Annotated in this window: 56 protein-coding genes and 1 tRNA gene (2 of these 57 only partly in view); 28 read left to right on the top strand and 29 right to left on the bottom strand. The window is 60.0% G+C overall.

Going from position 1 to position 56836, the window contains the following annotated elements; translation table 11 throughout:
* Positions 1–1231, bottom strand: partial view of a diaminobutyrate--2-oxoglutarate transaminase gene (gene ectB / locus GC127_RS07870; protein WP_008282638.1) — the 5' portion only. The gene continues 62 nt to the left of window position 1, outside the view; 1231 of the gene's 1293 nt are visible here — the first part of the coding sequence; it begins with the start codon at positions 1229–1231; its stop codon lies beyond the left edge, outside the window.
* Positions 1232–1280: 49 nt separating this feature from the next.
* Complete coding sequence (gene ectA / locus GC127_RS07865; RefSeq protein WP_008282637.1) at positions 1281–1799, bottom strand: diaminobutyrate acetyltransferase; 519 nt, start codon at positions 1797–1799, stop codon at positions 1281–1283.
* Between the two features lie 246 nt (positions 1800–2045).
* On the opposite strand from ectA, the gene GC127_RS07860 reads away from it, so the two are divergent.
* Complete coding sequence (locus GC127_RS07860; RefSeq protein ID WP_037298691.1) at positions 2046–2522, top strand: MarR family winged helix-turn-helix transcriptional regulator; 477 nt, start codon at positions 2046–2048, stop codon at positions 2520–2522.
* A gap of 60 nt (positions 2523–2582) precedes the next feature.
* Here the strand turns inward: GC127_RS07860 and GC127_RS07855 are convergent, their stop codons facing one another.
* The 3 genes from GC127_RS07855 to ahcY form a co-directional block, all read right to left on the bottom strand.
* Positions 2583–2924 (bottom strand): DUF2853 family protein, encoded by a 342-nt coding sequence (locus GC127_RS07855; RefSeq protein ID WP_008282635.1) that lies wholly within the window; start codon positions 2922–2924, stop codon positions 2583–2585.
* A 169-nt stretch (positions 2925–3093) separates the two neighbouring features.
* On the bottom strand, positions 3094–3585 hold the full coding sequence (locus tag GC127_RS07850; protein WP_008282634.1) for a DUF922 domain-containing protein: 492 nt from the start codon (positions 3583–3585) through the stop codon (positions 3094–3096).
* A 30-nt stretch (positions 3586–3615) separates the two neighbouring features.
* A complete protein-coding gene (gene ahcY / locus GC127_RS07845; RefSeq protein ID WP_008282632.1) occupies positions 3616–5004 on the bottom strand; it encodes an adenosylhomocysteinase in 1389 nt (462 codons plus the stop codon).
* Positions 5005–5238: 234 nt separating this feature from the next.
* Between ahcY and GC127_RS07840 the strand changes: the two genes are divergently transcribed.
* Both GC127_RS07840 and GC127_RS07835 read left to right on the top strand, forming a co-directional pair.
* Positions 5239–6096 carry an FkbM family methyltransferase gene (locus GC127_RS07840; RefSeq protein WP_254700034.1) on the top strand — a complete coding sequence of 286 codons (858 nt, stop codon included), beginning with the start codon at positions 5239–5241 and terminating at the stop codon, positions 6094–6096.
* Between the two features lie 30 nt (positions 6097–6126).
* Positions 6127–6720, top strand: coding sequence for an HD domain-containing protein (locus GC127_RS07835; protein WP_008282630.1), 594 nt, complete (start codon positions 6127–6129; stop codon positions 6718–6720).
* On the opposite strand, the gene GC127_RS07830 is transcribed toward GC127_RS07835, so the two are convergent.
* From GC127_RS07830 to cysQ, 5 genes are all read right to left on the bottom strand, one after another.
* A complete protein-coding gene (locus tag GC127_RS07830) occupies positions 6717–7748 on the bottom strand; it encodes a glycosyltransferase family 2 protein (RefSeq protein ID WP_151977432.1) in 1032 nt (343 codons plus the stop codon). The genes GC127_RS07835 and GC127_RS07830 overlap by 4 nt on opposite strands.
* A 36-nt stretch (positions 7749–7784) precedes the next feature.
* Positions 7785–8768 carry a UDP-glucose 4-epimerase GalE gene (gene galE / locus GC127_RS07825; protein WP_008282628.1) on the bottom strand — a complete coding sequence of 328 codons (984 nt, stop codon included), beginning with the start codon at positions 8766–8768 and terminating at the stop codon, positions 7785–7787.
* A gap of 21 nt (positions 8769–8789) precedes the next feature.
* Complete coding sequence (locus tag GC127_RS07820) at positions 8790–9683, bottom strand: UTP--glucose-1-phosphate uridylyltransferase (RefSeq protein WP_008282627.1); 894 nt, start codon at positions 9681–9683, stop codon at positions 8790–8792.
* 113 nt (positions 9684–9796) lie between these two features.
* On the bottom strand, positions 9797–10597 hold the full coding sequence (locus tag GC127_RS07815) for a 3-deoxy-manno-octulosonate cytidylyltransferase (RefSeq protein WP_151977430.1): 801 nt from the start codon (positions 10595–10597) through the stop codon (positions 9797–9799).
* A gap of 1 nt (position 10598) precedes the next feature.
* The gene (gene cysQ, locus GC127_RS07810; RefSeq protein ID WP_151977428.1) at positions 10599–11396 is read right to left on the bottom strand and encodes a 3'(2'),5'-bisphosphate nucleotidase CysQ; all 798 of its coding nucleotides are present in this window, start codon (positions 11394–11396) and stop codon (positions 10599–10601) included.
* Positions 11397–11530: 134 nt separating this feature from the next.
* Between cysQ and GC127_RS07805 the strand changes: the two genes are divergently transcribed.
* A complete protein-coding gene (locus GC127_RS07805; protein ID WP_008282624.1) occupies positions 11531–12352 on the top strand; it encodes an ABC transporter permease in 822 nt (273 codons plus the stop codon).
* 8 nt (positions 12353–12360) lie between these two features.
* Here the strand turns inward: GC127_RS07805 and GC127_RS07800 are convergent, their stop codons facing one another.
* From GC127_RS07800 to GC127_RS07745, 12 genes are all read right to left on the bottom strand, one after another.
* Positions 12361–13980 carry a DUF4139 domain-containing protein gene (locus GC127_RS07800; RefSeq protein ID WP_151977426.1) on the bottom strand — a complete coding sequence of 540 codons (1620 nt, stop codon included), beginning with the start codon at positions 13978–13980 and terminating at the stop codon, positions 12361–12363.
* A 98-nt stretch (positions 13981–14078) separates the two neighbouring features.
* Positions 14079–15356 carry an amidohydrolase family protein gene (locus GC127_RS07795; RefSeq protein WP_151977424.1) on the bottom strand — a complete coding sequence of 426 codons (1278 nt, stop codon included), beginning with the start codon at positions 15354–15356 and terminating at the stop codon, positions 14079–14081.
* Positions 15356–16300: an ABC transporter permease gene (locus GC127_RS07790; protein WP_151977422.1), complete on the bottom strand. Its 945-nt coding sequence runs from the start codon at positions 16298–16300 to the stop codon at positions 15356–15358. The genes GC127_RS07795 and GC127_RS07790 overlap by 1 nt, the downstream gene beginning before the upstream one ends.
* 3 nt (positions 16301–16303) lie before the next feature.
* Positions 16304–17353: an ABC transporter permease gene (locus tag GC127_RS07785; protein WP_151977420.1), complete on the bottom strand. Its 1050-nt coding sequence runs from the start codon at positions 17351–17353 to the stop codon at positions 16304–16306.
* Positions 17343–18890 carry an ABC transporter ATP-binding protein gene (locus tag GC127_RS07780; protein WP_151977418.1) on the bottom strand — a complete coding sequence of 516 codons (1548 nt, stop codon included), beginning with the start codon at positions 18888–18890 and terminating at the stop codon, positions 17343–17345. Before GC127_RS07780 ends, GC127_RS07785 begins: the two co-directional genes overlap by 11 nt.
* 1 nt (position 18891) lies before the next feature.
* Positions 18892–19920: a BMP family protein gene (locus GC127_RS07775; protein ID WP_081507325.1), complete on the bottom strand. Its 1029-nt coding sequence runs from the start codon at positions 19918–19920 to the stop codon at positions 18892–18894.
* Between the two features lie 149 nt (positions 19921–20069).
* Entirely contained in the window at positions 20070–20903 is an 834-nt protein-coding gene (locus GC127_RS07770; protein ID WP_151977416.1) for a transglutaminase family protein, read from the bottom strand.
* Entirely contained in the window at positions 20900–21949 is a 1050-nt protein-coding gene (locus GC127_RS07765) for a permease (RefSeq protein ID WP_199861211.1), read from the bottom strand. The genes GC127_RS07770 and GC127_RS07765 overlap by 4 nt, the downstream gene beginning before the upstream one ends.
* 47 nt (positions 21950–21996) lie before the next feature.
* Complete coding sequence (locus tag GC127_RS07760; protein ID WP_008282615.1) at positions 21997–22320, bottom strand: helix-turn-helix transcriptional regulator; 324 nt, start codon at positions 22318–22320, stop codon at positions 21997–21999.
* 40 nt (positions 22321–22360) lie between these two features.
* Complete coding sequence (locus GC127_RS07755) at positions 22361–23179, bottom strand: MaoC family dehydratase N-terminal domain-containing protein (RefSeq protein WP_151977412.1); 819 nt, start codon at positions 23177–23179, stop codon at positions 22361–22363.
* A gap of 9 nt (positions 23180–23188) precedes the next feature.
* A complete protein-coding gene (locus GC127_RS07750; RefSeq protein ID WP_151977410.1) occupies positions 23189–24373 on the bottom strand; it encodes an acyl-CoA dehydrogenase family protein in 1185 nt (394 codons plus the stop codon).
* An 88-nt stretch (positions 24374–24461) separates the two neighbouring features.
* Entirely contained in the window at positions 24462–25397 is a 936-nt protein-coding gene (locus GC127_RS07745) for a LysR family transcriptional regulator (RefSeq protein ID WP_151977408.1), read from the bottom strand.
* 153 nt (positions 25398–25550) lie between these two features.
* Here GC127_RS07745 and GC127_RS07740 point away from each other — a divergent pair, with 153 nt between their 5' ends.
* The 5 genes from GC127_RS07740 to GC127_RS07720 all read left to right on the top strand — a co-directional run bounded on the left by GC127_RS07740 (position 25551) and on the right by GC127_RS07720 (position 29757).
* Entirely contained in the window at positions 25551–26678 is a 1128-nt protein-coding gene (locus tag GC127_RS07740; protein ID WP_151977406.1) for a CaiB/BaiF CoA-transferase family protein, read from the top strand.
* Entirely contained in the window at positions 26671–27360 is a 690-nt protein-coding gene (locus GC127_RS07735; RefSeq protein WP_151977404.1) for a class I SAM-dependent methyltransferase, read from the top strand. Before GC127_RS07740 ends, GC127_RS07735 begins: the two co-directional genes overlap by 8 nt.
* Before the next feature lie 73 nt (positions 27361–27433).
* The gene (locus GC127_RS07730) at positions 27434–28141 is read left to right on the top strand and encodes an ABC transporter permease (RefSeq protein WP_151977402.1); all 708 of its coding nucleotides are present in this window, start codon (positions 27434–27436) and stop codon (positions 28139–28141) included.
* 13 nt (positions 28142–28154) lie between these two features.
* The gene (locus GC127_RS07725) at positions 28155–28904 is read left to right on the top strand and encodes an ATP-binding cassette domain-containing protein (protein ID WP_037298686.1); all 750 of its coding nucleotides are present in this window, start codon (positions 28155–28157) and stop codon (positions 28902–28904) included.
* A 25-nt stretch (positions 28905–28929) separates the two neighbouring features.
* Positions 28930–29757 carry a substrate-binding domain-containing protein gene (locus GC127_RS07720; protein ID WP_151977400.1) on the top strand — a complete coding sequence of 276 codons (828 nt, stop codon included), beginning with the start codon at positions 28930–28932 and terminating at the stop codon, positions 29755–29757.
* Between the two features lie 84 nt (positions 29758–29841).
* On the opposite strand, the gene GC127_RS07715 is transcribed toward GC127_RS07720, so the two are convergent.
* Positions 29842–30711, bottom strand: a complete 870-nt coding sequence (locus GC127_RS07715; protein WP_151977398.1) for a helix-turn-helix transcriptional regulator — start codon at positions 30709–30711, stop codon at positions 29842–29844.
* Between the two features lie 157 nt (positions 30712–30868).
* Here GC127_RS07715 and GC127_RS07710 point away from each other — a divergent pair, with 157 nt between their 5' ends.
* Both GC127_RS07710 and GC127_RS07705 read left to right on the top strand, forming a co-directional pair.
* Complete coding sequence (locus tag GC127_RS07710) at positions 30869–31783, top strand: MBL fold metallo-hydrolase (protein WP_151977396.1); 915 nt, start codon at positions 30869–30871, stop codon at positions 31781–31783.
* A 1-nt stretch (position 31784) separates the two neighbouring features.
* Positions 31785–32735, top strand: a complete 951-nt coding sequence (locus GC127_RS07705; RefSeq protein ID WP_151977394.1) for an MBL fold metallo-hydrolase — start codon at positions 31785–31787, stop codon at positions 32733–32735.
* Positions 32736–32783: 48 nt separating this feature from the next.
* On the opposite strand, the gene doeA is transcribed toward GC127_RS07705, so the two are convergent.
* Positions 32784–33968, bottom strand: a complete 1185-nt coding sequence (gene doeA, locus GC127_RS07700; RefSeq protein ID WP_151977392.1) for an ectoine hydrolase DoeA — start codon at positions 33966–33968, stop codon at positions 32784–32786.
* Positions 33969–34135: 167 nt separating this feature from the next.
* Between doeA and eutB the strand changes: the two genes are divergently transcribed.
* The 10 genes from eutB (at position 34136) to GC127_RS07650 (ending at position 46833) form a co-directional block, all read left to right on the top strand.
* On the top strand, positions 34136–35137 hold the full coding sequence (eutB, locus tag GC127_RS07695; protein ID WP_151977390.1) for a hydroxyectoine utilization dehydratase EutB: 1002 nt from the start codon (positions 34136–34138) through the stop codon (positions 35135–35137).
* The gene (locus tag GC127_RS07690) at positions 35127–36116 is read left to right on the top strand and encodes a cyclodeaminase (protein ID WP_151977388.1); all 990 of its coding nucleotides are present in this window, start codon (positions 35127–35129) and stop codon (positions 36114–36116) included. The genes eutB and GC127_RS07690 overlap by 11 nt, the downstream gene beginning before the upstream one ends.
* A complete protein-coding gene (locus GC127_RS07685; RefSeq protein WP_008282598.1) occupies positions 36113–36586 on the top strand; it encodes an Lrp/AsnC family transcriptional regulator in 474 nt (157 codons plus the stop codon). The genes GC127_RS07690 and GC127_RS07685 overlap by 4 nt, the downstream gene beginning before the upstream one ends.
* Before the next feature lie 109 nt (positions 36587–36695).
* The gene (locus GC127_RS07680; protein WP_151977386.1) at positions 36696–38171 is read left to right on the top strand and encodes an NAD-dependent succinate-semialdehyde dehydrogenase; all 1476 of its coding nucleotides are present in this window, start codon (positions 36696–36698) and stop codon (positions 38169–38171) included.
* A 66-nt stretch (positions 38172–38237) separates the two neighbouring features.
* A complete protein-coding gene (locus GC127_RS07675) occupies positions 38238–39608 on the top strand; it encodes an aspartate aminotransferase family protein (RefSeq protein ID WP_151977384.1) in 1371 nt (456 codons plus the stop codon).
* A gap of 225 nt (positions 39609–39833) precedes the next feature.
* On the top strand, positions 39834–40943 hold the full coding sequence (locus tag GC127_RS07670) for an ABC transporter ATP-binding protein (protein ID WP_081507341.1): 1110 nt from the start codon (positions 39834–39836) through the stop codon (positions 40941–40943).
* A 110-nt stretch (positions 40944–41053) separates the two neighbouring features.
* Positions 41054–42169, top strand: coding sequence for an extracellular solute-binding protein (locus GC127_RS07665; RefSeq protein ID WP_037298680.1), 1116 nt, complete (start codon positions 41054–41056; stop codon positions 42167–42169).
* A gap of 100 nt (positions 42170–42269) precedes the next feature.
* The gene (locus tag GC127_RS07660; protein ID WP_112303059.1) at positions 42270–43934 is read left to right on the top strand and encodes an ABC transporter permease; all 1665 of its coding nucleotides are present in this window, start codon (positions 42270–42272) and stop codon (positions 43932–43934) included.
* Between the two features lie 5 nt (positions 43935–43939).
* Positions 43940–45130 (top strand): ABC transporter permease, encoded by a 1191-nt coding sequence (locus tag GC127_RS07655; RefSeq protein ID WP_151977382.1) that lies wholly within the window; start codon positions 43940–43942, stop codon positions 45128–45130.
* Positions 45131–45210: 80 nt separating this feature from the next.
* Positions 45211–46833: a GMC family oxidoreductase gene (locus GC127_RS07650; protein ID WP_151977380.1), complete on the top strand. Its 1623-nt coding sequence runs from the start codon at positions 45211–45213 to the stop codon at positions 46831–46833.
* Here GC127_RS07650 and GC127_RS07645 read toward each other — a convergent pair.
* Positions 46821–47438: a TetR/AcrR family transcriptional regulator gene (locus GC127_RS07645; RefSeq protein WP_008279784.1), complete on the bottom strand. Its 618-nt coding sequence runs from the start codon at positions 47436–47438 to the stop codon at positions 46821–46823. The genes GC127_RS07650 and GC127_RS07645 overlap by 13 nt on opposite strands.
* Positions 47439–47535: 97 nt before the next feature.
* Complete coding sequence (locus GC127_RS22780; protein ID WP_162655199.1) at positions 47536–47694, bottom strand: hypothetical protein; 159 nt, start codon at positions 47692–47694, stop codon at positions 47536–47538.
* Positions 47695–47862: 168 nt separating this feature from the next.
* On the opposite strand from GC127_RS22780, the gene mbfA reads away from it, so the two are divergent.
* The 4 genes from mbfA (at position 47863) to sthA (ending at position 52155) form a co-directional block, all read left to right on the top strand.
* Positions 47863–48840, top strand: coding sequence for an iron exporter MbfA (gene mbfA / locus GC127_RS07640; protein ID WP_008279782.1), 978 nt, complete (start codon positions 47863–47865; stop codon positions 48838–48840).
* Between the two features lie 78 nt (positions 48841–48918).
* Positions 48919–49851: an AEC family transporter gene (locus GC127_RS07635; RefSeq protein WP_151979667.1), complete on the top strand. Its 933-nt coding sequence runs from the start codon at positions 48919–48921 to the stop codon at positions 49849–49851.
* 30 nt (positions 49852–49881) lie between these two features.
* Positions 49882–50715, top strand: a complete 834-nt coding sequence (fghA, locus tag GC127_RS07630; protein WP_151977378.1) for an S-formylglutathione hydrolase — start codon at positions 49882–49884, stop codon at positions 50713–50715.
* Between the two features lie 3 nt (positions 50716–50718).
* Positions 50719–52155, top strand: a complete 1437-nt coding sequence (sthA, locus tag GC127_RS07625) for a Si-specific NAD(P)(+) transhydrogenase (RefSeq protein ID WP_008279779.1) — start codon at positions 50719–50721, stop codon at positions 52153–52155.
* A 54-nt stretch (positions 52156–52209) separates the two neighbouring features.
* On the opposite strand, the gene clpB is transcribed toward sthA, so the two are convergent.
* Entirely contained in the window at positions 52210–54828 is a 2619-nt protein-coding gene (clpB, locus tag GC127_RS07620; protein ID WP_008279778.1) for an ATP-dependent chaperone ClpB, read from the bottom strand.
* Positions 54829–55063: 235 nt separating this feature from the next.
* Here clpB and GC127_RS07615 point away from each other — a divergent pair, with 235 nt between their 5' ends.
* The 3 genes from GC127_RS07615 to pyrF all read left to right on the top strand — a co-directional run bounded on the left by GC127_RS07615 (position 55064) and on the right by pyrF (position 56457).
* Entirely contained in the window at positions 55064–55318 is a 255-nt protein-coding gene (locus GC127_RS07615) for a hypothetical protein (protein ID WP_008279777.1), read from the top strand.
* 135 nt (positions 55319–55453) lie between these two features.
* Positions 55454–55708 carry a hypothetical protein gene (locus tag GC127_RS07610; protein WP_008279776.1) on the top strand — a complete coding sequence of 85 codons (255 nt, stop codon included), beginning with the start codon at positions 55454–55456 and terminating at the stop codon, positions 55706–55708.
* A 56-nt stretch (positions 55709–55764) separates the two neighbouring features.
* On the top strand, positions 55765–56457 hold the full coding sequence (gene pyrF, locus GC127_RS07605) for an orotidine-5'-phosphate decarboxylase (protein WP_008279775.1): 693 nt from the start codon (positions 55765–55767) through the stop codon (positions 56455–56457).
* A gap of 16 nt (positions 56458–56473) precedes the next feature.
* Here pyrF and GC127_RS07600 read toward each other — a convergent pair.
* Together GC127_RS07600 and GC127_RS07595 are read right to left on the bottom strand one after the other, a co-directional pair.
* A tRNA-Gly gene (locus GC127_RS07600) sits at positions 56474–56547 on the bottom strand.
* Between the two features lie 88 nt (positions 56548–56635).
* On the bottom strand, positions 56636–56836 hold the 3' end of the coding sequence (locus GC127_RS07595) for an orotidine 5-phosphate decarboxylase (protein ID WP_151977376.1). 723 nt of this gene lie beyond the right edge of the window; the window shows 201 of its 924 coding nt (coding positions 724–924); its start codon lies off the right edge, out of view — the gene reads right to left on this strand; its stop codon occupies positions 56636–56638.

The raw sequence follows: 56836 nt of genomic DNA, 5'->3' as shown, positions 1-56836 counted from the left end.
GCCCCGATTTCAGGGTCGCTTCGGGCGTTGTCAGGGCGGCAAGCACCTTGACCACCTCATCATGGGCACCCGATGTCTCGATGATAAGCCCTTTTTCAAAGGCTCGGGCACAGATCGCCGCTGCGAGTGTGCCGTCACCCACATCGACCCCCTGCATCATGCCGCGTCCTTTGAGACGGGCACCGGGGATGCCGTCCGCGATCCGAATCAGCGCGTCACGCAGAATTTCGGATTTTGTAGCGATGGATTTCTGGAACGCATCGTCCTTCCAGAATTTCTCGATCGCGACACGTGCGGTGACAAAGGCATGTGTGTTGCCCCGGAAGGTGCCATTATGCTCGGCTGGGCCCCAGATATCATGCTCGGGCTTGATCAAGAGCGCGGCAAAGGGCAGGCCCATCCCCGAAAAGCTCTTGGCCATTGGGATGAGATCAGGCTCGATCCCCATCTCCTCAAAACTAAAGAAAGTGCCCGTGCGCCCGCAGCCTGCCTGAATGTCATCTACAATCAGTAGGGCACCGTGTTCCTTGGCCAAGCGGGCCACGCCCTGCATAAAGGCGGTGGACGCGGCATTGAGCCCACCCTCGCCCTGTACCGGCTCTAGAATGAAGGCTGCCGGGGCATCGACGCCGCTGGACGGATTGCCCAGCATTTCCTCGATGATCCTGAGGCTGTCCACATCCGGCCCGAACGCCCCTTCATAGGGCATATGCGTGGTGCCACAGAGCGATCCACCGCCCGCGCCCGCGCGTTTGCCCGCGTTACCGGTGCAGCTCAGCGCGCCCATGGTCATGCCATGAAACCCGTTGGTAAACGCGATGATGTTGCGCCGACCCGTCACTTTGCGCGCCAGCTTCATGGCCGCTTCGACCGCGTTCGTGCCGGTCGGGCCGGTCATCATCACCTTATAATCCATGCCGCGCGGCTTTAAGATGATATCCTCGAATGCGCGCAGGAAATCAGCCTTGGCATCCGTGTGCATATCAAGGCCATGGGTGACCCCATCAGCGGTGATATGGTCGATCAACGCCGCCTTCATGTCCGGGTCGTTGTGCCCATAGTTGAGCGACGAGCACCCGGCGAGAAAGTCGATATAGGTGTTGCCCGACGCATCGGTCATCTCAGACCCCTGCGCCTTGACAAAAGCGGTGGGAAAGCTGCGGCAATAGCTGCGCGCTTCGCTTTCGCGACGGGCAAAAATTTCCAGATCGGCTGACTTGTCAGTCGTCATAACGTATTCCTTCATCTGATTGGGGAATGGGCGGGCAGGGGCCTGAGGATCAGGCCGCCTTTTTCATCCGCTCTTTCATGGCAATTGTGACCATGTATTCGGTGTCGTGCAGATCGTTGAAATGCAGCGATTTCGAGAAGTACGGCGTGCTCGACAGGGCGCCGTCGTTCAGATCGCTGAACTTGCGGAACAAGGCCCAGCTGCCAGCATTGTCGCGCGTGATCGTGGTTTGCACGCGGGTCACATCCTTGCAGACGTCACGCGACAGAAGCCCGCGAAGCATCAGCGTGCCCAGACCCGTGCCGCGTGCCTTTTCCGATACGGCCACCTGCCACACAAAGAGCGTTTCAGGATCGTCAGGCAAGAGATAGCCCGAAACCCAGCCGACAACTTCACCACCCATCTCAGCTACGATGCAGGTGTCGCGGAAATGATCGCATTGGATCAGGTTGCAATACATCGAATTTTCATCGAGCGGCTTGCACGCCTGAATCAGCTCCCAGATCGCCGCGCCGTCCTCTGATGAGGGCTTGCGCAGGGTTGGTAGGGCCTTCCGAAACATTTCCATCGCATGTCGCATCGCTGTGTGACCTCTCTATTTGCTTCGTAGAACTAAATATATTAAACAGGCCTATAAATCAACCATGCGCGTGTGAATTTATAAAATTCGCCATTTATTGCCAAAATACCTTATTTTTTCGGATAAAATACCCTATATATTTAATTAGCGAACTAAATTAGTTTCTCAGGAGGAATGAAATTGCAATTGAGCGACAGCTTTGCGACCATTACAGCCATCACCAAAGGGGCTCGTATGGACCGCACAGACCAAAGCTTGATCGCCCTGCGTCGCATCCTGCGCGCAACCGAGATTTATGGGCGCAAGCTCGCTTCCGCTGCCGGGCTGACAGCGGTTCAATTCCGCGTTCTTCAAATTGTGGCGGAGCGGGGCAATTGCACCGCAACCCATATCGCCCAACAGATGCGGGTGTCTCAGGCGACCATCACCGCTTTGGTGGACAAATTGGTGAAACATGGCGTGGTGACGCGGGAAAAATCCCAGACCGATCGTCGGCAGACGAACATCGTCATCACCGATGCGGGCCACGAGACCATTCGTCGTGCCCCTGACGCGCTGCAACAGCGCTATGTGCGCAAGTTCGAGGCGCTCGCGGATTGGGAACAGGCACAGCTTGTGGCATCGCTCGAGCGGGTTGCCACCCTGCTCGATGCCGAGGATATAGATGCGGCTCCAGTGCTCGATACAAGCGACTTTCGCACACATTCCTGAGCCATAAAAAAGAACACCCACCGAGGGGCGGGCGCTCTGACATTCGGTGGGATCATCGCCTCAGCGATAGACGGCTTCCTTGCCGAAATGCTTGGTCAGCATGTAATAGACCACAGCGCGATACTTGTTACGCTCGGATTTGCCATAGGTCTCGATCACCTGATTGATCGCGTCCATCAGCGCCGGGCTATCGGCGAGGCCCAGTTTCTTGACGAGAAAATTCGTCTTGACGGTTTCAAGCTCTGCCGGTTGGCTGCCCGCAATTGTCGAGGCATCTGCGTTGTAAATTGCAGGACCACATCCAATGGTTACCTTCGTCAGCAGGTCCATATCCGGTTCCATCCCGCATTTATTACGCAGATCATCCGCGTATCTCACGATCAGGTCGTCACGCTTTCCCATCAATTCTCTCCCATTTTTCCGGCAAACGGCCGGCCCATCGTTTCACCAAGCCCCACAAATGACGCTCCGGGCACGATAGCCGGGGATTTTTTCCGGACAAAGGGAAATTTTCCAGAACGCTCCCCTTGGGCGAGTCTTGGGACCAATACCGCTTCTGGCGGTGCCGAACCTATCTCAGCACCACACCTTTCTTACGGCCGTGGTCTGTGGTCTTGTCAAATTTGACGTCGATGGCGTTATACTTCTTGAGGATCGCATCGCCGCCTGCGCACCCGGCAGCCTCAATTTCTTGGGCGGCTGCAATGCCGTGACGCCCGTGCTGGCGTTCATGCTCTGTAAGCGCGGCCAGCATGGCATCGAATTTCGTCCGCACTTCGGCGGGCATTTTAGCGGGGTTTTTGTGCTTTGGCAGCGTGATATCGACTGTAACGCTCAGCTTGCAATCGCCGGTCCAGCGGACGTACCAATCTGTAAAGGCCCAGAATCCTTTCGGACCTTTTTCGTTCATCTCCTGCACCAACCCTGCAACTGACGTGGCAGAAACCGCGTAGGTCTTGATGGTTTCGGTGACTTTGGGTTTGGCGTGCGCTGTCGATAGGCCGCCAAACCCGAGTGCAAGGCCAAGGGCCAAGACACCGATATCAAAAAAATTCTTCTTCAATATCGGTCTCCTGTCCAATGGCTGATTAGATCAATACCGGTAGTGCTCTGGCTTGAACGGGCCATCGGTGCCAACACCGATGTAATCCGCCTGATCCTGCCGAAGCTGCGTTAGCTTCACGCCAATGCGATCAAGATGCAAACGCGCGACTTTCTCGTCAAGATGTTTCGGCAGGACATAAACCTCGTTGCCGTATGCGTCGCCCTTGGTCCAAAGCTCGATCTGCGCCAACACCTGATTGGTGAACGAGGCAGACATCACAAAAGACGGGTGGCCCGTGGCATTGCCAAGGTTCAAGAGCCGCCCTTCGGAGAGCAGGATGATCCGATGGCCCGAGGGCATCTCGATCATATCGACCTGATCCTTGATGTTGGTCCACTTGTGGTTCTTGAGCGCAGCAACTTGGATCTCATTGTCGAAATGGCCAATATTGCCGACGATCGCCATGTCCTTCATCGCGCGCATATGCTCGATGCGGATCACGTCCTTGTTGCCGGTGGTAGTGATGAAAATGTCGGCGGTGTCGATCACGTCTTCCAGCACGACCACTTCGAACCCGTCCATCGCCGCCTGAAGCGCGCAAATCGGGTCCACTTCGGTGACTTTCACCCGCGCTCCGGCCCCACTCAACGACGCGGCAGAGCCTTTGCCCACATCGCCATACCCACAGACGACAGCCACTTTGCCTGCCATCATCGTGTCGGTGGCGCGGCGGATACCGTCCACAAGGCTTTCTTTGCAGCCATATTTGTTGTCGAATTTCGACTTGGTGACAGAGTCGTTCACATTGATCGCGGGGAAGGGCAGTTGCCCTTTCTTGTGCAGATCATACAGACGATGAACGCCGGTGGTGGTTTCCTCGGACACGCCTTTGATCTGGTCGCGCACCTTTGTGAACCAACCGGGGCTCGCCTTCATCCGCTTGGCGATTTGCGCCTTGATCACTTCTTCTTCTTCCGAAGCAGGAACCGGGATGATGTCTTCGCCAGCCTCTGCGCGTGCGCCCAACAGAACGTAAAGCGTTGCATCGCCGCCGTCGTCGAGGATCATGTTCGGGCCATCTGCGAACATAAAGGATTTGTCGAGGTAATCCCAATGCTCTTCAAGGGATTGACCCTTGATAGCAAAGACCGGCGTGCCGCCTGCGGCAATCGCCGCTGCTGCGTGATCCTGCGTCGAGAAGATGTTGCAGGAGGCCCAACGCACATCTGCGCCCAAGTCCACCAGCGTTTCGATCAGCACAGCGGTCTGGATTGTCATATGCAAAGAGCCTACGATCCGCGCGCCTTTGAGAGGTTTAGCCTCGCCATATTCCTTGCGCAGGGCCATCAGCCCCGGCATCTCGGTTTCCGCAATGTCCAATTCCTTGCGCCCGTATGCCGCGAGGTTGATGTCCTTTACGATGTAATCTTTTGTCATGTTGGGGTGGTTCCTTGCATGAGAATTTTGCTAGGCAGATAGCACTCACTCCCCCTTTGGGCAATGCGCGATTCGCCCGCCAGCCCTGCTGGATAGGCCCTGGCACAGATCTGCCTGCGCTGATTGTTTTAGGGTTTGCGCCGCGCGTACGCTTTGCCTACCTCTGTCCCCATGACTGCACAGAGACATCTCACCTTCTCCAGCCCGGCCGCGCGGGTTCAATATGCTCTGTTGATGGGCCTGTTCCGTTGCGCCGTGACGCGCGGGCTCTATGGGCGCTTTGCACGTGGTCTTGGAAAGGTTTTTGATCCTGAGAACGCGGTGATCCTGCATGAGGCCGGTGCTGCCCCTTATCGTATCCTGCTCAATGATGGCTATTGGACCCGCTTCGCGCTTTATCTTGCGCCCTACGAGCCCGAGGTCGATTCGGTGTTGCGCGCCGCCTCTGGGGCCACGCCGCTGTTTTGCGACCTTGGCGCAAACATGGGCTATTGGACCACCCGCGCGGCACCGCTTTTTGAGCGTGTGATCGCGGTCGAGGCGTCGGCGCGCACATTCGAGCGGTTGCGTGGTAATGCAGGCACGCTTTCCAATGTCACGCTCCATCGCGCGGCGATCCATGCAAGCTCGGGTCAGGTGCTGACCTTTGTCAACACGCATCTCAGCCATGCCTCTGCCCGGCTGATGGGCGACCTGCCAGCAAACGCGCAGGATCAAACCGAAACAGTCACAACGCTTGCCATCGACGATCTGGTTCCGCCGGGCACTGCCGCACTGATCAAGCTGGACGTAGAAGGAGCAGAAATTGCGGCCATTTCGGGTGCCGCCCGCGCCATCGCCGAAGGATCGGTTCTGATCTACGAGGATCATGGCAACGATCCCGCCTGCACAGTCAGCGCGCATCTGCTGGCGCAGCCGGGTCTTAGTGTCTACTCCAGCGAAAATGGCCTGATTGCGATGCCCGATGTTGCCACGATACGGGCGCTTAAGAGGGACCCGTTCAAAGGGTATAACTTTGTTGCGGCGCACGCGAAATCGCCCTTGCTGGCGCAGATCATTCAGAGCTTTGCAAAATCAGCCAAGCCGCGCTAGGCAGGATCGTCCAACATTTCCGGAGGCCCAATGCCCAAACCCCGCGCCTGGCAAAAGATGCTCTCGGGTCGGCGGCTTGATCTGCTTGATCCCACGCCCGTTGATATCGAGATTGAGGATATTGCCCATGGTCTCAGCTTTGTCGCCCGTTGGAATGGACAGACATTGGGTGATTTTGCTTATTCCGTGGCAGAGCATTCCTTGCTCGTGGAAAGGCTCTATTCCCGCCTGACGCCCGCCTCACCTGCCAAATGGCGGCTGGCGGCGCTGTTGCACGACGCGCCGGAATACGTCATCGGTGATATGATCTCGCCGGTCAAGAATGCGGTCGGGCCGGGCTATGATGAGCTCGACAAACGGCTTGCGGGGGCCATTCACATTCGCTTTGGCCTTCCTGCGGCCATCCCACCCGCGATCAAGAAACAGATCAAGCAGGCAGATAAGATCAGCGCATGGATGGAGGCCACGGAAATCGCAGGGTTTTCAGTGGCAGAAGCAGACCGTTTCTTTGGCAAGCCTGATCCGGCGCTTATGCAGGGTCTTAGCATCACACTCCGCCCCCCTGTCGAGACGCGGCAGGACTATACTGCGCGCTATCAGGTGCTCATGGCCGAGATGGCCTAAATCCAGCCGCCGCGTGACATGAGGCCCATGGCCTCTAGCTGTCGCCATCCGGTCAGGCGTGTGGATGCCTCACTCCACAGATCCGGATCGCCCTGCAACGCTTCGTAATAGCCGTCATAGAGATTGCTATTGCCAAAATGCTCTTGCCGCGCCTGTTCTTCGGCAGAGCGTTCGATCACGGTGTTGAGAAACTTGCTGTGCAGCAGGATACCCGAGGTCAGCTCGCCCCCGCCTGTGTCATAGACATGGTTGAGGCGTCGCGGCAAAAGCGAATGCGCGGAACTCACATAGGCATATCGCCGATTCCATTTCACCAAAGGCACCTTGCCCATGGTCGGCGCGCGGCGTGGATCGCTGGCAAAAAACATCCGGGCACGCGGGCCCCCCTGAATCCAGAGGCTGTGCAAATCTACCTTGCGCCGCATCCCATAATTGCCGCCATCGAACCAGCACAGCGCCTGAAACGGGTCTATTCCAGCCTGATAAGGGTATTCTGACAGGCGACCCTTGGGATACATATCCAACATCATCGCACCGAATGAGCGGCGCTTTTGCCCATCCAGCCATTCACAGAGCGCGGGAAGCGGGCGCGTGTCGTGATAGGGATAGATCAGGCATTCATCGGCATCGAGGGTCAGGCACCAATGGCCATGGCCATATTTCATTTGTAGCCACGTCAGCCAATCTACCCCAAAGCGTGACAGCTTGTAGCTGTGCGGCGTGCTCCAGAGCGAGACATCGGGTTGTGCGGCCAGATAGTCGCGCGTGCCATCGTCACTGGCATTTTCGACAATAAGGAAATGCCGCACCCCCAACCGTCGGTGATGGTCCAGGAAATAGGGCAGGCGCAGCGCCTCGTTGCGCACCGTGCTGAAACACAGGATATCGCCGGGCCTGATCTGGGCGGTTTCGTCACGAACACAGCGCAATTGCCGCCTTTTGCGAAAGCTGCGCCAGAGCAGGCGCCTTCGCTTCCACCGCAGGCGATAGGCCATCGCCAGATCGCTGATACTGTCGCCTCTGCCCATGCGGTCCCCGTGATCCCCCAATCGGCAAGGTCAGTGCTATTTGTCGTAATGTCCAGTCTGATGCCAGCGCCACGCGTCCCCGATCATCTGCGCGAGGGTCGAGCGTTTTGGCGTCCAGCCCAGTTCTGCCGCGGCACGAGTCGAGCCTGAAACAAGCCGCGTGCAATCACCGGGCCGCCGTTGCCCTTCCACGACCGGCACGGCACGATTGGTGACGGCGGCGGATTGGTCAATCACTTCGCGCACCGAAAACCCCGAGCCGGTCCCAAGGTTGAAAATGCGGCTTTCCTTGCCAGCCTCCAGCCATTTGAGGCCCAGAACATGCGCGTCAACCAGATCACTGACATGCACGTAATCCCGGATACAGGTGCCGTCAGGCGTGTCATAGTCAGTGCCAAAGATCGTCAGCGCATCGCGTTTGCCCGCAATCGCATCCAACATCAGCGGGATGAGATGGGTTTCGGGTTGGTGAAATTCGCCAATTTCACCTTCGGGGTCGGCACCGGCGACGTTGAAATACCGGAAAATCACATGGCGCAGGCCAAATGCGGCCCCGAAATCGCACAACATATCCTCTATAGCGCGCTTCGAGGCGCCATAGGCATTGATCGGCGCTTGCACACATCCTTCGTCAAGCAAGACGTTGTCCTGATCGCCATAGGTGGCGCAGGTCGAGGAGAACACGAAATCGAGACAGCCTGCCGCCACGGCGGCCTGAATCAAACAAAGCGATCCGGCAACGTTGTTGTGCCAATAAAGGCCCGGATCGCGCATGCTCTCGCCCACTTGGCTGAGGGCCGCAAAATGCATCACGGCGGCGGGCCGATAGGTGGCAAACACCTGATCGAGCCGCGCGCGGTCGGTCAGGTCGCCTTGCTCGAAGGGGCCGAATTTCACGGCGTCCTGCCAGCCGGTACACAGATTGTCGTAGGTGACCGGCGTATAGCCTGCCGCTGCCAATGTCTTGCAGGCGTGGCTGCCGATATATCCCGCCCCGCCCGTTACCAGAATATGCGTCACCGCAGGCCCTTTCGTGGTGTCTTACTGAGCTGCTTTTTCAGAGTGAACCACGTCCGAGATGTAATTCCAAAGCTCATCCCGCAGATCATCGCGCGCCAGAGCAAAGGCAACGGTGGCCTGCAAAAACCCTGCTTTAGAGCCACAATCAAACCGCTGCCCCTGAAAGCGGAAGCCATAGACTTCTTCACCGTCTTCACGCGCGGCGTCAATCGCATCGGTCAGTTGGATTTCTCCTCCGGCCCCGGCCTGTTTGCGATTCAGCTTCTGCAACACGGTGGGGGTCAGGATGTAGCGCCCGATTACCGCAAGATTTGACGGGGCCGTGCCCGCCGCAGGTTTTTCCACCATGCCCTTGGTCGATACGATGCTTCCCATATCCTCTTTGATATCAAGGATACCGTAGGATTTTGTCATGGCATCCGGAACCTCCATGGCCGCCACGATATTGCCCTGCGTTTCTTCAAAGGCCTCGACCATCTGCGCAAGACACGGCTTTTCAGCCGCGATCACGTCATCGGGCAGGATCACGGCAAAAGGCTCGTTCGAGATCAGCCGCCGCGCGCACCAGACAGCATGGCCCAGACCAAGCGGCTTGTGCTGGCGCATATAGGCCACTTCGCCACTGTCCATATTGGTGGATTTGAGGATTTCGAGCAGGTCGTCCTTACCCTTGCGGCGCAATTCGGCCTCAAGCTGCGGCGCGTAGTCGAAATAATCCTCAAGCGCACCTTTGCCGCGCGAGGTGATGAAGATGAATTCCTTGATCCCGGCGGCGCGCGCCTCGTCTATGGCGTATTGCACCAAAGGGCGATCGACCAGCGTCATGATTTCCTTGGGCACCGATTTCGTGGCTGGCAGGAATCGTGTTCCCAGACCGGCGACCGGAAAGATTGCCTTGGTAACTTTGCTACGCATGGACTGCTCCTAAGATACTTTTTTTCACCTTACACAACAGCGCTGCCATTTGCATCGTGTTAAGGGGAAATTTCGCGAAATGTTGCGAATTGGCAGGGTTTTGCCTGTAGTTTTCAGGCCATGCCCATTTCCCGCATCATCGCCTCTATTCGGGGGACATCCTCGGGGTTGTTCAATTCCCAGAATTGCCGCCCCTGCGCTGCAACCTCGACGCAGAGCACGGCGCGTCCACGTTCAAGAAACCGCAACTGCTCGAGCCCCTCTAGCTGCTCAAGCGGCCCCATCGGCCACGTGGCGTAATCACGCAAGGCTTGCGGGCGATAGGCGTAAACACCGACATGGTGGAAAACCGGTGTCGCCTCTTCCGCCTCATAGCGACGAGGGGTGTAGGGGATCACTTCCTTGGAGAAATAGAGGGCGCGCGCCCCCCCTCCAAATACCGCCGTTGTGCCACCGACACGGCCATTGGCGCGGTCGTCGAGAAACCCGTTGAGCGCGCGCCCATCACAGCGCAGCACCGGTGTTGCCACCTCTGCCCCGGTATCGGCGCGCAGGCCGGCGATCAAATCCTCAACGAACCAATGCGGTGTGAGGGGCGCGTCGCCTTGCAGGTTGACGATGATGTCATAGCCTCCGCCCAAGACATCTAACGCCTCGGCGCAGCGCTCGGTGCCATTGCCGCAGCTCTCCGAGGTCATCACCACCTCGGCACCGAACGCCTCGGAGGCGGCACGGATACGGTCGTCATCGGTGGCCACAACCACCCGGTCGACCCCCTGTACTTGACTGGCGGCTTCCCAAGAACGTTGGATCAGGCTTTTGGCTTCACCCGTGGCACCGGTCAGGGCCACCAGCGGTTTGCCGGGATAACGGGTCGAGGCATAGCGTGCGGGTATGACGATAACGACGCTCATCTCAGGCTCCTTTCAGAACCACGCCGGGGGCAAGGGCGATAAAGAACGGATTGGCAAAGCCCGCTTTGCCATAGCTGAGTGGCTTATGATCTTCGAATTGTACCACCTGGCCACCGGCCCCGGCCAGCACGGCATGTCCAGCGGCGGTATCCCATTCCATGGTACGCCCCAGACGCGGATAAAGATCGGCCTCGCCGGTCGCAACAAGGCAGAACTTGAGCGAGGAGCCCGCGCTTGTCATGTCTTTGACCGCGTATTTGCCGATATAGTCATCGGTGGCCTGATCCCGGTGCGATTTGCTCGCCACAACCATCAGCGCGGTGTTGTCTGGCTGCGCCACCCGGACGGGGTGCAAAGTGCCGGGCGCATCCATGGAAAACGGGCCTTCTTCCTCGACGGATGTTCCATCAGCCAATGTGTAGAACATGCGCCCTTTGGCCGGGGCATAAACCACACCACGGGTTGGCACTCCGGCTTCGACATAGGCGATATTGACCGTGAAATCACCGCGCCGGTTGATGAATTCCTTGGTTCCGTCCAGCGGATCGACGATCAAAAAGGTTTGGGCGGTCTCGCCATGCGACGTCGCCTGTTCTTCGGTAACAAGCGCGATTTCGGGGAATGCGGCGCGCAGCCCGGCAGAGATGATCGCATCCGCTGCCTCGTCCGCCTCGGTTACGGGGCTTGCGTCGGACTTTACCTTGACCGCGAAATCATCGGCCTCGTAGATCTCCATGATCTTTGCCCCGGCATCGAGCGCCAATGCGCGCATCACCGAAATCAGCTTGTCATACTCCAAATCGCCGCTCCTTTGCCGCCAAGACGCCACTTTGCGCCGTTAACCGATGGATTATATCTGCGCCCTTATGATACGCTCTCGCAAGGACAGCAAGAAACCCGAACCATAAAATAAGAGGCCATCGGCACCGCGCCATGTTCAAGACCACGCGCCCAAGATCGAGCCTGCACTCGGCAATCAATATTGCCGAACTGATCTACCATGCCGCCGTGCGGGATGTGCGCAAGAGCGATGGCAATGCAATCATGGCGCTGCTCAAGAATATCATGACCGTGATCATCATGGTGATGGCATTCTACCTGATGTTCAGTGTTCTGGGCCTCAAGGGCAATGCGCTGCGGGGCGATTTCCTGCTGTTCATGATGTCCGGCATTTTCGTCTACATCACCCATATCAAGGCGATGAGCGCTGTTATCGGGGCCGAAGGACCGGCATCGCCGATGATGCAGCATGCGCCGATGAACACGGTCATCGCGATCTGTTCTGCCGCGCTCAGCTCGCTCTATATTCAGGTTCTGTCGCTCTTTGTGGTTCTTTTTGTCTATCACGTGGGCTTTGTTCCGATCAGCATCCACCAGCCCATTCAGGCCTTTGGGATGATCCTTGCGGCGTGGTTCACAGGGATTGCCGTGGGACTCGTTCTTTTGGCGATCAAGCCGTGGGCACCCGGTTTCGTGTCGATCTTTGCCATGATTTATCAGCGGGCCAATATGATTGCCTCGGGCAAGATGTTCGTGGTCAACACCTTGCCCACTTTCATGATGAACATGTTTGACTGGAACCCGCTGTTTCACATCATCGACCAGACGCGCGGTTTTGTGTTCATCAACTATTTTCCGCACCGAACCTCGCTCGAATATCCGCTTTATGTCGGGCTTGCGCTCTTGATGATCGGGCTCATGGCCGAATTCTACACCCGCCAATATGCGTCAAGCAGTTGGGAGGCGCGGCGGTAAACCGCCCGTCAGTGCAGCACCTTACCCTCGGGCCATGTCAGCCGTGTCTTCACTGTGATGGCCTGTGTCTCTTTTGCAGGCAGATCAAAGGTCCATGCCAGAATGCCCCGTTCGCCGTCGATGTCACGCTCGGTGGGCATCGGATCTGCAGTCCATGTAATCTCCAGATCCTCTTGCTCGGATACCGGCACGCGGTCGATCAGGCGCAGCGGCCATGCCTCGCCGGTCAGGTTTTCGACGGTGATCTCGACCGTCTCAGTCTGTTCGTTGGATTTCGTCAGAATCCCCCGGTCGCCCTCGTTTCGGTCGCGCACCAGACGGGTCAGGCGCAGACCCTCGATCGGGCCAAAGGACATGTCGGCCTTGTCCCCATCCGCGATCAGGTTCAGCCAGCGTTGCCCAACATAGCGCCCATCAAGATAAAACCGCGCCTCAGAGGTGGGCAAGAGCATCTCGCCGGTGTCATTGGTCAGTCGCGCCATCAGATAGGCGGTCTGATCCAGCATCGGCACGGCTTGGGCCACGACCTCTGCCTTGGTTTCCAACGGGGTCAGCATCAGGCGGACATTATCGGCGCCGGTGGTAACGCTGACAGGGGCGGGATAGCTATAGGTGACAGATAGCCCGTCAAAGCTGGCCACGGCCATGTCAGACGCGGCGGCCTCTGCCATTGGCGCGGCCATAAGCACGGTTTCGGCCTTGCCACGCGCCATGGGTTGGATCGCTTGTGGATCTTCAATCCGCGCAATCCAAGGCCAGATCTGGCCCGGCTCGGTCTGTTCCGATGGGCGCAGGGTCGACAGGGTAAGCGCGATATCCTGCCAATTCTCGCCAGTGGATTGCTGCACGAATGCGCCCCGCTCGATCCTGACCGCGCCGCTGTCGCGCGCCAGATGCAGATCATAGAGCGGCTGCCAACCGGCATCAGGGATAGTGTAGGTCACGGTCAGCGTGCCTTGGGTCTCGGCGTCAGCGGTGATTCCCACGGCAAGCATGGCGCGGGCTTCCTCCTCGGGCACCAGCGCCTCGAGCGCTTGACGCGCCGCATCGCGCGCCTTGATCTGGTCCTTCAGGGCACGTTTTGCTGTGTCCGCGCGCCGGGTGGCGGCGGTTTCCGCCTGACGGGCCTCTAGGGTCTCGCTGCCGATCACAGCGCTCAGAGCGCGAAGCTGGTCTGGCGTAAGGGTTGCGGCACCATCGACCTGACCAATCTGCGCGAGAAAGGCGATGCGCGCACGGGCGGCCTCGGCCTCAAGCTCGATATCGGCAATGTCGTTGCGGGCAAGGCGCAGCGCGTCTTCTCTCTGTGTCAGCGTGGCGCGGGCGTCGATCAGCGCGGCGCTTTCGGGGGCGTCGCGTGGCGGCACGTAATCGTTGCGGGTGGTAACACCCCCCATGCGCACGCCCTCGACCACAACCCGAACCGAGGCCAGCGGCGTCCCTTGTGGCAGGTCGGCAAGGATAAGGTCATGCTGTCCGGCTGGGGCCGAAAACGCCACTTCACGGGTCACGGTCGCACCTTGCGGATAGAGAATCACGGCGCTGACGCGGCTGGAGAGCGCGATATCCTCGGCCACGGCGGGCAGGGCAAGCGAGGCGAGAGGCAGAGCAAGGAAAAGGGCACGCATGGGCAACACTCCTGAACGGTTCGGCACGATGTTCCCGCCTTGTTGCCCAAGGTGCAAGCCTGCCGCGTGGTCATGCCCTGTGATAGGCCGGGATGCGCCTATGCCACCGGGTGCCGCCGTCGCACGGACCCTGGCCGCTCTGGCAGGTCAAGCATGGCATCGCCACGTGGCGTGCGCGCAATGAGCCGCCCCTTGGACACGACCGCAAGACGCGCCGCACGCAGGCGCACCGCCTCGATCGGATCGCCTGCATCCAGCACCATGAGCGAGGCATTGGCCCCCACATGCAGGCCGTAATCCTCCAGCCCCAGAATCCGGGCGTTCTCGACCGTTACCATGTCGAAGCAGCGGCGCATTTCTTCGGGGCTACTCATCTGCGCCACATGCAGCCCCATAAAGGCGACATCGAGCATGTCGGCGGTGCCAAGGCTATACCACGGATCGCGCACGCAATCCTGTCCCCAACCCACGGTGATGCCCTGTGCCTGCATTTCCTTGACCCGTGTCAGGCCGCGGCGTTTCGGGAATGTGTCATGCCGCCCCTGCAACATGATGTTGATCAGCGGATTGGGGATTGCGGCCACGCCTGCTTCGGCCATCAGCGGCAGAAGTTTCGAGACATAGTAATTGTCCATCGAGTGCATCGAGGTGAGGTGGCTGCCGGCCACCCGCCCCTGAAGCCCGAGGCGTTGCGCCTCATAGGCCAGCGTTTCGATATGGCGGCTGAGGGGATCATCGCTTTCGTCGCAATGCATGTCCACGCGCAGACCGCGTTCCGCCGCAATCTCGCAGAGTTCGCGGACAGATGCCGCGCCATCTGCCATCGTGCGCTCAAAATGCGGGATGCCGCCCACCACATCGACGCCCATGTCGAGCGCGCGGACCGTATTGGCGCGCGCCGTCGGATCGCGGTAAAAACCGTCCTGTGGAAAGGCCACGAGTTGCAGGTCGATATAGCCTTTGACCTTGTCGCGCACCTCTAGCATCGCCGCTACGCCCTTGAGGCTGTCGTCACAGGTATCCACATGGCTGCGGATCGCCAAAAGACCCATCGAGGCGGCCCAATCGCAATAATCGAGCGCGCGGGCGACCATTTCCTCTTGCGTGACGATCTGCTTGAGTTCGCCCCAGAGACCGATCCCCTCCAGCAGCGTGCCAGAGGCGTTGATGCGTGGCAGACCATAGCTCAGCGTTGCATCAAGGTGAAAATGCGGATCGACAAAGGGCGGGCTTACAAGATCGCCGGTGGCGTCGATCACTTGGCCTGCCTCGGCCCCTTCAAGCCGCCCAATCGCCGTGATCCGGTCGCCGGTGATGCCGATATCGGCCACGGTACCATCAGGCAGGGTGCCCCCCTTGACGATCAGATCGAACATCAGCGTTCTCCCTTGTTGAAGGCCACCATCAGGGCGGCGGGCACCTCGGCGCGGCGCGACATGACGATCAGAGCGAGGATCGAGAGGACATAGGGCGTCATCAGGAAGATCTGATAGGGAATATCTGCCCCCATCGGTGTTTGTTGCACCCGGATTTGCAGCGCGTCAAACGCAGCAAAGAGCACGGCGCCCAACAGCGCCTTGCCCGGTTTCCAAGCGCCAAAAACCACGAGCGCGATGCAGATCCAGCCGCGCCCGTTGACCATTTCGAAGAAAAAGGAATCAAACGCCGACATGGTCAGAAACGCGCCCCCCACCGCCATCAGCCCCGATCCAACGATCACCGCCCCCATGCGAAGACCCGTGACAGACAGGCCCTGTGCCGCCACGGCCGCCGGGTTTTCACCCGCCGCGCGCAGGGCAAGGCCCAGTGGCGTGCGATAGAGCACAAGGCTTACAACGCCCACAAGGATGAAGGCCAGATAAGTCAGTGGCGTCTGCGAGAAAAGCGCTGGGCCAATCAGGGGAATATCGGACAGCAGCGGGATTTCCCAAGGTTGAAACGCCGTGATCTTGGGCGGGCTTGTCACCTCTGGCAGGGCCAGACGATAGGCATAGTAGGTAGACGAGGTGGCGAGAAGCGTCACGCCCAGCCCCACGACGTGCTGAGAAAGGCCAAAGGGCACTGTCAGCAGGCTATGCACCGCGCCAAATCCCATGCCGACGACCATGGCCACCGCGACACCGGGCCAGAGACCCAGACCGGAATAAACCGCCATCCAGCCCGCAAAGGCACCTGCCACCATGATCCCCTCAATCCCGAGGTTGAGAACACCTGCGCGCTCGCAGATCAATTCGCCCAGAGTGGCAAAGATCAGCGGGCTGGCAATGCGGATCGCAGCGGCCCAAAAGCTGGCAGAGAGCAGGATGTCGAGAATGTCCATGCGCTACTCCCTCACCACCCGGAACCGCGTGAGCAGGATCGCCAGCACCATCAGCAAGAGCGCCGTGGCCAGCATGATATCGGCCAGATAGGTCGGCACGCCCACCGCGCGGCTCATGCTGTCGGCACCAACAAAGATGCCCGCCACGAATAGCGCGGCGGCGATGACACCCAACGGATTGAGCAGCGCGAGCATCGCCACAATGATCCCAGTATAGCCAAAGCCGGGGCTGAGATCGAGCGTCAGGCTGCCTTTTACCCCTGCCACCTCTGAGAAACCCGCAAGCGCAGCAAGGCCGCCAGACAGAAGTGCGGTCTTGATCAGCACCGCATTGACCGGAATACCCGCAAAGCGCGCCGCCTCGCGGTTCAGGCCGACGGCGCGCATCTCATAGCCCAAGGTGGTGCGGCGTTGAATAACCCAGACAAGCGCGGCGGCAATCAGCGCGAGCGCAAAGCCCCAATGCAGGCGCAGCCCCTCGACGATGCGCGGCAGGCGCGCCTCGGCGATCAGGCGTTCGGATTTGGGCCATCCCATACCCATCGGATCTTTGAGCGGCCCCTCAAGCAGAAGCGATATGAACAGCAGAAAGATGAAGTTGAAGAGCAGCGTTGTGACCACCTCATCAACGCCAAACCTCACTTTGAGCAGCGCCGGAACAAGCAGAACGACCGCCCCCGCCAGCATCGCCACAAGAACCAGCATGGGCAAGAGCGCTGCGGCGGGCCATTGCAACGCGCCAGTGCCCAGAACCACGGTCATCAACGCGCCTGCGTAAAGTTGTGCTTCGGCACCGATATTCCAAAGCCGGGCACGAAAGGCGACCGCGACAGCAAGCCCGGTGAAAATCAGCGGCGTGGCGCGGTTAAGTGTCTCTAACATGGCGAATTGCGATCCCGCCGCCCCCTTGAGGATCAGCCCCAGCACGGCAAAGGGATTGGCCCCCGCGAGCATCGCCAACAGAGACGCGACAACAACCGTCGCAGCAATCGCTAGCGCAGGCGGCAGGGTGCTGCGGGCGAGGCTCGGATTGGCGATGGGTTCAAGACGCATGCGCCAACCCCTCGTCAAAGCCGTGGCCCGCCATCCACACGCCAAGTTCGGCAGGCGTCATGGTGCCGCGCGCAAATTCCGGTGAAAGCCGCCCCTCGGACATCACATGGATCACATCCGACAGCGCCATGATCTCATCCAGATCCTCGGAAATGAGCAAGACCGCCGCTCCCCGGTCGCGCGCCTTGAGCAATTGTTCATGCACATAGTTCACTGCGCCGATGTCCAAGCCGCGCACGGGTTGATTGGCAAGGATGATGCGCGGATTGGCCTCGAGCACGCGGCCAAGGATCAGTTTCTGCATATTGCCACCCGAAAGCAGGCGGATGCGGGTATCCGGCCCGGGACAGCGCACGTCATAGCCTTTGATGATCGCCTGTGTTTCAGCCTCGGCTTGCGACCAGTTCATCCAGCCCGCGCGGCTCATGGGCGGCTTGTGATAGCTTTCCAGAATGGCATTCTCGGTTAGGGAAAAATCAGCAATCGTGCCGGTTTTGTGCCGATCTTCCGGGATGCGGGCGATGCCATGCTCGACGGCGGCACGTGGCGACCATGCGGCCAGTGTGTGCCCATCCAGGTTGATCTGCCCCATCGCAGGTGTGCTTAGGCCGGCAATCAAATCGGCCAGCGCTGCCTGCCCGTTTCCAGAGACCCCGGCAAGCCCGGTGATTTGGCCTGCGCGCAAGCTGACGGTCACCGATTTCAACCCCGGTGCGCTGCCCCGGTCCGGTGTTGCGACTGCTTCGAGATGCAACAGCGCCTTGCCGGGTACGCCGGGGGCAACCCGTGGCGCGCTAACCGTGCTGCCAACCATAGCGGCGGCAAGCGCGTGGCGGTCGGTATCTGTCGTGGCCATTTCTGCCACCACCTTGCCGTGGCGCAGGATCACGACCCGATGGGCGATATCCATCACCTCATGCAGTTTGTGGCTGATGAACACAATCGACAGGCCCTTGGTCACAGCCTCGCGCAGGGTCGTAAAAAGATCGTCGGTTTCCTGCGGGGTCAAGACGGCGGTTGGTTCATCCAGAATAAGAATGCGCGCCTCGCGGTAGAGCGCCTTGAGGATTTCAACGCGCTGCCGTTCGCCAACCGTCAGGCTACCGACACGGGCGTCAGGATCGACCGCCAGATGAAAATCGGCAGAGAGCTTGGCAATCTTGTCGCGCGCGGCGGCACGATCAGACCGCCAACGCCAGAGCGGCTCGGTGCCGAGTGTCACGTTCTCCAGCACAGTCAGATTGTCGGCCAGCGTGAAATGCTGATGCACCATGCCCACGCCCGCCTCGAGTGCGGCGCGCGGATTGCCGGGGGGCAGCGCCCGCCCCATCACCATCACCTGTCCCTCATCGGCGGTGTATTGGCCAAAGAGGATGTTCATCAGCGTGGTTTTACCCGCACCGTTTTCGCCCAAAAGGGCAACAACCTCGCCCCGTCGCAGATCAAGGCTCACCGCGTCATTCGCGGTGAGCGCGCCGAAACGCTTGGTGATGCGATCGAGGCGCAGAACGACCTGCGCCGTGTCTGCGCCTGTCATATCAAGAGGATTTCGGCTCTTCGTCGTTGATCTCGACAGAGAAAGTGCCCGCCTTGATCGCCGCTTCACGTTCCGCCACCAGCGCCATGGCGGCCTCGGGCACTTTGCCCTCGAACGTCCCAAGCGGCGCCAAGGACGATCCGCCCTCTTTCATAAACGAATAGACGCCGTAATCGGCTGCGGTGAAGGTGCCCGCATTGACCGCAGCAATCGCGGCATCCAGTGTCGGCTCGAAATGCCAGATGGCCGAGGCCACGACCGTTTCGGGATAGTCGGCTTGGGTGTCGATGACGTTGCCGATGGCCAGCACGCCCTTTTCCTTTGCCGCATCCGAGACGCCAAAGCGCTCAGCATAGAGCATGTCAGCACCGCCTTCGATCATGGCAAAGGCAGTTTCCTTGGCCTTGGGCGGATCGAACCAAGACCCGATAAAGCTTACTTGAAACTTGATCTCGGGGTTCATCTCACGGGCACCGGCCATGAAGGCATGCATCAGGCGGTTGACCTCGGGGATCGGGAAGCCGCCGACCATGCCGATATTGGCGGATTTGGTCATCGCGCCCGCAATGATCCCCGAAAGGTAAGAGGCGTCCTGAATGTAGTTGTCGAACACCGCGAAATTCGCGAGCGCCTCATCCTGTTTGAAACTCGACCCCATCAAAAAGGCGATATCGGGATAATCAGCGGCCACTTCACGGGCTTCCTGTTCGACTGCGAACACCTCGCCAATAATGAGCTTGTAGCCCTGTTCGGCATATTCACGCATCACGCGGGCGTAATCTGTGTTCGAGACATTCTCGGAATAGACGTATTCGACATCGCCACGCTCTTGCGCGGTCAGGGCGGCCTTGTGAATACGGCTGACCCATTGTTGTTCAACGGGCACGGTATAGATACCGGCGGTCTTGATCGGTTCGGCGGCGCGCAGCGGCGATGCAAGGCCAGAGGCCCCGGCGATAAGCGCTGCCCCGGCCGAGGTGGCCATAAAGCGGCGGCGGGAAAGTGGCAGGCGTGTCATGTGGTTCTCCATGTTGGCAGGTGGGCAGTCTTTTTGGTTTTACCAATTGGTAAAATTTATCCGGCCGGTTTTCTACAGAAATTTACCGATGGACGAAACTAAACCGCCGGTGGGTCGAGTCCCAGCGGTTTATGCTCAAATTGCGGGCAGGTCCGCAAGGGTCAGGCTACGGGCAGGCGCGCGATGATGGGTAGTTTCTGCCATTCGCCCCCCGGCCCCGCCTGCATTGGCTCGGCCAAGAGCTTCAGTTGGGCCATTGTTTCACCCATATCATAGCCGTGGCCCATGGAGTGCCCAAGTGCGACCCGCCAACCGGGACGCGGATTAAGGCCGGGGCGCGTTGGGCCAAGCCCTGCCTTCATGTGATGCGCGATGTCCCAGTCCAGCACTTCGCCCGCATGGCGGGTAACGACCCAGCAATGCATGTCATGGGTAACGCCCCCCTTTTCCGCTGGAAAGAAGTAGCCATAAACGTAACCCGCCTCATAGCCCGCCGCGCGCAGGCTGGCCACGAGATAGGTGTTGATATCCACACAAGAGCCGGGCGTCGTACCACAAGAAAGATAGGGCACCGCATCGGTGCCATCATTGAACCGCGCGTCGGGATGGGCGTAGATGAATCGTGCCTCCGCTTCGGCCACCAACGCGTCGATGCCCGCGCGCCCCCCGCCCGCCTTGGCGGCAAGGGCGCGGCTGGCCTCGGCCAGATCATCGGCGGCGCGGGTATAGCGGGTGATGCGCGGCACATAGACCGCCTCGGGATAGTCTATGCCCTTGGGCGCGGGGGCGATGCGATGCGTAAGCGTGAGGCTCTCGCCCGTCGATTCGATCCAGAGCGCAGCAAGGCCTAACTCGGCCTCTAACACCACGTCGATGATCTGCCCGCCGGTCACGCTTGCCCGCGTGACCGTCTCTTGCGGGCTGCACATCCCCGCCGGGGCCAGCAGGCGCGTGCCGGGTTTCAGGCCGCTCACCTCAATATGCAAGTGTCTCATGCCATGTTCCAAAGCTGAAAAAGCAGGCCAGCGGCAAAGGCCCCCGAGAGCGAAAGGGCGATATACAGCGCAAAGACCCGTGGCTTGACCAAGGCCCAGACTGCGATTGCGGCCGGCAAGGAGGTGACGCCCCCAGCCACGAGAAAGGCCAGACCAGCGCCGGGGGCCATGCCCTGACCGATCAAGCCGCCGACCAATGGCAGGGCGGCGTAACCATTCAGATAGGCAGGCACGCCCACCAGAGTGCCCAGTAGGATCGGCCCGATGCCAGTGCCCCCTAGCGCCTGCGTGATGGTCTCTGCCGGGATAAAGGCGAGCATCAGGCTTTCTAGAATAAACGCCAGAGTAAGCCATTTCAGCAGAAACAGGGTCACATTCCGTGCCTCACGGCCAAACTTGGCCCGGCGCTCTGGCTCGGACCAAAAGCGCCAGACCACCGGCTTGGGCGCGCGCAGTTTGCTGCCACCACAGCCTCCGTTGCCGATACCGTCGCGCAACGGATCGCTCAGCCCCCCGGCACGGCCCATCAGATGCACAACCCAGCCCCCCATCAGACCCAAACCCACGGCAGCAAGTGTCTTGGCAATCGCGAATTCCAAACCCAAGACCCCGGTCGTGAGGATAAACATCGAGGGGTCCATCACCGGCGAGGCCAGCCAAAAGGCCATCACCGCCGACAGCGGCACCCCCATCGCCAAAAGGGCGGCGATAAGCGGTATCACCCCGCAAGAGCAAAAGGGCGAGAGGCCGCCCGCGAGGGCCGCAAGCAGGATCATCAAGGCCGGAGCGCCGGTAAAGGCGCGCGCGATCATATTGTCTGCGCCTGTCGCCGTGGCCCACGCCGCGATGCCGATGGAGAGCAATAGAAACGGTGCAGTGCTGAGGAGGGCGTCGCTGGTAAACAAAAGCGTGGCACGCGCCTGCGTCGCGTCGAAAACTGCAAGCACGATCAGAATCATGGCCGACACCATCCAGATGCGGTGATCCTTCCATAGGCGCCGCAGCAGGGCGGTGGCGCGCGGTTGAGGCAGGCTTGAGTCTGTCATGTCCATATCCCTAGAAATATCGTTTTCTTAAGCCCAAAAAAGGGCGTTCAGGCAGCTGTTTCTGTCTCTGTTTTGGCCAGTTTCACCCCTGTGCAGCATTCCGAGGTCAGGAAATCCAAGGTCCGGCGCATAGCGGCGTAATCCACGCGGTTGATCACCGTGCGCCCCTGTCTCTCTTGCACCACCAACCCGGCATCGACCAATGCCGAAAGATGATGTGCAAGTGTCGAGGGCGCCTGATCCAGGTGCTGACCGATGTCGCCCACGTTCAACCCGTCGTCGCCCGCCCGCACCAACAGACGAAAGATCGCAAGGCGCGTGTCATGGCCAAGGGCAGCAAGGGCGCGGGCGGTGGGGCTTGTGATACTCATGGGATAAATATAACGATAAATCTAGTTATGTCAATCTATCTCATTCAGCCCGTGCTGCCATGGTCGCCACCCCATCGCCCATACGCCGCACCCGCAGATCAATGCCGCCTTCATGCTGACGGGCCTCAATCGCCACGGGCAGCTTGCAGATAAGCGGCGTCAGCCCGCGATAAGAGAACCGCGCAGGCAGATGGCCTAGAATATGCGTGGCCAGATTCATCATCCAGACCGCCTGCATCGGACCATGCACCACCAGCCCCTCATATCCCTCAACCCCGGTCGCGTAGGGGTGATCATAATGGATGCGGTGACCGTTGAAGGTAAGCGACGAGAACCGGAAAAGCAGGGTCGAATTCGGCGTGATCTGCCATGCGGTTGCATTGGGCCATTCCTCAGCAGCCTCTGGCGTCTTGGTTTGTCCCGGCTTGGGGTCTTCGCGATACACGATGTCCTGCCGCTCGGTCAGACGCGCCACTCCGCCCACGCTATAAACATGCCGTTGCGTGACAAAGCCCAGCTTGCCGCTGCGCCCCTCTTTGAAGGTTACATCGTCAATCGTCGTTTCCCGCGTGACCAGATCACCGGGCGCAAAGGGCGCGTGAAATTCGATCTCTCCCCCCGCCCACATGCGGCGCGGCAAGGGTAAGGTAGGCAGGAACAGCCCTGTCTTGGGGTGGCAATCACGCCCCAGTTGGTCGGGCGTTACCGTATCGGGAACCAGACACCAATGCAGCCCAACGGGCATTTCCGCCTCGGCCAATGTGCCGGCCAGCGTAGCGCGGTATTCGCGCACCAAGCGTTCTGAAATCGGCTCTGACCGGCTATAGCTGCGCCCGATCCAATCCGCGTAGTCGTTCATTCGCTTCCCCTATTGCCCGCGTCCCGGCCCATAAGACTTTGGCAGGCCCAGCACCTGTTCGGCAATATGGCACAGGATCAGATTGGTCGAAATCGGCGCAATCTGATAAAGCCGCGCTTCGCGGAACTTGCGCTCGACATCATATTCCTCGGCAAAGGCAAAACCGCCATGCGTCTGCATGCAGGCCTCTGCCGCCTCCCAACTCGCCTCAGAGGCCAAGAGCTTGGCGGTGTTCGCCTCGACGCCGGGATTGTGGCCTGCGTCATACATGGCCGCCGCGCGATACACGATCGCCTCTGCGGCCATCATATGCGCCTGCGCGCGCGCCAGCGGAAATTGCACCCCTTGGTTGACCCCGATGGGCGCGCCAAAGACAACGCGCTCGCGGGCATAATCCGACCCGGTCCTGAGGAACCATTTGGCGTCGCCGATACATTCGGCGGCAATCAGAATGCGCTCGGAATTCATCCCTGACAGGATATAGCGAAATCCTTTGCCCTCGTCGCCAATCAGGCAGTCCGCCGGAATACGCAGGTTGTCAAAAAAGACCTCGGTTGTGGCATGGTTGATCATGGTTCGGATGGGGCGGATGTCGATGCCGTGCCCCACTTTGCCGCGCAGATCGATCAGGAACACCGACAGACCGTCAGTTTTCGATTTTGCCTCTTCGCGCGGGGTGGTGCGGGCCAAGAGAACCATCAAATCAGAGTGTTCGACCCGCGAAGTCCAGATTTTCTGGCCGTTGATTACATAGGCATCGCCATCCCGACGCGCGGTGGTTTTCAGCGCCAATGTATCGGTGCCACTGGTCGGTTCCGTCACCCCAAAGGCCTGAAGCCGCAAAGATCCATCGGCGATGCCGGGCAGGTAGGCCGCCTTTTGCGCCTCGGACCCGTGACGCAGAACGGTGCCCATTGTATACATCTGCGCGTGACAGGCGGCAGCGTTGCAGCCAGAGCGGTGGATTTCCTCAAGAATGACGGCGGCAGCGGTCAGGTTGAGCCCCGATCCGCCGTATTGCTCGGGGATCATCGCGGCCAGATACCCCTCGCGGATCAGCGCATCGACGAAATCCTTGGGATAGGCGCGGCGCGCGTCCAGATCGCGCCAATAGGCACCGGGAAATTCGGCGCAGACGCGGGCCACACCTGCGCGGATGTCGGCGTAATCTGCGGTTGGATCAAAGGATGTCATGTCAGCCCCTCACACTACTTGGCCCCTAGGTGACAGGTTTTCGATCCCTGCGGAAATATCAATGCCCGCTTGCTGCCATTGGGCGCGCCTATAGCCGCAGCTCACCTTGCCAGATGCCCCGCCGCACCAGATCGCGCAGCACGTCCAGTGTGATCGCCTCAACCGCACGGCTGGCGCGGCTGGTGGGAAAGGCGGGGTTTGAGACAAGATAGACGGGCCGCACCATATCGGGATCTGTGATGGGCGCGCCCTCAAGCTCGCCGCGCGCCACTGCGTCATGGACCGCTGAGGGCGAAAAGATCGCATGACCCGATCCGCGCGCCACCAGTTCCTTGATCTGCGTCATCGCGTCCATCTCGATGGACACGTTGAGGCGCAGGCCAAGCGGGGCGGCATAGCTCTCGATTGTTTTGCGCAGGCCATGTGCTGCCTCCGGCAGGATCATGTCGAGCGGTTCCAGGGCGCGCAGGGGCACGGCCGTGCCGGGGGGTGTTTCAAACGGCCAGTTGTCCGGGGCGGAATAGACATGCAGGCGCTCATCCAGAACATGGGTGATGCGGAAATGATCCGCGTCCTGAAGATCATAGATCAGCCCCATATCGACCGTTCCATCGGCCACCCATGTCTTGATATACCCGCTCATCGCCTCGACCACGCGCAGACGGATATCGGGCAGTTCCACCCGCACGGTCTCGGCCAGAGGCACGGACAAGACCATAGACACTGACGGTGGCAGTCCAAACCCCACCTTGCCACGTGGCGCGCCCGAGGCATCGCGCATCTCATCCTCGCAGCGTGCCATCGCGGCGCTGATCTCGCGGGCATGGCGCAAAAGCACCTGACCTTCGGCAGTCAGAATCGAGCCGCGCGGCGACCGGTCGATCAAACGCACGCCCAGTTCGGTTTCCATCCGCGCCACATGCTGCGAGAGTGAGGGCTGTGCCACACCCAGCCGATGCGCCGCCGCCGACAGCGAGGGTGCCTCGGCGATGGCGATGAAATAACGAAGTTGGCGAATATCCATAAGAGAAAGCTCTACCAAGCCGCCCTACCAGAGGGCAAGGCTATGGCACCCCATAGTCGGGCGCTATACCCGTTCAATCACACGGGTATTTCCCAGACCCGGTGCAATAGGGCATGTTCCAGCCAAACCGCACCTAAAAGAAAAGAGGCCCCGATGCGCACAGACCTAGCCGGACTATTGGTTGTTTCCGTCGAACAGGCCGTCGCCGCCCCCTATGCCTCTGGTCGTTTGGCAGAGGCTGGGGCGCGCGTGATCAAGGTCGAGCGGCCCGAAGGTGATTTCGCGCGCGGCTATGATGCGCTGGTTCATGGCGAGAGCGCCTATTTCGTCTGGCTCAACCGGGGCAAGGAATCACTCTGTCTCGACCTGAGACAAGAGGCAGACCGCGCGCTGATGGAGCGCATGCTGGCGCGGGCGGATATCTTCATTCAGAACCTCGCACCGGGGGCGATTGACCGTCTGGGATTTGCCCCCGACCGATTGCGTGCCGATTACCCGCGTCTTATCACCGTCTCGATTTCAGGCTATGGCGAAGACGGCCCGCTCGCAGACCTAAAGGCGTATGACCTTTTGGTGCAGGCCGAAACCGGCCTCTCGTCGATCACCGGCAATGAGCATGGCCCGGCACGCACCGGCGTTTCGGTTTGTGACATTGCGGCGGGAATGACCGCCTATCAGGCCATCCTAGAGGCACTGATCGGGCGCGCGACAACCGGCGTGGGGCGGCATATCGCGGTGTCGCTCTTTCATGCGTTGGGCGACTGGATGAATGTGCCCTATCTGCAATATGCCTATGGCGGCAAGGTGCCGCCGCGTGCGGGCCTCAACCATCCCACCATCGCACCCTATGGCGTGTATCAGGGCGGCGATGGCAAGGCGGTGCTGATTTCAATCCAGAACGAGCGCGAATGGGCGGTGTTCTGCGAGGCGATATTGGGCGATGCCGCGCTGGCTCGTGATCCGCGGTTTGACAGCAATTCAGCCCGTGTTGCCAATCGGGCAGCGTTGGATGCGATCCTGCGGCCTGTCTTTGCGGCGCTCCCTCGCGATGCCATGGCAGACCGCCTGCGTGCCGCGCGTATCGCCTATGGCCGCGTCAGTGAGATGGAGGATCTCGTCACCCATCCGCAAAATCGTCACGTCACCGTCGAGACCCCCTCTGGCCCGGTGCAGATGCTGGCCCCCGGCGCGCAGATGAATGGGTGTGATGCCACTCTGGGTGCCGTGCCCGCCCTTGGTGCGCATACCGATACCTTGCGCCAAGAGTTTGGCGATGACTGAGGCGCTGGATACATCCGCGCGCCTTTTGACGATCCTTGCCGACATCGGCGCGCGTGATGTGCTCGACATCGGCTGTGGCCACGGGGCATTGGCGCGCACCCTGTGGCGCGCAGGCTATACTGTGACCGGAATAGACCCCGCGCCCGAGGCAGTGGCCGCCGCGCGCATGGCTGTGCCCGAGGGGCGCTTTGAGCAAGGCGGGGCCGAGGCATTGCCCTTTGCGACGGCATCCTTTGACGCCTGTATCTTCCTTAATTCGCTGCATCACGTGCCCGAACCGCTGATGCAGGCCGCGTTGCGCGAGGCCTTGCGTGTGCTGCGCCCCGGTGGCGAATTGATGATTGTCGAGCCCGTGGCAGAGGGTGCGTTTTTCGAGGTGATGCGCCCGGTCGAGGACGAGACAGAGATACGGCACGCGGCGATTCGGGCAATAGACGCGCTGTTGGCGGCTCGCGTGGCCATCGGCCCTGCGCCCGTCACCTATGAACGGCCGACACCGATAGCCGATCTAGAGGCTTTTATCGCCTCCCTTGCCCGTGTCGATCCTGCCCGCCGCGCGCTGGCCGAGGCGCAGCGTGAAACACTCGGACGGCTTTTTGCGGCGCATGTCAGCGTCGGGCCAAAAGGCCCAGAGTTGATCCAACCGCTACGCCTCTGGCGGTTGCGCGCCGCAAAACCCTAAGGGCCTGTCGCGTTAGGGGCTGGCATCTTATGTTTTTTTGTGCTTTTTTTCCCGCAGAGGGGAGAAATCGCACGTGTTCAGCTTTGGCGACATCATGGCAGAGGCGCTGGCGCTGATCCTCAATTGGGATCGAAACCTAAGCGAGATTGTCGTTCTATCGTTGCGCGTGACGCTGACTGCGGTTCTCTTGTCCTGTCTTATCGGGCTCCCGCTTGGGGCATTGGTGGGTGCGTTCCGCTTTCCGGGGCGCGCGGTTGTCACGGTGGTGCTCAATGCGTTGATGGGCCTGCCGCCGGTGGTGGTAGGGCTGTTCGTCTATCTCATGCTGTCGGCCTCTGGCCCCTTTGGTCCGCTTCAATTGCTCTACACGCCTGGGGCGATGATTATCGCGCAGACCATTTTGGTAACGCCCATCGTTGCCGCGCTCACCAAACAGGTGGTCGAAGATCTGCATGGCGAATATGCAGAGCAATTCGCCTCGATGGGCCTGCGCGCCTATCAGCGGGTCACAGCGCTTTTGTGGGATGCGCGCTATAGCTTGATGACCGTGGCATTGGCGGGGTTTGGCCGCGCCGTGGCCGAGGTTGGCGCGGTGTTGATCGTGGGCGGCAATATCAATCACGTCACCCGTGTGATGACCACCACCATCGCGCTTGAGACATCCAAGGGCAATCTGGAACTGGCGCTGGCGCTGGGCGTGTTGCTGCTGGTGATAGCCTTGCTGGTGAATGCGGTGGTCATGGCGCTTCGGGCCTCTGCGGTGCGTGCGGCCTATGCGTGACACGGTGATGGATATGACCCCGGCCAAAGTTGCCACGCAAGATAGTCTGCTCGCGGCGCGCGATCTGTGCTTTCACGCGGGTGGCAAGCGTTTGATTGACAAGGTGTCGGTGGCAATTCCCGAAGGTCGGCGCACGCTTGTCATGGGGGCCAATGGCGCAGGCAAGAGCCTGCTATTGCGCCTTTTGCATGGGCTTTTGCCCGCCACGTCCGGGCAGATTCTATGGCAGGGTGCGGCCCCCGATGATCGGGCGCGGCGCACGCAGGCGATGGTCTTTCAGCGCCCAGTAATGCTGCGCCGCTCCGTGCTGGCCAACCTAAATTTCGCTCTTTCGGTGCATGGTGTCCGTGGGGCAGAGCGCGCAGAGCAAGCGGCGCGTGCCCTTGATATGGCAGGGCTGAGCGATCTGGCGCGGCATCCAGCGCGGGTGCTGTCGGGTGGCGAGCAACAGCGGCTTGCCTTGGCACGGGCGTTGATCTGTAAACCGCGTCTTCTGTTTCTAGATGAGCCCACCAGCAGCCTCGATCCCGCATCAACCCAGAGAATCGAGGATCTGATCAACGCCGCCCATGGGCGCGGTGTGACCATCGTCATGATCACACATGACATGGGCCAAGCGCGGCGCATGGGCGACGAGGTGATTTTCCTGCATGCCGGTCAAGTGGCTGAAAGCGGCCCGATTGACCAAGTTCTTGGCCACCCCAAGTCCGAGGCAGCGCGCGCTTGGACCCAAGGTCGGCTCTACACAAGTTCAACCTTTTGAAATCCAAACGAAACGGGAGTTTTTCATGCTCAGACGTCACCTCTTTTCGCTTGCCGCCGGTGCGGCGCTTGCTTTGGGCCTTTCTGGCACTGTACAGGCGCAGGATCAGTTCATCGTGGTGCAATCCACCACCTCCACCCAGAATTCTGGGCTATTCGATCACCTTCTGCCGATTTTTCAGGACAAAACCGGCATCGAGGTGCGCGTCGTGGCCGTAGGCACCGGGCAGGCCATCAATAATGCGATGAATGGCGACGGCGACGTGCTCTTTGTCCATGCCAAGGCTTCTGAAGAGAAATTCGTGGCCGAAGGCCATGGGCTACAACGCTCTGACGTGATGTATAACGATTTCATCCTTGTTGGCCCCTCTGCCGATCCGGCGGGTATCGCCGGGACCAAGGATATTGCGGCGGCTTTGACCAAGATCGCAGAGGTCGGTGCCCCCTTTGCCTCGCGTGGGGATGATAGCGGCACCCACAAGGCGGAATTGAAGCTCTGGAAAGAGGCGGGCGTTGATACTGCTGCCGCGTCCGGCGGGTGGTATCGTGAAACCGGGTCCGGCATGGGCGCCACGCTGAATACTGGCACGGCCATGGGCGCGTATGTGCTGACCGACCGTGCCACGTGGATTTCCTTTGGCAACAAGGGTGAGTATCAAATTGCAGTCGAGGGCGATAATCGCCTCTTCAACCAATATGGCATCATCCTTGTGAACCCGGAAAAGCATGCGAATGTTAAGGCCGAAGCCGGGCAGATGTTCATTGATTGGATTCTGTCGACCGAGGGGCAGCAGGCCATAGCTGATTACAAGATCGACGGTCAGCAATTGTTCTTCCCGAACGCAGAAGGCTAAGCCAAGGCTGAACAGAGCTTTGAAATGGGCGGGGTTTTCACTAACCCCGCCTAAAAATTTATGCCGTAATCGAACAGCACGGCTTCAGGCGGAAATCCAGCGCACCGTCCCAAGCCCGTCCAGATCATAGCCGCCAAGCGCTTCGGCCTTGGCGATCATCGTCTCAGACCGCATGAAGGCAACAAGGCGTTGCACCGGTTCAGTAAAATAGGCGCGGCGGTCGATGAGCAGGTCAAAGCGCTCTTGCACCAAGGGGCGGAACACCAGCCGAAATTGCCGCGCCATGGATTCGATCCCAAGGGTGGCCTCGGCCTCGCCTGCGGCCACAGCGGCGGCGGCATCGCTTTCGGTATGGGCCGGGCTTGTCGGTGTCAGGATATCCCCCTGTGACAGCCCCGCCTCGGCCATCATCCTGTCAAAGAGCGCGGTCGTGCCGGCACCCTCTTGCCGCAGGATCACGCGCCGCCCGCGCAGATCGCCAAACCCCTGCACCATATCTGCAACAGCAGGGGTCAGGATCAGGCCGCGCGCGCGCTCTGCCCAGCCGATCAGCACCGTGTCGCGCAGCCCGCGTGCCTCGAGCGCTGGAATATTCCAATCGGCATCGCCCGGAATATGCAGCCCCGCCAAAACGGCACGCCCTTCGGCAAAGACCTCCAGTCCGTCACAGCTGCCATTCCACAGCGTTGCCAAACCCGCGCCGCTTTCGCGAAGGGCCCAATCCAGCAGCGGATCGTGAGAGCCGGTCACAAGCGCGGGGCGCTCAGAGGGCAGGGTGACGCCCGTTCCCTCTATCCAGCACATCAACTCGTTATGGGGAAACAAGAGCTTGCCGGTGATCTTGCGATGCGGGATCTCGCCGGTGGCGACCATGTCGTAAACCTTACGCTCCTTCACCCGAAGCAGGTCTGCGACCTCTTTCGTTGTCAGGTAGGCAGGAAGTTCACTGTCCATGGGCTTTGACGATCACGCAAAAGGAGGATTGATGCTGCGTTCCTACCGCATCTCTGCGCGGAAATCAGCATGAAACGCAGCCTTGTTTTGACTTGTATTTTGAGGTGTGCCAGATCATCATATTCACAAATGCGAATAAATTAGGGAGAGGGAAGCCATGCGATTCAACCGACGTCAAGTTCTGGCGGCTATGGGGGCCAGCACGCTTGTCGGCCTGCCGCGCCCCAGCTTTGCCGCGATAGAGTTGACCTTGGGCGATGCCAAGATCACCACACTCAGCGATGGCAATCTTGTGCTGCCCATGGAGTTTTTGTTGGGCAACCTGCCCGCTGCCGATGCCGCCCCTGTTCTGGCGCAGTACGGCATCACCGGCGATACGGTCGAGCCGCCCTGCAACCTGACACTGTTACAGGATGGCACGAACACGGTGCTGTTTGATGCTGGGTCCGGGTCTGGTTTCATGCCCACAGCGGGCAAAATGCTAGATGCGCTTGGCGCCATTGGCCTTGGTGCCGATGATATCACCCATGTTCTGTTTACCCATGCGCACCCCGATCACCTCTGGGGCGTGTTGGATGATTTCGACGATCCGGTGTTTGCCAATGCCAGCTATATGATCGGGCAGGCGGAATGGGACTACTGGACCGATCCCGCCACGGTTGACAGCATCGGCGCAGAGCGTGCCAGTTTTGCCGTGGGCGCGGCACGGCGGCTTGCGGCCATCGAGGATCAGATCGAATTCATCAGCGGCGGGCAAGAGGTGCTGCCGGGTATCCTCGCGCATGACACACCCGGCCACACGCCCGGCCATATCGCGTTTGAGGTTCGTCACGGCACCGAGGCGGCGCTGGTGGTGGGCGATGCCATCGGCAACGGGCATCTAGCCTTTGCGCGCCCCGATTGGGCCAGCGGATCGGATCAGGATGCTGAGACCGGGATTGCCACGCGCCTGCGGCTCTTGGATCAATTGGCGACCGATCAGATGGCGATGGTCGGCTTTCACCTGCCCGAGGGCGGGCTGGGCCGAGTAGAGCGCGATGGCGATGCCTATCGTTTCGTCACGGAGGTGTAAGATGTTGCGCGCGACGCTATCCGCCCTTCTGCTCTGGTCTGGCAGTGCTGCACTGGCGAGTGAGGATATTGCTGACCAATATCCTGCGTCGCTGCTCTATTCCAAGCCTGTCGAAGTGATCCCGCATGTCTGGTCTGCCATCGGTGCCACCGCGCCGCCCACCTATGACAATGCCGGACATAACAACAACCTCAGCTTTATCGTGACTGGCGATGGGGTGGTGGTGATCAACGGTGGCGCGTCTTATGGATTGGCCAAGGCGCTGCACGCAGAGATCAAGGCGATCACCGATCAGCCGGTCAAGCTGGTCTTTAACGAGAATGGCCAAGGCCACGCCATGCTGGGCAATTCCTATTGGGCCGAACAGGGCGTGCCGATTGTGGCGCATGTGGATGCGGCGGCCGAGTTCGAGAACCACGGCGGCGGTGATCTGGACGCGGCGCAGCGCGTGACCAAAGAGCGCGCCGAAAGCACCAGCGTGGTGCTGCCGACCGAAACCTTCACTGATGAGTATACTGTCGAGATGGGCGATTTCCGGATCGAGGCGCGCTATCTTGGCCCCGCTCACAGCCCCGGAGACATTGTCATCTGGCTGCCCGACCAAGGCCTTGTGATTTCCGGCGACATGGCGTTTCACGAACGGATGCTGCCAATCTTTGCCGATACGATCACGGCGGATTGGCTGGAAACTTGGGATGCTGAATTCGAGCCGCTGGGTGCCACCTATGTGATCCCCGGTCATGGCCACCCGACCAACATGGATCAGGTACGCCGCTACACCAAAGGCTATTTGGAACATCTGCGCGCCCAAATCCGCGCGCATATCGACGCCGGCGGTGATTTGGCCGGGGCCTATTACGTCGACCAATCCGCCTATACCCACCTTGATACGTTCGAAGAACTGGCCACAAAGAATGCGGGCCGGGTCTATGAACAGATGGAATGGGAATAGAGCGGGATTGCAAAAGGCCCCCACGGTCGATGTGGGGGCCTTATTGGGTCAGTCCTTGACGAACATCTTGCGCGGGCGGTTGCAGAAGGTTTCCGCCGGGCCGCTTTCCTTGATCAGGATCGACTCGGTGATTTCCAAACCCCAGTCCGACATCCAGAGACCGGGCATGAAATGGAATGTCATTCCCGGTTCCAGCACGGTTTCATCCTCGGAGCGCAGCGAAATCGTGCGTTCGCCCCAGTCGGGCGGATAGCTCAGACCGATGGGATAGCCACAGCGCGCGCCGCGTTCGATGCCCGCCCGCTCCAACGGGGCGGCCAACGCATTGGCGATGTCACAGGCGCGGTTGCCTGCCTTTGCGGCCTCTAGCCCCGCTTCCAGCCCCTCGACCAGCGCTTTCTCCGCATCAAGCAGGAATTGCGGCGGCTTGCCCAGAAACAGCGTGCGGCAGAACGGCGTGTGATAGCGGCGGTAACAGCCGGAAATTTCAAAGAAGGTCGCTTCCCCCGTCGCAAACTCGCGCCCGTTCCACGTCAGGTGCGGCGCTGCGGCATCCGAACCTGACGGCAAAAGCGGCACGATTGCGGGATAGTCGCCCCACGCCCCCTCGACACCCCGGATGGCATCACGGAAAATCTCGGCCACGATTTCGTTCTTGGGAATGCCCGGCTCGACCCGTTCCATCAACCCGTCGGTGATCTTCTCCGAAATCAGCGCGGCCTTGCGCATGAAGCCAAGCTCTTCTTCGGATTTCACCGTGCGTTGCCAGTTGACCAGCGCGGTGGCGTCAAGGAATGTTGCCTCGGGCAGTTCCTCGCGCAGGGTCTGCATCGCCTTGGCCGAGAAATAGTAGTTGTCCATTTCCACGCCGATGCGTTTATCTGCAAGGCCCATACCCTTAAGCCGCTCTGCCAGATCCTGCATCGGGTGGCGTTCGGTCGACTGCACGTAATTGTCGGCATAGCCGATCACGCGATCGTCCGTCATCCAGACCGTGCGCACACCGCCATTGGCATCCTGATTGCGGCCCCACCAGATTGGATCAGCCTCGGGAAAGACCAAAACGCCCTGATGCACATAGAACGACCAGCCATCATAGCCGGTCAGCCAATGCTGATTTGAAGGGTCGGTCACAAAGAGCGCGTCAAGGTCAAGGCGGGCCATGGCAATGCGGGTCTTGTCCAACCGGCGCTGGTATTCCTGAGCCGAGAAGGGCAGGTCTTTTTCAATCATGTCGGGGGTCCGTCGTTGAAATATCCCCGCCATACTTGTGGCTTTGGAACAGGCCTGCCCCAAGAAAAACGCCCCGTTTTGTCGTTTTCAGACCATCCTGCGCCGCAGAGTTGACGCTAGGCTCGCCGCAGCGCACTCTGCCCGCACCCTAAACAAGGAAGACCCTCATGCGCCCTGTTCTGGCCGATGTCTATGCTGCGGCACAGGTGATTTCTGGGGTCGCTGACCGCACGCCTCTCGTTCCCTCGCCCTACATGAGCGCGGTAAAAGGCGATGACTTCCTACTCAAGCTCGAGAATATGCAACCCATCGGTGCCTTCAAGCTGCGCGGCGCGCTCAACGCGGTGGCCGGGGCGCAGGATGCGGCGGGCGTCGCCTGTTGCTCGACCGGGAATCATGGGCGCGGCGTGGCTTATGCCGCGCGGGCACGCGGTTTGCGGGCGGTGATCTGTATGTCGGACCTGGTGCCGCAGGCCAAGGTGGAGGGCATCCGCGCGCTGGGCGCAGAGGTCAGGATCATCGGGCGCTCTCAGGACGCGGCACAGGCCGAGGTGGAACGCCTGGTTGCCGAGGACGGGTTAACCGAGATTTCGCCCTTTGATGATCCGCTGGTCATTGCCGGGCAGGGGACCATCGGATTGGAAATCATGGCGGCGCGCCCGGATACCCAGACGCTGCTCGTGCCGTTGTCGGGCGGGGGGCTGGCGGCGGGGGTGGCGTTGGCCGCCAAGACGATCAAGCCGTCCCTGCGCGTGATCGGGATCAGCATGGACCGAGGTGCCGCGATGTATGAAAGCATCCGCGCCGGGCATCCTGTCGAGGTCGAAGAAGTGCCAAGCCTTGCCGATAGTCTGGGCGGTGGAGTTGGGATGCAGAACCGTCTCAGCTATGCCATGTGCCGCGATCTTTTGGACGATGTGATCCTTGTGACCGAAGAAGAGATTTATCATGCCATGCAGGTGCTCTATTACGAGGATCGGATCGTGGCAGAGGGGGCCTGCGTCGTGGGTCTTGCGGCGGTGCTGAGTGGCAAACTTGCGCCCCAAGGGCCAACCGCCACCATCATCACGGGCCGTAACCTTGATATGGCGCTCTTTACCAAGGTGATGACCGGGCAAACCGTGATTTTAGGCGACAAGGTGATTGAAGGTCGGAAATATGGCACATGATATAAGGATCGTGACAGAGACAGAATTGCGCCGCGCGATCACGCTCGACCTTGAGACGGTCAAGGTGATCGAGCAGGCCTTTGCCGCGCTGTCGGATGGCGGGGTGGTCATGCCGCCGGTGATGTCGATGGATCTGGCTGCCGTGCATGGCGAGGTGGATGTGAAAACCGCCTATATCCCCGGCTTTGACGGTTTCGCGATCAAGGTCAGCCCCGGTTTTTTTGACAATCCCAAATTGGGCCTGCCCAGCCTGAACGGTCTGATGATCCTCTTTTCCGCCAAGACCGGTCTGGTCGAGGCGGTGTTTCTCGACAATGGCTATCTGACTGATCTGCGCACGGCGGCGGCTGGCGCGGTGGCGGCGCAGCATCTGGCCCCCAAGGTGGTGCAGACGGCGGGCATTATCGGCACCGGCGTTCAGGCGCGGCTTCAGGCGCGGGCGGCGCGGCTGGTGCGCCCCTATGACCGTCTGCTGATCTGGGGGCGCGATGCCGACCGCGCGCGCACCTGCGCGGCCGATCTGGCCGATCTCGAATGTGATATTCATGTGGTGGACACCCCCGCAGATCTGGTGATGGCCAGCCAGTTGGTGATCACTACAACCCCGGCAAAGACGCCCGTAATCGAGGCGAAATGGCTGCATCCCGAACTGCACATCACGGCCATGGGATCCGATCAGGCCGGCAAGAACGAGATTGATCCGCAGGCGCTGGTCCGGGCCGATCTCTATGTTGCCGACCGCGCCGCGCAGGTGGAACAGTTGGGTGAATTGCGTAGCGCGATCGAGGCCGGGATATGGACCAAGGGCGCGCCAGCCGAATTGGGCGACGTAATCCAGGGCCGCGCGCGTGGGCGCAAGAACGATGCCGAAATCACCATTTGCGATCTGACCGGCACCGGCGTTCAGGATACGGCGATTGCCACCCATGTGATGGCGCGGCTTGCGGGGCGTGACGTGGGTACGGTCATCACCGCATGAAACTTGACGCACGCGATCTCGATATCCTGAGGGTGCTGGCCGAGGAAGGCCGCATCACCAAGGCCGATTTGGCCGCGCGTGTGGGCCTGTCTGCCAGCCCCTGCTGGGAGCGGCTCAAGCGGCTGGAGGAGGCGGGGCTGATCGAGGGCTATCATGCGCGCATCAACCTTAAGAAGCTGGGCTCGCATGTGACCGTCTTTGTCGCGGTGGAGCTTGCGGATCACACCCCCGCCAGTTTCCGCGCCTTTGAGGACAGTATGCACCGTTATGAAGAGGTGACGGCCTGTTGGGCGTTGGGCGGCGGATTTGACTATCTGATGCAGATCGTCACCCGGGACATCGACAGCTATCAACGACTGATTGATCAGATGCTAGAGGCGCGGATCGGATTGGCGCGCTATTTCACGTATATCGTGACCAAGCCCGTAAAATCCCCGCGCCTGCCACCGTTTGAGATGTTCTTTGAATGAAACATCCGTATTTCTGCCGCCTTGCAGAAGAATAATCTGCAAACTCCAAAAACTTTAGCGTCACCCTCTGCGTGAACCAGACATTCTCTGGCGCAAAGGGAGTGCCACAATGTCCGACTCAGCCATCTGGACCCGCAACGGGATCACCGACACGCGCCTGGTGCGCAGCTTTGCCTATGTGGGCGGCAAATGGGTGGGCGGAGACGAGGCCGCGACCTTTGCCGTCACCAACCCTGCCGATGGCAGTGCCTTGGGTGCTGTGGCCAGCCTCAGTGCCGATCAGGCACGCAAGGCGGTGGATGCGGCGCAGGGCGCATTCGATGGCTGGGCAATGACCCTGCCGCAAGATCGCGCCGCGCTCTTGCGCCGCTGGTTCGATCTCATCCTTGCACATCGCGAAGACCTCGCGCGGATCATGGTGCTGGAGCAGGGCAAACCCCTTAGTGAAGCGCGCGGCGAGATCGACTATGCCGCAAGTTTCGTGGAGTATTACGCCGAAGAGGCCAAGCGCCCCAACATCGAAGGGGTCACAAGCCACCTGCCCGATGCCGAGGTGGAATTGTGGCTAGAGCCGGTGGGCGTGGCCGCCCTTATCACGCCGTGGAATTTCCCCGCAGCGATGCTCACGCGCAAGGCGGCGGCGGCCTTGGCGGCGGGCTGCAGCGTGGTTTCCCATCCTTCAGCCGAGACACCCTATTCGGCACTGGCCCTTGCAGAACTGGCCGAGCGCGCAGGCATCCCGGCGGGTGTGTTCAACGTGGTGACAGGCCACGCGGCAACAGTGGTTGAGCCTTGGACCCAAGACGCCCGCGTCCGCGTTCTCAGCTTTACCGGCTCTACCGACATTGGGCAGTTGCTCTATCGCCAATGCGCGGGCACGGTCAAGAAACTGGTGCTGGAACTGGGCGGCCATGCCCCGGTGATCGTGTTCAAGAATGCCGATCTGGAAACTGCAGTAACCGAGTCGATCAAGGCCAAGTTTGCGACGTCGGGGCAAGACTGTTTGGGGGCTAACCGGATTTACGTAGAGCGGCCGATCTATGACGCCTTTTGCCTACGTTTTACCGACGCGATACAGACGCTCAAAATCGGGCGCGGCATGGACGATCCTGACATCGGCCCGCTGATGAATGAGCGTGCGGTCCGCAAGCAAGAAGAGCATGTGGCGGATGCGCTGGCGCATGGTGCAACGCTTGCCTGTGGCGGCAAGCGCGACCCGCTCGGCCCACTCTTCTTTCAGCCGACGGTGCTCATGGATGTGCCCGACGCCGCCGCGATCATGCAAGATGAGACCTTTGGCCCGGTGGCGGCGATCACGCCCTTTGACACCGAGGAAGAGGTGGTCGCCCGCGCCAATGCCACGGAATATGGCCTCATTGCCTATCTGCACTGCCATGATCCCCGCCGCATCTACCGGATGACGCGAGCGCTACAATTCGGCATGGTGGCGGTGAACCGCACCAAGGTCACGGGCGCGCCGATCCCCTTTGGTGGGGTCAAGCAATCGGGGCTGGGCCGCGAAGGGGCGCGGCGCGGCATGGAGGAATTCATGGAAATCAAATACGTCTGCCGCGATTGGGCGTGACGATCGGGATTCGAGTATTTTTGGAACGATGAAGCTGGGGGTGCGCCCCCGAGGAAAGGAAACACGATGCTGCGCAACGACCAACTTGATCAATGGGATCGCGAGAATTTCTTTCACCCCTCGACACATCTTGGGCAATTCGCCCGTGGCGAGGCGCCGAACCGGGTGATCAAAGGCGGGCAGGGCTGTCATATCGAGGATCGTGACGGCAATCGCTTTCTCGATGCCTTTGCCGGGCTCTATTGTGTCAACGTCGGCTATGGTCGCCAAGAGATTGCCGAGGCGATTGCCGCGCAGGCGCGCGAACTGGCTTATTATCATGCCTATGTCGGGCATGGCACCGAGGCGTCGATCACCCTGTCCAAAATGATTATGGACCGCGCCCCCAAGGGTATGAGCAAGGTCTATTTTGGCATGTCGGGCTCTGACGCCAATGAAACCAATGTCAAATTGATTTGGTATTACAACAACATCCTCGGGCGGCCCGAGAAGAAAAAGATCATCTCGCGCTGGCGCGGCTATCATGGCTCTGGGCTGATGACCGGCTCGCTTACGGGGCTTGAACTGTTCCACAAGAAGTTCGATCTGCCGCTGGCGCAGGTCGTTCATACCGAAGCGCCCTATTATTTCCGTCGCGCCAATCTGGATCAGACCGAGGCGCAGTTTGTCGCGCATTGTGTGGCCGAGCTTGAGGCACTCATCGCGCGCGAGGGGGCCGATACCATCGCCGCCTTTATCGGCGAGCCGGTGTTGGGCACCGGAGGCATTGTGCCGCCGCCTGCAGGCTATTGGGCCGCCATTCAGGAGGTGCTGCGCAAGCATGACATCCTGCTTGTGGCCGATGAGGTGGTGACGGGCTTTGGTCGTCTGGGCACGATGTTCGGCTCGGACCACTATGGAATGACGCCAGACCTCATCACCATCGCCAAAGGCCTGACAAGCGCCTATGCGCCGCTCTCGGGTAGCATCGTCAGCGACCGCATGTGGAAGGTGCTGGAGCAAGGCACGGATGAGAATGGCCCCATCGGCCACGGCTGGACCTATTCGGCGCATCCCATCGGGGCGGCGGCGGGTGTGGCAAATCTCAAGTTGCTCGATGATCTGAACCTGATTGCCAATAACCGCGATGTAGGCGGCTATCTCAATCGGGGCATGGCCGAGGCACTGGGCGCGCATGCCAACGTAGGCGAGGTGCGGGGCGAGGGGATGCTCTGTGCCGTCGAATTCGTCAAGGATCGGGAAAATCGGATATTCTTTGATGCCGCCGACAAGGTGGGCCCACAGATTTCCGCCGCGCTGGCAGCTACGGGTGTTATCGCGCGGGCCATGCCGCAGGGGGACATTCTGGGCTTTGCGCCGCCTTTCTGCCTGACAAAATCAGAGGCGGATGAGGTGATTCACAAAACCACAAAAGCCGTGCAATCCGTGCTGGGATAGGTCGGTTTCCGGTGAAAACACTGCCGAGGCTCGCGTTAAAGCGGAGCGTGCCTCGGCCATTTGCAGGAAATTTGACTTATCTTGCTTCACTTGCAGGCGATTTGACCTGCGCAGGTCGGTTTCGGGAAAAAAGCGCCGCAATCCGCTTGCATGTGAGGGTCCATCTTGTTTTAGTTTCTTCCGAACGCGAGGCAAACGCTTGCGATGAATAATAGGGAGCCGAACTTGGCAGATACCGGGAACAACGATGCGTTCGTTGCGTTTGAACGTGTCCAAAAGAGCTATGACGGCGAAACACTGGTCGTCAAGGATCTGAACCTGACCTTGCCCAAGGGCGAATTTCTGACGATGCTAGGACCGTCGGGGTCGGGCAAAACGACCTGTCTGATGATGCTTGCAGGGTTTGAAACCGCCACCCATGGCGAGATCAAATTGGACGGTGTGAGCATCAACAACATCCCGCCGCACAAACGCGGCATTGGCATGGTGTTCCAGAATTACGCGCTCTTTCCACATATGACGATTGCCGAAAACCTCAGCTTTCCGCTTGAGGTGCGCAAAATCGGCAAGTCCGACCGCGAAGCCAAGGTGAAGCGGGCGCTGGAAATGGTGGAAATGGGTGCCTTTGGCGGGCGTCGTCCGTCGCAGCTGTCTGGGGGCCAACAACAGCGTGTGGCTCTCGCCCGGGCGCTGGTGTTCGAGCCTGAGCTGGTGTTGATGGATGAACCGCTCGGCGCGCTGGACAAGCAATTGCGCGAAAAAATGCAATTCGAAATCACCCATCTTGCGCACAATCTCGGGATCACCACAGTTTATGTGACCCACGATCAGACCGAGGCGCTGACAATGTCTGACCGTGTGGCGGTGTTCAACGATGGCCGCATCCAGCAGATCGCGCCGCCAGATGAATTGTATGAAAGCCCCAAGAACAGCTTTGTCGCGCAGTTCATTGGTGAGAACAACACCCTTGAGGGGCGGGTCAAAGAGATCAAGAACGGTATTGCCGTCGTGCAGCTAGACAACGGCGACCTGATTGATGCCAAGCCCGTCAATGTCGAAAAGCCGGGCGACCGCACGCTGATTTCCATTCGTCCTGAGCGGGTCGAATTCAATCGTGACCGGCTGAAGCCGGATGCGCATACGCTCAAGGCCGAAGTGCTGGAGTTCATCTATATGGGTGACATTTTCCGCACACGGCTCCGGGTGGCTGGGTCCGATGATTTTATCATCAAGACCCGCAACGCCCCCGATCAGCGCCGCCTGCAACCGGGCGAGCAGATCGAGATCGGCTGGTTGCCAGAGGATTGCCGCGCGCTGGATGCGCCCCAAGTATAAGAATACGCGCGCCGGTCACGGAACCGGTGCGGGTTGAGCAAGGCCCTCGACGTTCTGCCCGTAGCGCAGGGCCCAACCATCGAAAAACGGGATAAACTGGGAGTATGTTTATGAAACTGACGAAAACCCTGCTCGCGACCACGGCTCTGACCGTTGCTGCGGGCACCGCCGTCACCGCACAGGAAATGGCCAACAGCATGACGATCGTCAGCTGGGGCGGCGCCTATCAGGCGAGCCAAGACAAGGCTTATGTGCAGCCCTACCTTGCTGCTAACCCCGGCGTGACCGCGACTTGGGACGAAAGCTCGGCCGAGGCCGTGGCCAAGCTGCGCGCCATGAACGAGGCAGGCAACATCACTTGGGATCTGGTCGATGTGGTGGCGTCCGACTCGATGCGCCTCTGCGACGAAGGTCTGGCGATGGAAATCGACCACGACACCATGTTGGCCGCGGCCCCCGATGGCACCTCTGCCAGCGATGACTTTGGTGATCTGATTGTCAGCGACTGCTTCATTCCGCAGATCGTTTACTCGACCACCTTCGGCTATCGCACTGATCTTGTGCCTGCCGGCACCGAGCCGCCGACCAGCGTTTGCGACGTGTTCGACCTTGCCAAGTATCCGGGCAAGCGGTCGCTGCAAAAGCGCCCGATCGACAACATGGAATGGGCGCTTTATTGCGACGGCGTTGCCAAGGACGAGATTTACGACGTTCTGGGCACCGACGAGGGTGTAGAGCGCGCGCTGGCCAAACTGGGCACCATCAAGGACCAAGTCGTCTGGTGGTCTGCCGGTGCGGAAACCCCGCAGCTTCTGGCGGATGGCGAAGTGTTCATGGGTTCGACATTCAACGGTCGCCTGTTCTCGGCCATTGCTGAACAGAACCAGCCCATCGCAATGCTGTGGGACATGCAGTCGTTTGACCTTGATGGCTGGATTGTTCCAGCCGGTCTGCCCGCAGACCGTCTGGCGCGCGTGATGGACTTCCTCAAGTTCGGCACCGACACCCAGCGTCTTGCTGATCAGGCGGCGTATATCTCCTACGGTCCGGCGCGTGCGTCTTCGGCACCGTTGGTGGGCAAGCACGCCGAGCTTGGCATCGACATGGCGCCGCATATGCCGACCGATCCGGCAAATGCCTCCAACGTCCACATCTATGACTACGAATGGTGGGCTGACAACCGTGACGATCTGGACGCCAAGTTCCAGTCGTGGCTGGCCCAGTAATCTGGCGACCAATAGAGGTGGGGCCGTACGCGGCCCCACCGCTTCTTTGACCGGGCACAAGACCCGGCCTGAATAATCGGACCATTTCGACGGGGAAGACATGAGCGATAGCACCAACACCGGCCCGATGCTTGCCGCCGATGGCACGCCTCTGAAACGCAGCCTGCGCCGCGCTTTGCGCGCTCAGAAGATGCGAGCGCTGGCGCTGATCGCCCCCCTGTTGCTCTTTGTTCTGCTCACCTTCATCGCGCCGATCATTGATATGCTGTTCCGTTCTGTCGAGAACCAGATCGTGGGCAATACACTGCCAATGACTGTCGAGGAGTTGCGGGATTGGGATTCCGGCGATGCCCCCGACGAGCAGGTGTTCCGCGCCTTGTTCTTTGACCTTTTCCTTGCTGCCGAGGCCAAGGAACACACCAAGCTGGGCAGCCGTCTGAACTACGAGAAAAGCGGCATTTCCTCGCTCTTCCGCACGTCTGGGCGTGACATGAGCGACGTTGGAGAGGTGTTCCAAGACGCATTGCTCGAGGTTGATCCCGCCTTTGACGAGGCCGCGACATGGGTCGAGATGATGTCGGGTGGGGCTGGGGCAGAGCCCAATGAACGGCTGATGTCCAATCAGATTGCCCGCCTAGAAGCGCTGGAAGCCACAGAATTTAGTGGAGATGCCGAATTTCAGCCCGGTGCTGCGATTTCCGACATTCTACCCAATACGGCACGTGCCTATTCGGCCTTTGCGGCCTTTACCCAGTTTGTCGACGGCAAGAGCGTAACCAAGGAAGAGCCATGGGAGGCAGTTCATGCCGCCTTGGCGCTGGACCTTGAAGACCCGGCTACGAAAACGGCCATAGAGACCTATGCCGGACCCGGTGGCGATCTCTTGCGTGCTGCGGCAGCGGCGCAGTTGCCGCCTGTTGCGATGCGCGAAGCCTTTTTCGAGTCGAACAAGGACTGGGCAAATGTGACATTCTGGGAAACCATCAAGACCTATTCGCCGCCCTATACCACCGGCTATTTCCTCAACGCTGTTGATATGGAAAAGACGCCCCAAGGTATCGCCTTGCGCAGCGAAGATGAGCGTATTTATGGCATCCTCTTCCAGCGCACGATGTTCATGTCGCTGATGATTACCTTTTCCTGTGTTGCTTTGGGCTATCCTGTGGCGTGGATTCTGGCAAATCTGCCGTCACGCACCGCGAACCTTCTGATGATCCTTGTCCTGCTGCCGTTCTGGACGTCGCTTTTGGTGCGCACCAGCGCGTGGAAGGTGATGTTGCAGCAACAGGGGGTAATAAACGACGTTCTGGTCTGGCTGGGGCTGGTCGCAGATGAGAGCCGATTGGTTATGATCAATAATCAATTCGGCACCATCGTAGCGATGACCCATATTCTTCTGCCCTTCATGATCCTGCCGATGTATTCGGTGATGCAGACCATTCCGCCGACCTATCTGCGCGCCGCCAAATCGTTGGGGGCGAACAATTGGACGGCGTTCTGGCGGGTCTACTTTCCGCAATCGGTGCCGGGTATCGGGGCGGGTTCGATCCTCGTCTTCATCCTTGCCATCGGGTATTACATCACGCCTGAGATTGTGGGCGGCACTACCGGCACGTTCATTTCGAACCGGATCGCCTATCACATCTCGTCCTCGCTCAATTGGGGCTTGGCGGCGGCGCTTGGCACGATCCTGCTTGCCGTGGTTCTCATTCTCTACTGGGCCTATGACAAGATCGTCGGCATCGACAACGTGAAGCTGGGGTAAGAGACATGAACGGATTCACACTGACACCTGTCGAAACCAAGCCACTTTCTTTCTCACTGCCGGTGATCGGCGCTGCAGGGGCCTTTGTTGGGCTGTTTGTCGGCACGGCGCATGGCTCTGGCTTGATGGGAATCGCGATTGGGGCCGTTGCGCTTATGGTTCTTGCCTATCTTGCGCTGGCAGTCTTTGGACTGGGGCAGGAGAAGACCACGCGCTGGGGCCTGATCGCGCTCTTTATCATTGCGGGCGTGCTTCTGGCTGGCTTGCCGGGGTTTGTGCTGGGGCTGCTCTTTGGTCTCTTCTTTTCTTGGTTCATCTTCTGGATTGGCGAAGGACGCTATCGCGCCAATCTGGCACCCTATCTGACCAGTGGTCAGGTGCTTTGGCACTATACGTTCCGAGTGATATGTGGGGCGATTTTCGTCTTTCTAATTACCCCCATCCTTGTCGTGATGCCGCTCAGCTTCAACGCGCAAAACTTCTTTACCTTCACACCGGAAATGCTGCGGTTTGATCCCGCCGGCTATAGCCTCAAGCATTATCAGGATTTCTTTACCTCGAACGAATGGCAACAGGCGTTGCGCAACTCGCTGATGATCGCGCCAGCGGCCACGATTCTTTCGGTAAGTTTCGGAACGCTGGCCGCGATTGGCCTGAGCTCCGAACACGTGCCGTTCCGCCGCGCGATCATGGCGATCCTCATTTCGCCGATGATCGTGCCGCTCATCATCTCTGCGGCAGGGATGTATTTTTTCTATAGCCGCATTGGCCTGCAAGGCACCTATTTCGGCGTGGTTCTGGCGCACGCGGCGCTGGGCATTCCTTTTGTCATCATCACAGTGACGGCCACGCTTGTGGGCTTTGACCGCTCACTCACGCGCGCGGCGGCGAATATGGGCGCAGACCCCGTGACCACCTTCTTTCGGGTGCAGATGCCGCTCATCCTGCCGGGGGTGATTTCGGGCGGGCTCTTCGCGTTCATCACCTCGTTCGATGAGGTGGTTGTGGTGCTCTTTGTCGGCTCCGCCAATCAGCAAACCCTGCCATGGGAAATGTTCACCGGCCTGCGCGAACAGATCAGCCCGACCATTCTGGCGGTGGCGACGATCCTTGTCGTGATCTCAATCGCGCTTTTGACAACCATGGAATATTTGCGACGCCGGTCTGAGCGGTTGCGCGGCATGAGCCCAAGCTAGTCGCGCATCCCTGACGCCACGTCGCGCTTTGGTCGGGAGAGGTCTCCGGCATAGCGTAACGGGGCAGAGGGAGGCGGGCCATGATCTATGACTACATCATCGTGGGTGGTGGATCGGCGGGTTGCGTGCTTGCCGCGCGGCTAAGTGAGGACCCCGGCCTATCCGTCTGCCTGATTGAGGCGGGCGGGTCTGGACGCGATATCTTCATTCGTGCGCCGGGTTTGGTGGCAGCGATGGTGTCTGGGCGACCCAAGATCAACAACTGGGCGCTCAAAACTGTGCCACAGCCGGAATTGAACGGTCGGCAAGGGTTTCAGCCGCGCGGGCGTGCGCTTGGCGGCTCTAGCGCGATCAACGCAATGCTCTATGCACGCGGTCATCCCGGCGATTATGACGAATGGGCCGATCTGGGCTGTGATGGCTGGGACTGGCAGAGCGTGCTTCCATGGTTTCGCACGGCAGAGCGGAACGCGCAGCACGGTGACGCCCTGCATGGCCAATCCGGACCATTGCAAGTCACCAACCAAAATGCGCCCCGTGCCATTTCTGAGGCTTTCGTAACCGCCTGTGAGAGCCTGCAAATCCCCCGCAATCCCGATTTCAACGGCGCGACCCAAGAGGGCGCGGGGCATTATCAGGTGACGCAGTTCTTTGACGGCCCACAGCGCGGTGAACGGTGCTCTGCTGCTGCTGCCTATCTTTTCCCGGTCCTGACACGGCCTAATCTGACGGTGATCACGCAGGCCATGGCTGAGCGGGTGATCTTTGACGGCAAGCGCGCCACCGGCCTACGCTATCGCCACAAAGGGCGGGTGCGCGAGGCGCGCGCGCGGCGGGACGTGATCTTGAGCAGCGGCGCTTTTGGCTCTCCGCATCTCTTGATGCTTTCGGGCATCGGCCCGGCCGAGGCGTTGCAGGCGCATGGTATAAGCCCGGTGCATGACCTGCCCGGAGTGGGTGAGAACCTGCAAGATCATCTGGACTATATCCTTGCCGAAACCTCTAAGCGCGACGAAGTCATCAGCCTTGATCCCAAGGGCCTCTGGCGTCTGGGAAAGGCGGCGCTTGAATGGCGCAAGACGGGGAAGGGCCCGTTCACCACACCCTATGCTGAGGCCGGAGCCTTTCTGCGCTCTGAGCGCACAGTGTCTCGGCCCGATCTGCAACTGCATTTTGTGATCGGCATTGTCGAAGATCACATGCGCACCCTGCATTTTCGCCCCGGCTATTCGTGTCATGTCTGCGTGCTGCGGCCCCATAGCAGGGGTCGGGTGACGCTACGCTCTGCCCGCCCTCAGGATGCGCCTTTGATTGACCCCGCGTTCCTTAGCGACAGCCGTGATCTGACCCTGATGATGCAAGGTGCGCGGCAGATGGATGCGGTGCTGCGCGCGCCTGCTTTGGCACCTTGGCGCAAAGAGCGGTTGCACCCCCACGACTGGACCGATGCGGCACTTGAGGCCGATATTCGCGCCCGCGCCGACACGATCTATCACCCGGTCGGCACCTGCGCGATGGGGCAGGGCGCTATGGCGGTTGTTGATCCGCAGGCGCGTGTTCATGGGCTTGAGGGGCTGCGCGTGGTCGATGCCTCGATTATGCCCCGCCTCGTGGGGGGCAATACCAACGCGCCCACGATCATGATGGCAGAAAAGATTGCGGCGGCGATGATGGGGCGTTCTGCCCCGGATCAGGCGCGATAACGCGCGAGAAACATCTCAACCGCGCCATTGACCACACGCTCTATATCCGCTGGCTCTACTTCTTTGCACATGCCGCACAAGCTGCGCATAAAGAGATCGCTTTTGCATAACTCGCCAAACTGGTTGGCGGCGAGATCCATGTCGTCGATTTTGAGAATCCCGGCGTCGACATAGGGGCGCAAGACTTTGCTTAGCCGTTCGCGCACAAGGTCTGGTCCAGAGGCATAAAATCGACGTCCCAATTCGGGAAACCGATGCGCCTCCGATACGCAGATGCGAAACATTTGTTGTCCGAAGTCTGACAAAAAGAACCGAACGATCCGGGTGGCTGCCTCGTGCAAGACATGATCAATGGTCGCGCCCTTAGCGATCACTTCCATCGCCTCTTCGGCCTGCCGGTTGCATTCAAGCCGCGCGACTTCGGAAAAAAGCAGCCGTTTATCCGGGAAATAGCTATAGAGGGTCGCCTTGGACACCTGCGCCTCACGCGCAATTTCGTCGACGCTGGCGCCTTCGAATCCATCCCGCATAAAGACGCGACGCGCCCCTTCGAGCACCTGGTCGAACTTGCGGCCCTTCTTGATTTCAACGGCGGGTGCCGACATCCAATCCCTCCCCACAGGTCGGAACAGTGTAGTCGGCGCATGCCCGTAACCGCAAGCCCGTCTGCGCGCGGTCACGGGAGGCTGTTTCTGACGCAGATTATCGGTCGATTCCTGCATTACCTTGTGTCACGGGGGCAGGCGCGGGCGCAGGGTAGGTCAGTGTCGGTGTCAGGCTGTTGGTGTCAAAGCTGAAAGCCAAGACAGGGGCCGCGATGAGGCTGAGCGAGAGGGTAAGAACGATCAAGGCGCTTTTCATATCGAACTCCATAACTGAACTGTTGCGTTCAGATATATAACTAAACAGATCGGTTTAGAAATCAAGATAAAAATGAACCGAGTAGTTCACTTTTACCCATACATCCCCCTTTGCCTTCGTAGAATGTAGCGCTAAACTGATTTAGAATAATTCTAACTGAGGTGTCCGATGATTCCCGGTATGACGTCCCGCCGCCGTTTTCGCGATCTCAGCGAGCAAGAAATTCTCGCATTGGCGATCTCCTCGGAAGAGGATGACGCGCGCATCTATCGTTCTTATGCAGAGATGTTGCGGCAAGATTTCCCGGATACCGCTGCCATCTTTGATGGGATGGCGACCGAAGAAGATGGCCACCGTCATCGCCTGATCGAACTGCACCGCAGCCGGTTTGGCGAGGTGATCCCCCTGATCCGGCGCGAGCATGTTGCCGGGTTCTATGCGCGACGTCCTGTCTGGCTGATTGAAAACCTCGGGATCGAGCGTATCCGCGACGAGGCCGAGGCGATGGAGCGCGATGCTGGTGCGTTTTATCTCAAGGCGGCACAGCGCACCACCGATGCCGACACCCGCAAATTGCTTGGGGATCTCGCCGCCGCCGAGGCTGGTCATCAAACCCGCGCCGAAGAGCTTGAGGCTGAGCATCTCGATGCCGATGCGCGCGACGCCGAGGATCGCACCGCCAAACGCCAGTTTGTATTGACATGGGTGCAGCCGGGGCTTGCCGGATTGATGGATGGCTCCGTGTCCACGCTCGCCCCGATCTTTGCCACGGCCTTTGCCACGCAGGACACCTGGACCACGTTTCTTGTTGGTCTTGCGGCCAGTGTGGGCGCAGGCATTTCCATGGGCTTTACCGAGGCTGCCAGCGACGATGGGGAACTCTCTGGGCGCGGCAGCCCGATCAAGCGCGGTTTTGCCTCTGGGATCATGACCACCGTTGGCGGCTTGGGCCATGCGCTGCCTTATCTCATTCCGGATTTCTGGACCGCGACAATCATCGCCTTTGTGGTGGTGTTCATCGAGCTTTGGGCGATTGCCTGGATTCAGAACAAATATATGGAAACGCCGTTCTTTCGCGCGGCGTTTCAGGTTGTTCTGGGCGGTGCGCTGGTCTTTGCCGCTGGCGTGCTGATCGGCAGTGGCTGACGGGCCATAGCAAGTGTTGCGACGAAAGGATGAATGGCGGCGATTGACCCTGCCCCTCAACCTGCTACCACACAACGCATGCTAAGTATCTTTCTCCAGACCCTACCTTTCTTCATGATCATCGGGCTAGGGTATGGCGCCGGGCGCACCGGGTTCTTTCCCGAGGAGGCGACGGCGTGGTTGACGAAGTTCGTCTTTTACTTTGCTCTTTCGGCGATGCTGTTCCGCTTTTCGGCCAATCTCACGCTGGCGGATGTGTTGGATTGGAATTTCATTCTTGCCTATCTCTGGGCCACGGCCTTTGTCTATGGCATCGCCACGGCTGTAGCGCTGGTGCGCCGCGTGAATATCCAAGAGGTCGCTATCGAGGCCCAATGCGCGGTCATCGGCAACGTTGGTTTTCTGGGTGTGCCGATGCTGGCCGTGCTGATGGGGGAAGCGGCGATTGGCTGGGTGATGATCGTCTTGGCGGTGGACCTTATCGTATTTGGCTCGCTTGTGGTGATCCTGATTACCGGCACGCGGGATGGTCGGCTCAGCCTTGGTATCTTGCGCACCGTCGGAATGGGTCTCTTGAAAAACCCGATGATCGTCTCGATCGTCCTGGGCCTCACATGGTCCGGCCTGCGCCTGCCTATTCCAGATCCGATCAACGATTTCGTGCGCATTCTGGGCGGGGCGGCCACCCCCGGTGCGCTCTTTGCCATCGGCGCATCGCTCGCGTCGAAATCGGCTGAGCGACCTCATATCGCGGGATGGCTTTCTTTTTGCAAACTTGTGCTGCACCCGGTTTTCGTGGCCTTTGCCGTGCTCGTCTTGTTCGAGGTTGATCCCTACGCCGGGGCGGTGATGATTGCGGCGGCAAGTCTGCCCGTGGCGGGAAATGTCTTTATGCTCGCCCAGCATTATGGCGTGGCACCCAAGCGTGTGTCGTCCTCGATCCTGATTTCAACTGGCGCTGCCATTGTCACGGTGTCGCTTGTGATCGGTTGGGTGAACCAACTTTACTGAACAGTCCTACGGACGTGAGAGGAGAACATGATGAAAACGGTTTCGGAAAACACCTGTTTTGGTGGCACGCAGGGTGTCTATACCCACGCCTCCGAGGTGTGCGGCGTTGACATGACCTTTGGTCTCTTTCTGCCGGCTGAGGCGCAGGATGGGCCGGTGCCGGTGCTGTGGTATCTCTCGGGCCTGACCTGCACCCATGAGAATGCCATGGTCAAGGCCGGCGCACAGGGTTGGGCGGCAGAGCAGGGCATCGCACTCGTGTTTCCGGATACAAGCCCGCGCGGCGAGGGTGTGGCCAATGATGACGCCTATGATCTGGGGCAGGGCGCCGGGTTCTATGTGAATGCCACGCAATCCCCTTGGGCGCCGCATTTCCGGATGTGGGATTATATCGCTACGGAATTGCCTGCGCTCATCGGTGAGAATTTTGCCGTGGACATGGACCGTCAGGCCATTACCGGGCATTCGATGGGTGGGCATGGCGCGTTGACGCTGGCGATGTCACTGCCGGGGCGGTTCCGGTCCGTGTCGGCCTTTTCCCCCATTTGCAACCCCACCAACAGCGATTGGGGTCGCAAGCAATTCACGGCCTATCTGGGCGCAGACGAAGCCGCCTGGGTAGCGCATGATGCCAACCTGCTGATGGCAGAGCGTGGATTTGACGGGCCGGTTCTGGTGGATACCGGCACCAAGGACCAATTCCTTGACCTGCTGCGCCCCGAAACGCTGGCCCATGCCATGACCGCCCGCCGCCAAGAGGGCACCTTCCGGATGCAAAAGGGCTATGACCACAGCTATTTCTTCATCTCGACCTTCATGGAGGATCACGTGACCTTCCATGCCGAGGCGCTCTATGCGGATTAAGACATGAGCCATTATGATCTGATCATCGTTGGCTCGGGTCCTGCGGGGCGCGCCGCCGCCATTCAGGCGGGCAAGCTCAAGCGTCGCGTGTTGGTGATTGACCGCAAGGATCGGTTGGGCGGCGTGTCGGTGCATACCGGCACGATCCCGTCCAAGACGCTGCGCGAGACGGTGCTCAACCTGTCGGGTTGGCGTGAGCGCAGCTTTTATGGCCGCGCTTACCGGGTCAAGGACAACATCGGTGCCGAGGATCTCAAGGCGCGGCTGCACATGACCTTGGATCACGAGGTTGATGTTCTGGAACATCAGTTCAACCGCAACCACGTGGATACGCTGCATGGCATGGCGCGCTTTGTTGATGCCTATACCATCGAGGTTGCAACCGAGGCGGGCGATGTCACGCGCCTGACTGCTGACCGCTTTCTGATCTCGACCGGGACCAAGACCCATCGCCCAGACACTGTGCCCTTTAACGGGCGCACGGTGGTGGACAGCGATGAGTTTCTGGAGCTTGCCCGGATTCCGCGCAGTCTGATCGTGGTGGGCGCGGGCGTGATCGGGGTGGAATATGCCACGATGTTTTCCGCGCTCGACGTGCGTGTGACCTTGATCGAGCCACGCGATACATTTCTCGATTTCATCGACCGGATGCTCATTCAGGATTTCACCCATCAGATCCGCGAGAATGGCGTTGATCTGCGGCTGGGGTCCGCGATCGAGCGGATCGAGGACGCGGGCGAGCATATCGAGGTGAGCCTTGCCAATGGTCGCCACGTGCGTGCCGAAATGCTGCTCTTTGCTGCGGGGCGGATGGGGGCAACTTCGGCGCTCAATCTGGCGGCGGCGGGTCTGACGACGGATCATCGCAACCGTATTGAGGTTAATCGCAAGACCTATCAAACGGCTGTGCCGCATATCTATGCTGCGGGTGATGTGATCGGGCATCCAAGCCTTGCCTCGACCTCTGTGCAACAAGGGCGCGTTGCGGCCTGTCATGCGCTCGACATCCCGACCCTGCCTGAAAGCCCGTGGTTTCCATATGGCATCTATTCCGTGCCAGAAATTTCCACCTGCGGCATGTCGGAAGAGGAAATGCAGACGCGCGGTATCCCCTATGAGGTGGGCGTTGCACGGTTCCGCGAAACCAGCCGCGGGCATATCATGGGGCTGGAACATGGCATGCTGAAAATGCTGTTTTCGCTCAAGACGCGTCGGGTTCTGGGCGTGCAGATTGTAGGCGAGGGGGCAACGGAACTCATCCACATTGCGCAGGCGGTTTTGAACCTCAAAGGCACGGTGGATTATTTCGTGCAGAACACCTTCAACTATCCCACCTTGGCTGAGGCGTATAAAATCGCGGGGCTTGATGCCTTCAACCGGATGCCCATTCCCGAGGAATACAAGGTAAAGCGCGAGGCAGCCAACCCAGAGGCTTCCTGACGGTTTATAGGATTAAAAACGCCCCCCTGAGCAATCAGAGGGGCGTTTTCACGGTCAATGAACCACGGCGTCCTGTGGGGGCTCTTGTGTCGTGCTGCCAACCCGGTTTCCGATGATCAACCCTTCGGGGCCTGCTGTCACCGGCACCACCGCCCCATCGAGGATTTCCCCGGACAAGAGCGCCTCTGCCAGAGGATCCTGCAACGCGCGCTGGATCACCCGCTTGAGCGGACGCGCGCCGTAGACCGGATCATAGCCTTCATCCGCCAGCCATTTATGGGCCGCGTCATCCAGCGCCAGCGTGATCTTGCGGGCGGCCAGACGTTTCAGCAGCCGCGACATCTGGATATCGACGATGCCATCCATCTGTGGCCGCGTCAGGCGGTCAAACACCACGATCTCATCCAGCCGGTTCAGGAACTCGGGCCGGAAATGCGACCGCACCGCGTCCATCACATCGCGCTTGGCGGTGGCGGCATCGGCCCCTTCTGGCAATTGGCTCAGAGCTTGGCTCCCAAGGTTCGACGTAAGGATGATCAGCGTTTGCTTGAAATCCACGGTGCGGCCCTGACCATCGGTCAGCACACCATCATCAAGCACCTGCAAAAGCACGTTGAACACCTCGGGATGCGCCTTTTCGACCTCGTCGAACAGGACCACCTGATAAGGTCTGCGGCGCACGGCCTCGGTCAACACACCGCCCTCGTCATAGCCGACATAGCCCGGAGGCGCACCGATCAGACGCGAGACCGAATGTTTCTCCATGAACTCGCTCATGTCGATCCGGACCATGGCACTGTCGTCGTCAAATAGGAATTCTGCTACGGCCTTGGTCAATTCGGTCTTGCCCACGCCGGTTGGCCCGAGAAAGAGGAAACTGCCCAAGGGGCGCCCCTCATCGTTGAGCCCCGCCCGCGCACGCCGCACGGCATTGGCCACGGCCTTGACGGCGGTATTCTGACCGATCACGCGGCGATGCAGGTTGGCTTCCATCCCGAGCAGCTTGTCGCGCTCGCCCTCCAGCATCTTGGCTGTGGGAATGCCGGTCCAGCGTTCCACCACCTGCGCGATTTGCTCGGGGCGCACGGCCTCTTCGACCATGACGCCATCATCGCCTTGGGTTTCGGCCTCGGCCAGCTTTTTCTCCAGCCCCGGAATGACACCATAGCTCAGCTCACCGGCACGCGCGAGATTGCCCTCGCGCTTGGCGATGTCCAGCTCGGCGCGCGCGCGGTCAAGCTGTTCTTTGAGGTCGCGCGCACCGGCCAGCTTGTCGCGCTCAGCCTGCCATTTGGCGGTCATCTCGGATGAGCGCTGTTGCAGATCGCCCAGCTCCCTTTCCAGCTTTTCCAGCCGATCCTTGCTGGCGGCGTCGTCCTCTTTCTTGAGTGCTTCGGCCTCGATCTGCTTTTGCAGGATTTCGCGGTCAAGCGCGTCCAACTCTTCGGGCTTGCTGTCCACTTCCATACGCAGCCGACTTGCGGCCTCGTCCATCAGGTCGATGGCCTTGTCGGGCAAGAACCGGTCGGTAATGTAGCGATGCGAGAGCGTGGCGGCGGCGACAAGCGCCGAGTCAGAGATTCGCACACCGTGGTGCAACTCATACTTTTCCTTGATGCCGCGCAGGATCGAAATCGTATCCTCGACCGTTGGCTCCTCGACCACCAGCGGTTGGAACCGGCGGGCAAGGGCCGCATCCTTTTCTACATGCTTGCGATATTCATCGAGCGTCGTTGCCCCGATACAGTGCAATTCACCACGCGCGAGGGCGGGCTTGATCAGGTTTGCGGCATCCATCGCGCCATCGGCCTTGCCGGCACCGACCAGCGTGTGCATCTCGTCGATGAATAGGATGATTTCGCCTGCGGCCTGCGTCACCTCGTTCAGCACGCCCTTGAGCCGCTCTTCGAACTCGCCGCGATATTTCGCCCCGGCAATCAGCGCGCCCATATCAAGCGACAAGAGCCGCTTGTTGCGCAGAGATTCCGGCACGTCGCCATTGACGATGCGCAGGGCAAGGCCCTCGGCGATGGCGGTTTTACCCACCCCCGGCTCCCCGATCAAAACCGGGTTGTTCTTGGTGCGACGGCTGAGCACCTGCATGGCGCGGCGGATTTCATCGTCGCGACCGATGATAGGGTCAATCTTGCCCTCACGTGCTGCTTTGGTCAGGTCACGGGCGTATTTCTCGAGCGCCTCGTAGGTGTCCTCTGCCGATGCGGAATCTGCCGTGCGCCCCTTGCGGATATCGTTGATCGCTTCGTTGAGCTTTTGCGCCGAGACAGCCCCTGCCTCTAGCGCATCCTTGGCTGGGGATTTCACCAGGGCCAGCGCGGTCAGAATGCGTTCCACGGGAACAAAGCTGTCGCCCGCCTTTTGTGCCAGTTTCTCGGCCTCGGCCAAAACCTTGCCGGTCTGCTGATCCATATAGGTTTGCCCTGCATCGCCAGACACGCGTGGGATTTTGGCCAGAGCGATGTCATTCGCTTGCGTCACGCGTTCGGGCGCGCCACCGGCGCGTTTGATCAGGTTGCTGGCCAGCCCCTCGGGGTCGTCAAGCAACGCTTTCAGGATATGTTCTGGGGATAGTTTCTGATGGCTTTCGCGCATCGCGATGGTCTGGGCGGCCTGAATGAAACCACGCGACCGTTCCGTGAACTTGTTGAAGTCCATGGGCTTTCTCCTTTTGACAAGCGTTCCCCCGGTGGCGCACCCAGCATTAGGCATGCGGCGGTCGGGGACCTCTCACCATAAATGGGTAACAGTGCCGTGAGGTTCAAGACGGATCGCGCTGGAATCGCGTGAGCGGCACTTTTTCGTGAGAGGGACTTGGCAGGACCTGCTGCAATACCGATCTGTCGCAGAGTTATCCACAGGGCTATGTCGCCCTATAAAGAGGATAGAAGCCATGACAGAGCAGGCAGTGAGACTGGAAGCGATCGGATACAATCCCGAATGGTCCGCCTTTTTCGCGAGGGCCGAAGTGGTCGACGGGCAGGAACGGTTGGTTTATCCCGTGCTTTTCCGGGCTCCTCTGACTGCAGAATTCGCAAGGGTGACTCACGGTTTGATGGAGCATGCCCGGTATCTGCATCGCTCTGGCCGGTCCGACCTTCGGCTGCGCCGGGCGACTGTCCGCCCTGTGCCACCAATTGCCGCCTGACTCCGCATCCCGAAAAAAGATGCAAAATCGTCGTGATTTCACCGTGAAATCGCGTCAGGCTATCTTTAGTATCAAGCCTGTAAACAACCGGCGTCATGCGCCGTTTGCCCTGTAAAGAGTAATAAGGTTCGTAAGATGCATATCATCAAGGTCCGCGCGCGCGAGATGCGCCGTGATAGTCACGCTGCCTGCGTCAGTGGCGTGTTGTTGCTGGAAACGGAAACCGGCCAAATCAGCCTGAATGTCACGGTGCCAGCAAAAGAGGCGAGCCATAACGCATTGTGGCTGGATGCCTTGCGCCAATTGCAGCGCTTGCCTGAGTTTCGGCGCAACGGGCGTCAGATCACCTTGGCTGATACAGCTTTTGACGGGATGTGCGCAGAGGCTTGACGCCGCGCATCGCCGCCGCGACAAGGGCGCTATCCGACAGCAGAGGACCGCGCCCCATGACTGATGACCGCCTGATCGTAGCCCTTGATGTGCCCAATGCGCTGGAGGGTCTCCAATTGGCAGAGCAATTGGGTGCCTCGGTCGGCTTTTACAAGATTGGCCTTGGAATGCTGACGGGGGGCGGATTGGCCCTCGCTAACGAGTTGAAAACCGAGCAAGGCAAGCGAATTTTCCTCGACATGAAGCTCTTTGACATCGGCGCCACGATCGAGGCGGCGGTGCGGGGACTGGCCCAGTTCGATCTGGATTTCCTGACCGTACATGGTGATCCGCATGTGGTGCGCGCCGCCAAAGAGGGGGCCTCGGGCAAGCCGATGAAAATCCTTGCGGTCACGATCCTCACCTCGCTTGATCGCGCCGATCTTGATGCTGGGATGATCAAATCGGGCGATCTGCCTGATCTGGTGGCCGAGCGCGCGGGCCGTGCCTTTGACGCCGGGGCCGATGGGGTCATTGCCAGCCCGCAAGAGGCGGCGATGATCCGTGCCCTGCCCGAAGCTAAGGGTCGCCTGATCGTCACACCGGGTGTGCGCCCTGAAGGCAGCGCTTTGGGTGACCAAAAGCGGGTGGCAACCCCGGCACAGGCCATCGCTGACGGGGCCGACCACATTGTCGTCGGCCGGCCCATTTGGGCGGCACAAGATCCACGCGCGGCGGCAGAGGCGATCCTGTCACAATTGCGCGGCTGATGCTGAGACGGAGTTTTGGAGCGGGTAACGGGAATCGAACCCGTAACTGAAGCTTGGGAAGCTTTCGTGATACCTTTTCACCATACCCGCCGCAGCGCTCTGGATAGCACCGTCACTTGGCCAGCTTCAAGCGAAAACTTGTGGGTCAGGCCTGTGCAAACGGAATGTCGGGTTTGGTTCACGCTCCAAAGCGGATCACGGTTTGCCCCTTGGGGGTGGTGCTGCGATAGACCACCGTATCTGGCAGGTGCAGCGTCAGCGGCACCTCTGCCTGTTCGGCACGCCACGGCTGTTTAAGGTCAAGGCAACTGGCCTCGGCGCCGGTGTAGTCGCCGCGTGCTGAAACGCGGCGCAGATTACCCAGATCCCGCGCAATTTC

Source organism: Roseovarius sp. EC-HK134 (assembly GCF_902498815.1).
Lineage (GTDB): Bacteria > Pseudomonadota > Alphaproteobacteria > Rhodobacterales > Rhodobacteraceae > Roseovarius > Roseovarius mucosus_A.
This window is presented reverse-complemented; position numbering and strand designations above follow the sequence as displayed.

Coding starts and splice junctions, on each gene's coding strand:
- ectA (WP_008282637.1), bottom strand. CDS start 1,799: ATGGAAATGTTTCGGAAGGCCCTACCAACCCTGCGCAAGCCCTCATCA.
- GC127_RS07860 (WP_037298691.1), top strand. CDS start 2,046: ATGGACCGCACAGACCAAAGCTTGATCGCCCTGCGTCGCATCCTGCGC.
- GC127_RS07855 (WP_008282635.1), bottom strand. CDS start 2,924: ATGGGAAAGCGTGACGACCTGATCGTGAGATACGCGGATGATCTGCGT.
- ahcY (WP_008282632.1), bottom strand. CDS start 5,004: ATGACAAAAGATTACATCGTAAAGGACATCAACCTCGCGGCATACGGG.
- GC127_RS07840 (WP_254700034.1), top strand. CDS start 5,239: ATGGGCCTGTTCCGTTGCGCCGTGACGCGCGGGCTCTATGGGCGCTTT.
- GC127_RS07835 (WP_008282630.1), top strand. CDS start 6,127: ATGCCCAAACCCCGCGCCTGGCAAAAGATGCTCTCGGGTCGGCGGCTT.
- GC127_RS07830 (WP_151977432.1), bottom strand. CDS start 7,748: ATGGGCAGAGGCGACAGTATCAGCGATCTGGCGATGGCCTATCGCCTG.
- GC127_RS07820 (WP_008282627.1), bottom strand. CDS start 9,683: ATGCGTAGCAAAGTTACCAAGGCAATCTTTCCGGTCGCCGGTCTGGGA.
- GC127_RS07815 (WP_151977430.1), bottom strand. CDS start 10,597: ATGAGCGTCGTTATCGTCATACCCGCACGCTATGCCTCGACCCGTTAT.
- GC127_RS07805 (WP_008282624.1), top strand. CDS start 11,531: ATGTTCAAGACCACGCGCCCAAGATCGAGCCTGCACTCGGCAATCAAT.
- GC127_RS07800 (WP_151977426.1), bottom strand. CDS start 13,980: ATGCGTGCCCTTTTCCTTGCTCTGCCTCTCGCCTCGCTTGCCCTGCCC.
- GC127_RS07795 (WP_151977424.1), bottom strand. CDS start 15,356: ATGTTCGATCTGATCGTCAAGGGGGGCACCCTGCCTGATGGTACCGTG.
- GC127_RS07790 (WP_151977422.1), bottom strand. CDS start 16,300: ATGGACATTCTCGACATCCTGCTCTCTGCCAGCTTTTGGGCCGCTGCG.
- GC127_RS07785 (WP_151977420.1), bottom strand. CDS start 17,353: ATGCGTCTTGAACCCATCGCCAATCCGAGCCTCGCCCGCAGCACCCTG.
- GC127_RS07780 (WP_151977418.1), bottom strand. CDS start 18,890: ATGACAGGCGCAGACACGGCGCAGGTCGTTCTGCGCCTCGATCGCATC.
- GC127_RS07775 (WP_081507325.1), bottom strand. CDS start 19,920: ATGGAGAACCACATGACACGCCTGCCACTTTCCCGCCGCCGCTTTATG.
- GC127_RS07770 (WP_151977416.1), bottom strand. CDS start 20,903: ATGAGACACTTGCATATTGAGGTGAGCGGCCTGAAACCCGGCACGCGC.
- GC127_RS07765 (WP_199861211.1), bottom strand. CDS start 21,949: ATGACAGACTCAAGCCTGCCTCAACCGCGCGCCACCGCCCTGCTGCGG.
- GC127_RS07760 (WP_008282615.1), bottom strand. CDS start 22,320: ATGAGTATCACAAGCCCCACCGCCCGCGCCCTTGCTGCCCTTGGCCAT.
- GC127_RS07755 (WP_151977412.1), bottom strand. CDS start 23,179: ATGAACGACTACGCGGATTGGATCGGGCGCAGCTATAGCCGGTCAGAG.
- GC127_RS07750 (WP_151977410.1), bottom strand. CDS start 24,373: ATGACATCCTTTGATCCAACCGCAGATTACGCCGACATCCGCGCAGGT.
- GC127_RS07745 (WP_151977408.1), bottom strand. CDS start 25,397: ATGGATATTCGCCAACTTCGTTATTTCATCGCCATCGCCGAGGCACCC.
- GC127_RS07740 (WP_151977406.1), top strand. CDS start 25,551: ATGCGCACAGACCTAGCCGGACTATTGGTTGTTTCCGTCGAACAGGCC.
- GC127_RS07735 (WP_151977404.1), top strand. CDS start 26,671: ATGACTGAGGCGCTGGATACATCCGCGCGCCTTTTGACGATCCTTGCC.
- GC127_RS07725 (WP_037298686.1), top strand. CDS start 28,155: ATGACCCCGGCCAAAGTTGCCACGCAAGATAGTCTGCTCGCGGCGCGC.
- GC127_RS07720 (WP_151977400.1), top strand. CDS start 28,930: ATGCTCAGACGTCACCTCTTTTCGCTTGCCGCCGGTGCGGCGCTTGCT.
- GC127_RS07715 (WP_151977398.1), bottom strand. CDS start 30,711: ATGGACAGTGAACTTCCTGCCTACCTGACAACGAAAGAGGTCGCAGAC.
- GC127_RS07710 (WP_151977396.1), top strand. CDS start 30,869: ATGCGATTCAACCGACGTCAAGTTCTGGCGGCTATGGGGGCCAGCACG.
- GC127_RS07705 (WP_151977394.1), top strand. CDS start 31,785: ATGTTGCGCGCGACGCTATCCGCCCTTCTGCTCTGGTCTGGCAGTGCT.
- doeA (WP_151977392.1), bottom strand. CDS start 33,968: ATGATTGAAAAAGACCTGCCCTTCTCGGCTCAGGAATACCAGCGCCGG.
- eutB (WP_151977390.1), top strand. CDS start 34,136: ATGCGCCCTGTTCTGGCCGATGTCTATGCTGCGGCACAGGTGATTTCT.
- GC127_RS07690 (WP_151977388.1), top strand. CDS start 35,127: ATGGCACATGATATAAGGATCGTGACAGAGACAGAATTGCGCCGCGCG.
- GC127_RS07685 (WP_008282598.1), top strand. CDS start 36,113: ATGAAACTTGACGCACGCGATCTCGATATCCTGAGGGTGCTGGCCGAG.
- GC127_RS07680 (WP_151977386.1), top strand. CDS start 36,696: ATGTCCGACTCAGCCATCTGGACCCGCAACGGGATCACCGACACGCGC.
- GC127_RS07675 (WP_151977384.1), top strand. CDS start 38,238: ATGCTGCGCAACGACCAACTTGATCAATGGGATCGCGAGAATTTCTTT.
- GC127_RS07665 (WP_037298680.1), top strand. CDS start 41,054: ATGAAACTGACGAAAACCCTGCTCGCGACCACGGCTCTGACCGTTGCT.
- GC127_RS07660 (WP_112303059.1), top strand. CDS start 42,270: ATGAGCGATAGCACCAACACCGGCCCGATGCTTGCCGCCGATGGCACG.
- GC127_RS07655 (WP_151977382.1), top strand. CDS start 43,940: ATGAACGGATTCACACTGACACCTGTCGAAACCAAGCCACTTTCTTTC.
- GC127_RS07650 (WP_151977380.1), top strand. CDS start 45,211: ATGATCTATGACTACATCATCGTGGGTGGTGGATCGGCGGGTTGCGTG.
- GC127_RS07645 (WP_008279784.1), bottom strand. CDS start 47,438: ATGTCGGCACCCGCCGTTGAAATCAAGAAGGGCCGCAAGTTCGACCAG.
- GC127_RS22780 (WP_162655199.1), bottom strand. CDS start 47,694: ATGAAAAGCGCCTTGATCGTTCTTACCCTCTCGCTCAGCCTCATCGCG.
- mbfA (WP_008279782.1), top strand. CDS start 47,863: ATGATTCCCGGTATGACGTCCCGCCGCCGTTTTCGCGATCTCAGCGAG.
- GC127_RS07635 (WP_151979667.1), top strand. CDS start 48,919: ATGCTAAGTATCTTTCTCCAGACCCTACCTTTCTTCATGATCATCGGG.
- fghA (WP_151977378.1), top strand. CDS start 49,882: ATGAAAACGGTTTCGGAAAACACCTGTTTTGGTGGCACGCAGGGTGTC.
- sthA (WP_008279779.1), top strand. CDS start 50,719: ATGAGCCATTATGATCTGATCATCGTTGGCTCGGGTCCTGCGGGGCGC.
- clpB (WP_008279778.1), bottom strand. CDS start 54,828: ATGGACTTCAACAAGTTCACGGAACGGTCGCGTGGTTTCATTCAGGCC.
- GC127_RS07615 (WP_008279777.1), top strand. CDS start 55,064: ATGACAGAGCAGGCAGTGAGACTGGAAGCGATCGGATACAATCCCGAA.
- GC127_RS07610 (WP_008279776.1), top strand. CDS start 55,454: ATGCATATCATCAAGGTCCGCGCGCGCGAGATGCGCCGTGATAGTCAC.
- pyrF (WP_008279775.1), top strand. CDS start 55,765: ATGACTGATGACCGCCTGATCGTAGCCCTTGATGTGCCCAATGCGCTG.